Source organism: Streptococcus oralis ATCC 35037 (assembly GCF_900637025.1).
GTDB lineage: Bacteria > Bacillota > Bacilli > Lactobacillales > Streptococcaceae > Streptococcus > Streptococcus oralis.
On the sequence record NZ_LR134336.1, the window covers coordinates 774,387 to 832,057 of the forward strand.

59 protein-coding genes (2 of these 59 cut by a window edge) are annotated in these 57,671 nt (G+C 39.9%); 50 read left to right on the top strand and 9 right to left on the bottom strand.

What is annotated here, in order from left to right:
* The 9 genes from EL140_RS03915 to sdbB form a co-directional block, all read left to right on the top strand.
* Positions 1 to 3,051, top strand: the 3' portion of a protein-coding gene (locus tag EL140_RS03915) for a DNA polymerase III subunit alpha (RefSeq protein WP_000561561.1). It extends 51 nt beyond the left edge of the window; only the last 3,051 of its 3,102 coding nucleotides appear in the window; its start codon lies off the left edge, out of view; it ends in the stop codon at positions 3,049 to 3,051.
* A gap of 80 nt (positions 3,052 to 3,131) precedes the next feature.
* A complete protein-coding gene (gene pfkA, locus EL140_RS03920; protein ID WP_000820876.1) occupies positions 3,132 to 4,139 on the top strand; it encodes a 6-phosphofructokinase in 1,008 nt (335 codons plus the stop codon).
* Positions 4,140 to 4,205: 66 nt separating this feature from the next.
* The gene (gene pyk, locus EL140_RS03925) at positions 4,206 to 5,711 is read left to right on the top strand and encodes a pyruvate kinase (protein WP_001042816.1); all 1,506 of its coding nucleotides are present in this window, start codon (positions 4,206 to 4,208) and stop codon (positions 5,709 to 5,711) included.
* A gap of 159 nt (positions 5,712 to 5,870) precedes the next feature.
* Positions 5,871 to 7,130 carry a UDP-N-acetylglucosamine 1-carboxyvinyltransferase gene (locus tag EL140_RS03930; RefSeq protein WP_001227109.1) on the top strand — a complete coding sequence of 420 codons (1,260 nt, stop codon included), beginning with the start codon at positions 5,871 to 5,873 and terminating at the stop codon, positions 7,128 to 7,130.
* A 15-nt stretch (positions 7,131 to 7,145) separates the two neighbouring features.
* Complete coding sequence (locus EL140_RS03935; protein ID WP_001028744.1) at positions 7,146 to 7,697, top strand: GNAT family N-acetyltransferase; 552 nt, start codon at positions 7,146 to 7,148, stop codon at positions 7,695 to 7,697.
* Complete coding sequence (spxR, locus tag EL140_RS03940; RefSeq protein ID WP_000033810.1) at positions 7,690 to 8,967, top strand: CBS-HotDog domain-containing transcription factor SpxR; 1,278 nt, start codon at positions 7,690 to 7,692, stop codon at positions 8,965 to 8,967. The genes EL140_RS03935 and spxR overlap by 8 nt, the downstream gene beginning before the upstream one ends.
* A gap of 15 nt (positions 8,968 to 8,982) precedes the next feature.
* Positions 8,983 to 9,843, top strand: coding sequence for a methionyl aminopeptidase (locus EL140_RS03945; RefSeq protein ID WP_000631530.1), 861 nt, complete (start codon positions 8,983 to 8,985; stop codon positions 9,841 to 9,843).
* A gap of 125 nt (positions 9,844 to 9,968) precedes the next feature.
* Positions 9,969 to 10,676 (top strand): thiol-disulfide oxidoreductase-associated membrane protein CcdA2, encoded by a 708-nt coding sequence (gene ccdA2 / locus EL140_RS03950; protein ID WP_002875594.1) that lies wholly within the window; start codon positions 9,969 to 9,971, stop codon positions 10,674 to 10,676.
* Positions 10,677 to 10,688: 12 nt separating this feature from the next.
* Positions 10,689 to 11,234: a thiol-disulfide oxidoreductase-associated lipoprotein SdbB gene (sdbB, locus tag EL140_RS03955; protein ID WP_000755591.1), complete on the top strand. Its 546-nt coding sequence runs from the start codon at positions 10,689 to 10,691 to the stop codon at positions 11,232 to 11,234.
* A 29-nt stretch (positions 11,235 to 11,263) separates the two neighbouring features.
* Here the strand turns inward: sdbB and pbp3 are convergent, their stop codons facing one another.
* Positions 11,264 to 12,505 carry a D-alanyl-D-alanine carboxypeptidase PBP3 gene (pbp3, locus tag EL140_RS03960; RefSeq protein WP_002874503.1) on the bottom strand — a complete coding sequence of 414 codons (1,242 nt, stop codon included), beginning with the start codon at positions 12,503 to 12,505 and terminating at the stop codon, positions 11,264 to 11,266.
* 104 nt (positions 12,506 to 12,609) lie between these two features.
* Between pbp3 and EL140_RS03965 the strand changes: the two genes are divergently transcribed.
* From EL140_RS03965 to ffh, 4 genes are all read left to right on the top strand, one after another.
* Positions 12,610 to 13,719 (top strand): AI-2E family transporter, encoded by a 1,110-nt coding sequence (locus EL140_RS03965; RefSeq protein WP_000489828.1) that lies wholly within the window; start codon positions 12,610 to 12,612, stop codon positions 13,717 to 13,719.
* A 235-nt stretch (positions 13,720 to 13,954) separates the two neighbouring features.
* Complete coding sequence (gene tuf, locus EL140_RS03970; RefSeq protein WP_001040720.1) at positions 13,955 to 15,151, top strand: elongation factor Tu; 1,197 nt, start codon at positions 13,955 to 13,957, stop codon at positions 15,149 to 15,151.
* A gap of 144 nt (positions 15,152 to 15,295) precedes the next feature.
* The gene (locus EL140_RS03975) at positions 15,296 to 15,628 is read left to right on the top strand and encodes a putative DNA-binding protein (protein ID WP_000402066.1); all 333 of its coding nucleotides are present in this window, start codon (positions 15,296 to 15,298) and stop codon (positions 15,626 to 15,628) included.
* Between the two features lie 11 nt (positions 15,629 to 15,639).
* Positions 15,640 to 17,211, top strand: a complete 1,572-nt coding sequence (ffh, locus tag EL140_RS03980; RefSeq protein ID WP_000863586.1) for a signal recognition particle protein — start codon at positions 15,640 to 15,642, stop codon at positions 17,209 to 17,211.
* 72 nt (positions 17,212 to 17,283) lie between these two features.
* On the opposite strand, the gene guaA is transcribed toward ffh, so the two are convergent.
* Positions 17,284 to 18,846 (bottom strand): glutamine-hydrolyzing GMP synthase, encoded by a 1,563-nt coding sequence (gene guaA / locus EL140_RS03985; RefSeq protein ID WP_000065697.1) that lies wholly within the window; start codon positions 18,844 to 18,846, stop codon positions 17,284 to 17,286.
* 140 nt (positions 18,847 to 18,986) lie between these two features.
* On the opposite strand from guaA, the gene EL140_RS03990 reads away from it, so the two are divergent.
* The 11 genes from EL140_RS03990 (at position 18,987) to EL140_RS04040 (ending at position 27,997) form a co-directional block, all read left to right on the top strand.
* Complete coding sequence (locus tag EL140_RS03990) at positions 18,987 to 19,685, top strand: GntR family transcriptional regulator (protein ID WP_000936178.1); 699 nt, start codon at positions 18,987 to 18,989, stop codon at positions 19,683 to 19,685.
* A 137-nt stretch (positions 19,686 to 19,822) separates the two neighbouring features.
* The gene (locus EL140_RS03995) at positions 19,823 to 21,109 is read left to right on the top strand and encodes a peptidase U32 family protein (RefSeq protein WP_000169095.1); all 1,287 of its coding nucleotides are present in this window, start codon (positions 19,823 to 19,825) and stop codon (positions 21,107 to 21,109) included.
* A 14-nt stretch (positions 21,110 to 21,123) separates the two neighbouring features.
* Complete coding sequence (locus EL140_RS04000; protein WP_001070654.1) at positions 21,124 to 21,435, top strand: CHY zinc finger protein; 312 nt, start codon at positions 21,124 to 21,126, stop codon at positions 21,433 to 21,435.
* A 230-nt stretch (positions 21,436 to 21,665) separates the two neighbouring features.
* Positions 21,666 to 21,866: a F0F1 ATP synthase subunit C gene (locus EL140_RS04005; protein ID WP_001054556.1), complete on the top strand. Its 201-nt coding sequence runs from the start codon at positions 21,666 to 21,668 to the stop codon at positions 21,864 to 21,866.
* A gap of 34 nt (positions 21,867 to 21,900) precedes the next feature.
* The gene (atpB, locus tag EL140_RS04010) at positions 21,901 to 22,617 is read left to right on the top strand and encodes a F0F1 ATP synthase subunit A (protein WP_000392869.1); all 717 of its coding nucleotides are present in this window, start codon (positions 21,901 to 21,903) and stop codon (positions 22,615 to 22,617) included.
* Positions 22,618 to 22,630: 13 nt separating this feature from the next.
* Positions 22,631 to 23,125 carry a F0F1 ATP synthase subunit B gene (gene atpF / locus EL140_RS04015; protein WP_000558544.1) on the top strand — a complete coding sequence of 165 codons (495 nt, stop codon included), beginning with the start codon at positions 22,631 to 22,633 and terminating at the stop codon, positions 23,123 to 23,125.
* Positions 23,125 to 23,661 carry a F0F1 ATP synthase subunit delta gene (locus tag EL140_RS04020; RefSeq protein ID WP_000358982.1) on the top strand — a complete coding sequence of 179 codons (537 nt, stop codon included), beginning with the start codon at positions 23,125 to 23,127 and terminating at the stop codon, positions 23,659 to 23,661. Before atpF ends, EL140_RS04020 begins: the two co-directional genes overlap by 1 nt.
* Before the next feature lie 14 nt (positions 23,662 to 23,675).
* Positions 23,676 to 25,181 carry a F0F1 ATP synthase subunit alpha gene (gene atpA, locus EL140_RS04025; protein ID WP_000996616.1) on the top strand — a complete coding sequence of 502 codons (1,506 nt, stop codon included), beginning with the start codon at positions 23,676 to 23,678 and terminating at the stop codon, positions 25,179 to 25,181.
* A 15-nt stretch (positions 25,182 to 25,196) separates the two neighbouring features.
* Entirely contained in the window at positions 25,197 to 26,075 is an 879-nt protein-coding gene (locus EL140_RS04030) for a F0F1 ATP synthase subunit gamma (RefSeq protein WP_000301228.1), read from the top strand.
* A gap of 85 nt (positions 26,076 to 26,160) precedes the next feature.
* Complete coding sequence (gene atpD, locus EL140_RS04035; protein WP_000094372.1) at positions 26,161 to 27,567, top strand: F0F1 ATP synthase subunit beta; 1,407 nt, start codon at positions 26,161 to 26,163, stop codon at positions 27,565 to 27,567.
* Positions 27,568 to 27,577: 10 nt separating this feature from the next.
* The gene (locus EL140_RS04040; protein ID WP_000940836.1) at positions 27,578 to 27,997 is read left to right on the top strand and encodes a F0F1 ATP synthase subunit epsilon; all 420 of its coding nucleotides are present in this window, start codon (positions 27,578 to 27,580) and stop codon (positions 27,995 to 27,997) included.
* 34 nt (positions 27,998 to 28,031) lie between these two features.
* Here the strand turns inward: EL140_RS04040 and EL140_RS04045 are convergent, their stop codons facing one another.
* Entirely contained in the window at positions 28,032 to 29,045 is a 1,014-nt protein-coding gene (locus tag EL140_RS04045; protein WP_000665595.1) for a lactonase family protein, read from the bottom strand.
* A 144-nt stretch (positions 29,046 to 29,189) separates the two neighbouring features.
* On the opposite strand from EL140_RS04045, the gene EL140_RS04050 reads away from it, so the two are divergent.
* From EL140_RS04050 to EL140_RS04075, 6 genes are all read left to right on the top strand, one after another.
* Positions 29,190 to 30,356 (top strand): AI-2E family transporter, encoded by a 1,167-nt coding sequence (locus tag EL140_RS04050; RefSeq protein ID WP_000400294.1) that lies wholly within the window; start codon positions 29,190 to 29,192, stop codon positions 30,354 to 30,356.
* Complete coding sequence (locus tag EL140_RS04055) at positions 30,346 to 31,575, top strand: tetratricopeptide repeat protein (protein WP_001065925.1); 1,230 nt, start codon at positions 30,346 to 30,348, stop codon at positions 31,573 to 31,575. The genes EL140_RS04050 and EL140_RS04055 overlap by 11 nt, the downstream gene beginning before the upstream one ends.
* Before the next feature lie 291 nt (positions 31,576 to 31,866).
* The gene (locus EL140_RS04060) at positions 31,867 to 33,666 is read left to right on the top strand and encodes a Spy0128 family protein (protein ID WP_000723552.1); all 1,800 of its coding nucleotides are present in this window, start codon (positions 31,867 to 31,869) and stop codon (positions 33,664 to 33,666) included.
* A 388-nt stretch (positions 33,667 to 34,054) separates the two neighbouring features.
* Entirely contained in the window at positions 34,055 to 34,696 is a 642-nt protein-coding gene (locus EL140_RS04065) for an amino acid ABC transporter permease (RefSeq protein WP_000121153.1), read from the top strand.
* A 10-nt stretch (positions 34,697 to 34,706) separates the two neighbouring features.
* Entirely contained in the window at positions 34,707 to 35,336 is a 630-nt protein-coding gene (locus EL140_RS04070; RefSeq protein WP_000891743.1) for an amino acid ABC transporter ATP-binding protein, read from the top strand.
* Positions 35,337 to 35,351: 15 nt separating this feature from the next.
* Positions 35,352 to 36,191, top strand: coding sequence for an amino acid ABC transporter substrate-binding protein (locus EL140_RS04075; RefSeq protein WP_000823407.1), 840 nt, complete (start codon positions 35,352 to 35,354; stop codon positions 36,189 to 36,191).
* Positions 36,192 to 36,265: 74 nt separating this feature from the next.
* Here the strand turns inward: EL140_RS04075 and lysS are convergent, their stop codons facing one another.
* The 5 genes from lysS to EL140_RS04100 all read right to left on the bottom strand — a co-directional run bounded on the left by lysS (position 36,266) and on the right by EL140_RS04100 (position 40,749).
* Positions 36,266 to 37,756 carry a lysine--tRNA ligase gene (gene lysS / locus EL140_RS04080; RefSeq protein ID WP_000102438.1) on the bottom strand — a complete coding sequence of 497 codons (1,491 nt, stop codon included), beginning with the start codon at positions 37,754 to 37,756 and terminating at the stop codon, positions 36,266 to 36,268.
* Between the two features lie 138 nt (positions 37,757 to 37,894).
* On the bottom strand, positions 37,895 to 38,518 hold the full coding sequence (locus tag EL140_RS04085) for a histidine phosphatase family protein (protein ID WP_000780822.1): 624 nt from the start codon (positions 38,516 to 38,518) through the stop codon (positions 37,895 to 37,897).
* Positions 38,518 to 39,000, bottom strand: coding sequence for an aminoacyl-tRNA deacylase (locus EL140_RS04090; RefSeq protein ID WP_001085904.1), 483 nt, complete (start codon positions 38,998 to 39,000; stop codon positions 38,518 to 38,520). Before EL140_RS04090 ends, EL140_RS04085 begins: the two co-directional genes overlap by 1 nt.
* Entirely contained in the window at positions 39,000 to 39,842 is an 843-nt protein-coding gene (locus EL140_RS04095; RefSeq protein WP_002875597.1) for a DUF368 domain-containing protein, read from the bottom strand. The genes EL140_RS04090 and EL140_RS04095 overlap by 1 nt, the downstream gene beginning before the upstream one ends.
* Positions 39,843 to 39,948: 106 nt before the next feature.
* Positions 39,949 to 40,749, bottom strand: a complete 801-nt coding sequence (locus tag EL140_RS04100) for a glycoside hydrolase family 25 protein (RefSeq protein WP_001227577.1) — start codon at positions 40,747 to 40,749, stop codon at positions 39,949 to 39,951.
* A gap of 155 nt (positions 40,750 to 40,904) precedes the next feature.
* Here EL140_RS04100 and glmU point away from each other — a divergent pair, with 155 nt between their 5' ends.
* The 7 genes from glmU to EL140_RS04135 all read left to right on the top strand — a co-directional run bounded on the left by glmU (position 40,905) and on the right by EL140_RS04135 (position 46,888).
* The gene (glmU, locus tag EL140_RS04105; RefSeq protein ID WP_000073763.1) at positions 40,905 to 42,284 is read left to right on the top strand and encodes a bifunctional UDP-N-acetylglucosamine diphosphorylase/glucosamine-1-phosphate N-acetyltransferase GlmU; all 1,380 of its coding nucleotides are present in this window, start codon (positions 40,905 to 40,907) and stop codon (positions 42,282 to 42,284) included.
* Positions 42,285 to 42,293: 9 nt separating this feature from the next.
* Positions 42,294 to 42,839: an NUDIX hydrolase gene (locus EL140_RS04110; protein ID WP_000393797.1), complete on the top strand. Its 546-nt coding sequence runs from the start codon at positions 42,294 to 42,296 to the stop codon at positions 42,837 to 42,839.
* Between the two features lie 11 nt (positions 42,840 to 42,850).
* The gene (macP, locus tag EL140_RS04115; RefSeq protein WP_000517872.1) at positions 42,851 to 43,162 is read left to right on the top strand and encodes a cell wall synthase accessory phosphoprotein MacP; all 312 of its coding nucleotides are present in this window, start codon (positions 42,851 to 42,853) and stop codon (positions 43,160 to 43,162) included.
* Positions 43,163 to 43,177: 15 nt separating this feature from the next.
* Positions 43,178 to 43,870, top strand: coding sequence for a 5'-methylthioadenosine/adenosylhomocysteine nucleosidase (locus EL140_RS04120; protein ID WP_000689811.1), 693 nt, complete (start codon positions 43,178 to 43,180; stop codon positions 43,868 to 43,870).
* A 76-nt stretch (positions 43,871 to 43,946) separates the two neighbouring features.
* A complete protein-coding gene (gene rocS / locus EL140_RS04125) occupies positions 43,947 to 44,441 on the top strand; it encodes a chromosome segregation protein RocS (RefSeq protein WP_000021252.1) in 495 nt (164 codons plus the stop codon).
* Between the two features lie 81 nt (positions 44,442 to 44,522).
* On the top strand, positions 44,523 to 45,116 hold the full coding sequence (locus EL140_RS04130; protein WP_000413618.1) for a 3'-5' exonuclease: 594 nt from the start codon (positions 44,523 to 44,525) through the stop codon (positions 45,114 to 45,116).
* A gap of 8 nt (positions 45,117 to 45,124) precedes the next feature.
* The gene (locus EL140_RS04135) at positions 45,125 to 46,888 is read left to right on the top strand and encodes a glycerophosphoryl diester phosphodiesterase membrane domain-containing protein (RefSeq protein ID WP_000801703.1); all 1,764 of its coding nucleotides are present in this window, start codon (positions 45,125 to 45,127) and stop codon (positions 46,886 to 46,888) included.
* 41 nt (positions 46,889 to 46,929) lie between these two features.
* On the opposite strand, the gene EL140_RS04140 is transcribed toward EL140_RS04135, so the two are convergent.
* Positions 46,930 to 47,229, bottom strand: a complete 300-nt coding sequence (locus tag EL140_RS04140) for a YbaB/EbfC family nucleoid-associated protein (RefSeq protein ID WP_000981519.1) — start codon at positions 47,227 to 47,229, stop codon at positions 46,930 to 46,932.
* A gap of 439 nt (positions 47,230 to 47,668) precedes the next feature.
* Between EL140_RS04140 and EL140_RS04145 the strand changes: the two genes are divergently transcribed.
* The 13 genes from EL140_RS04145 to lacD all read left to right on the top strand — a co-directional run.
* A complete protein-coding gene (locus EL140_RS04145; RefSeq protein WP_000638514.1) occupies positions 47,669 to 48,376 on the top strand; it encodes an IspD/TarI family cytidylyltransferase in 708 nt (235 codons plus the stop codon).
* A gap of 4 nt (positions 48,377 to 48,380) precedes the next feature.
* Positions 48,381 to 49,403: a ribitol-5-phosphate dehydrogenase gene (locus EL140_RS04150; RefSeq protein WP_000609914.1), complete on the top strand. Its 1,023-nt coding sequence runs from the start codon at positions 48,381 to 48,383 to the stop codon at positions 49,401 to 49,403.
* Positions 49,404 to 49,419: 16 nt separating this feature from the next.
* Positions 49,420 to 50,277, top strand: a complete 858-nt coding sequence (locus EL140_RS04155) for a phosphotransferase family protein (RefSeq protein ID WP_000413085.1) — start codon at positions 49,420 to 49,422, stop codon at positions 50,275 to 50,277.
* A gap of 1 nt (position 50,278) precedes the next feature.
* Positions 50,279 to 51,157 carry a DMT family transporter gene (locus tag EL140_RS04160; RefSeq protein WP_000791842.1) on the top strand — a complete coding sequence of 293 codons (879 nt, stop codon included), beginning with the start codon at positions 50,279 to 50,281 and terminating at the stop codon, positions 51,155 to 51,157.
* Between the two features lie 11 nt (positions 51,158 to 51,168).
* A complete protein-coding gene (locus EL140_RS04165) occupies positions 51,169 to 51,858 on the top strand; it encodes a sugar phosphate nucleotidyltransferase (protein ID WP_000643950.1) in 690 nt (229 codons plus the stop codon).
* 190 nt (positions 51,859 to 52,048) lie between these two features.
* On the top strand, positions 52,049 to 52,525 hold the full coding sequence (locus EL140_RS04170; RefSeq protein WP_000521979.1) for a PTS sugar transporter subunit IIA: 477 nt from the start codon (positions 52,049 to 52,051) through the stop codon (positions 52,523 to 52,525).
* Positions 52,526 to 52,562: 37 nt separating this feature from the next.
* Positions 52,563 to 52,868 (top strand): PTS sugar transporter subunit IIB, encoded by a 306-nt coding sequence (locus EL140_RS04175; RefSeq protein ID WP_000590551.1) that lies wholly within the window; start codon positions 52,563 to 52,565, stop codon positions 52,866 to 52,868.
* A 54-nt stretch (positions 52,869 to 52,922) separates the two neighbouring features.
* A complete protein-coding gene (locus EL140_RS04180) occupies positions 52,923 to 54,398 on the top strand; it encodes a PTS galactitol transporter subunit IIC (protein ID WP_000382508.1) in 1,476 nt (491 codons plus the stop codon).
* 107 nt (positions 54,399 to 54,505) lie between these two features.
* Complete coding sequence (locus EL140_RS04185) at positions 54,506 to 55,402, top strand: aldose 1-epimerase family protein (protein WP_000234153.1); 897 nt, start codon at positions 54,506 to 54,508, stop codon at positions 55,400 to 55,402.
* 286 nt (positions 55,403 to 55,688) lie between these two features.
* Entirely contained in the window at positions 55,689 to 56,114 is a 426-nt protein-coding gene (gene lacA / locus EL140_RS04190; RefSeq protein WP_000029277.1) for a galactose-6-phosphate isomerase subunit LacA, read from the top strand.
* Between the two features lie 30 nt (positions 56,115 to 56,144).
* Positions 56,145 to 56,660: a galactose-6-phosphate isomerase subunit LacB gene (gene lacB, locus EL140_RS04195; protein WP_001216921.1), complete on the top strand. Its 516-nt coding sequence runs from the start codon at positions 56,145 to 56,147 to the stop codon at positions 56,658 to 56,660.
* 10 nt (positions 56,661 to 56,670) lie between these two features.
* Positions 56,671 to 57,600, top strand: a complete 930-nt coding sequence (locus tag EL140_RS04200; RefSeq protein ID WP_000604299.1) for a tagatose-6-phosphate kinase — start codon at positions 56,671 to 56,673, stop codon at positions 57,598 to 57,600.
* 1 nt (position 57,601) lies between these two features.
* On the top strand, positions 57,602 to 57,671 hold the 5' portion of the coding sequence (gene lacD, locus EL140_RS04205; RefSeq protein WP_001229130.1) for a tagatose-bisphosphate aldolase. 911 nt of this gene lie beyond the right edge of the window; the window shows 70 of its 981 coding nt (coding positions 1–70); it begins with the start codon at positions 57,602 to 57,604; its stop codon lies beyond the right edge, outside the window.

Genomic DNA, 57,671 nt, shown 5'->3' on the forward strand with positions numbered 1-57,671 from the left:
GTTTCGATTGAAAAATATGTACAAATGGCTAAAGAGTATGGCTATTCTCACCTTGCTATCATGGATGTGGATAATCTCTATGGGGCTTATCATTTTTTAGAGGTGACTCGAAAATATGGAATCCAACCTTTAATTGGTCTTGAAATGACCTTGATCAAAGATAAGGAGAATATTTCTCTTCGTTTTCTAGCCCTATCCACTAAAGGCTATCAAGAGTTGATGAAGTTATCCACTTTAAAAATGACTGGACGGAAAAATTGGTCTGACTTCACCTCCCACCTCGAAGATGTGGCCATTGTTGTTCCCTATTTTAATGGGGTCGAACAGTTGGATTTGGGGGTTGATTATTTTATCGGTGTTAGTCCAGATACTCCTCAAGAAGTCTTTACTAGCCCCATTCTTCCACTCTATCAGGTCAACTCTTTTGAAAAAGAAGATATTCAAGTTTTACAAATCTTATCAGCAGTCAAGGACAATGTCAGTCTGAGAGAAGTGGATCTGCATTCACAACAAGGGATTTTTTTACCTGCCTCAGACTTGGAAGCACGGTTTAAAAATCGCTTCCCTCAGGCGCTTGCCAATCTCCAAGGTCTGATAGAGAATGTAAGCTATCAAATCGACCCAAGTTTAAAACTTCCTCGCTTTAATCCTGAAAGACCAGCAGTAGAAGAACTTCGAGAGAGGGCTGAGCAAGGCTTGAGTGACAAGGGGTTGACCTCAGCTATTTACCATGAGCGACTGAATGAGGAATTAGCTGTGATTCATGATATGGGCTTTGACGATTATTTCCTTGTAGTTTGGGATTTGCTCCGTTTTGGACGCTCCCAAGGCTACTATATGGGAATGGGGCGTGGTTCTGCTGTTGGTAGTCTGGTGGCTTACTCACTGGATATTACAGGAATTGACCCGGTCGAGAAGAACTTGATTTTCGAGCGCTTTTTAAATCGTGAGCGCTACACCATGCCTGATATTGATATCGACATCCCTGACCTTTATAGGCCGGAGTTCATTCGCTATGTTCGTGATCGCTATGGCAGTCAACACGTGGCACAGATTGTCACTTATTCGACCTTTGGAGCAAAACAGGCAATTCGTGATGTTTTCAAACGTTATGGTGTCCCTGAGTACGAATTAACAAATATTACGAAAAAAATCAGTTTCCGAGATACGCTAACGACAGCCTATGAAAAGAATTTACAGTTTAGGCAGATCATCAATAGTAAGATTGAATATCAAAAAGCTTTTGAGATTGCTCGAAAGATTGAAGGGTATCCTCGTCAGACCTCTATCCATGCAGCTGGGGTCGTTATGAGTGACCAAGACTTGACGGACTACATTCCTCTAAAATATGGTGAGGATATGCTCATCACTCAGTATGATGCTCATGGTGTTGAAGCCAATGGACTTCTAAAAATGGATTTCCTCGGTTTACGTAACCTGACTTTTGTCCAAAAAATGCAGGAATTGCTTGCGGAGTCAGAGGGTGTTCATCTAAAAATCGAAGATATTGATTTGGAAGACAAAGAAACTCTGGCCCTCTTTGTTGCTGGAAATACCAAGGGGATTTTCCAATTTGAACAACCTGGCGCCATTCGGCTCTTGAAACGAGTTCAGCCGCAAGTCTTTGAAGAGGTAGTAGCAACGACATCCCTCAATAGACCGGGGGCAAGTGATTATATTGATAATTTTGTCGCTCGTAAGCATGGTAAAGAAAAGGTGACGGTGTTAGACCCTGCCTTAGAAGACATCCTTTCATCAACCTACGGTATTATGCTCTATCAAGAGCAGGTCATGCAGGTAGCTCAACGCTTTGGAGGATTCAGTCTTGGTAAAGCCGACATTCTCAGACGTGCCATGGGTAAGAAAAATGCCAAAGAGATGCATCTGATGAAGGAAGATTTTATCACAGGAGCTATGAAATTGGGGCATACAGAAGAAAAGGCCAACCAAGTTTTTGCAGTGATGGAAAAGTTTGCCGGCTATGGATTTAACCGATCCCACGCTTATGCCTACTCAGCGCTGGCTTTCCAGCTTGCTTATTTCAAGACACACTATCCTGCTATTTTCTTTCAAGTTATGTTGAACTATTCTAGCAGCGATTACATTGTAGATGCATTGCAGATGGGCTTTGAAGTAGCTCCCTTAGCAATCAACAGCATTCCCTATCATGATAAAATTGCTCAGAAGAAAATCTATCTGGGTCTAAAAGCCATTAAGGGAATGCCGAGAGATTTGTCTTACTGGATTATTGAAAATCGTCCTTTCTCAAGCATTGAAGATTTTGTCACACGTCTTCCCAAGAATTACAAGAAACTGTCGCTTTTGACGCCTTTGGTTGAACTAGGGCTTTTTGATGAATTTGACAAGAATCGCCAGAAAAACTTAGTCAACCTACCAAACTTATTTGTTTTTGTTGAGGAATTAGGTGGACTTTTTGCGGATACAAATTATAGTTGGACTGAAGCTGATGATTTTACTGAGGCAGAGAAATTTTACAAAGAGCAGGAACTGATTGGGGTAGGTATCAGTCCCCATCCTCTCCAAACTCTTGCCAAACAAGCCCTATATCCGACCACTCCAATCACTAATCTAACCGAGGGAGCTCAAGCCACTCTCCTAGTTGAAGTGCAAAAGATTAAAGTGATTCGAACCAAGAAAGGCGAGAGTATGGCTTTTCTACAGGTTCATGATAGTAAGTCTCGGATGGATGTAACTGTATTTTCAGACCAATATAGAAAATTTGCTTCCAATTTATCCGAAGGGAAATTTTACTACATCAATGGCAAAGTTCAATCTCGAGATGGTCGTCTGCAAATGATTGCACAAGATTTGAAAGAAGCAGTGGCAGAACGATTCTGGATTCAAGTTAAAAATCATGAATACGATAAAGAGATTTCAAATATCCTAGAACAATACAAAGGTCCAATCCCTGTCATTATCAGGTATGAAGAGGAAGGAAAAACGGTTGTTTCTACACAACATTTTGTAAGAAAAGATTCTGCTCTAGAGGAAAAGTTAGAGGGAATTGCTATGAAAACGATTTATCGCTAAAAATACGGAAAATAGAAGAATTTTCGATTTAAATGTGGTATAATCAGTAAGAATGTTAAAAGAAAAAGGAGCATAACCAAATGAAACGTATTGCTGTTTTGACCAGTGGTGGAGACGCCCCTGGTATGAATGCTGCCATCCGTGCAGTAGTTCGCCAAGCAATCTCAGAAGGAATGGAAGTTTTTGGTATCTATGATGGATACGCTGGTATGGTTGCCGGTGAAATTTATCCACTTGATGCTGCTTCAGTAGGAGACATCATTTCTCGTGGTGGTACTTTCCTTCACTCTGCTCGTTACCCTGAGTTTGCACAACTTGAAGGTCAACTTAAAGGGATTGAGCAATTGAAAAAACACGGTATCGAAGGAGTCGTAGTTATCGGTGGAGACGGTTCTTATCACGGAGCTATGCGCTTGACTGAGCATGGATTCCCAGCTATCGGACTTCCAGGAACTATTGATAACGATATCGTAGGGACTGATTTCACAATTGGATTTGATACTGCAGTTACGACAGCTATGGATGCGATTGATAAGATTCGTGATACATCATCAAGTCACCGTCGTACTTTCGTTGTTGAAGTAATGGGACGTAACGCTGGCGATATCGCTCTTTGGGCAGGTATCGCAACTGGTGCTGACGAAATCATCATCCCTGAAGAAGACTTCAAGATGGAAGATATCGTTGCAAGCATCAAAGCTGGTTATGAATGTGGTAAGAAACACAACATCATCGTTTTAGCTGAGGGAGTTATGTCTGCGAATGAGTTTGGTAAGAAACTCAAGGAAGCTGGAGACACTAGTGACCTTCGTGTAACTGAACTTGGACACATCCAACGTGGTGGTTCACCAACCGCTCGTGACCGTGTATTGGCATCACGCATGGGTGCACACGCTGTTAAACTTCTTAAACAAGGAATCGGTGGTGTCGCTGTCGGTATTCGTAACGAGAAAATGGTTGAGAATCCAATTCTTGGAACAGCAGAAGAAGGAGCTTTGTTTAGCTTAACAGCTGATGGTAAGATCGTTGTTAACAACCCTCATAAAGCTGATCTTGAACTTTCTGATTTGAACAAGAGCTTGTCCTAATCAACTTTCATTAATTTGGTAACATGACCATAAAAGGTCGAATTATATAAAGGAGTCACAAAAATCATGAACAAACGTGTAAAAATCGTTGCAACTTTAGGTCCTGCGGTTGAAATCCGTGGTGGTAAAAAATTCGGTGAAGACGGATACTGGGGTGAAAAACTTGACGTTGAAGCTTCAGCTAAAAACATTGCTAAACTGATTGAAGCAGGAGCAAACACTTTCCGTTTCAACTTCTCACACGGTGACCACCAAGAACAAGGTGAGCGTATGGCAACTGTTAAACTTGCTGAAAAACTTGCAGGTAAAAAAGTTGGTTTCCTTCTTGATACTAAAGGACCTGAAATCCGTACAGAATTGTTTGAAGGTGACGCAAAAGAGTACTCTTACAAAACTGGTGAAAAAATCCGTGTTGCAACTAAACAAGGAATCAAATCAACTCGTGAAGTGATTGCTTTGAACGTTGCTGGTGCTCTTGATATCTACGATGATGTTGAAGTTGGTCGTCAAGTATTGGTTGACGATGGTAAATTGGGTCTTCGCGTTGTTGCAAAAGACGATGCAACTCGTGAATTTGAAGTAGAAGTTGAAAACGACGGAATTATCGCTAAACAAAAAGGTGTAAATATCCCTAATACTAAAATTCCTTTCCCAGCTCTTGCTGAACGTGACAACGATGATATCCGTTTCGGTTTGGAACAAGGTATCAACTTCATCGCTATTTCATTCGTACGTACTGCAAAAGACGTCAACGAAGTTCGTGCAATCTGTGAAGAAACTGGTAACGGTCACGTTCAATTGTTTGCGAAAATCGAAAACCAACAAGGTATCGATAACTTGGATGAAATCATTGAAGCTGCTGACGGTATCATGATCGCCCGTGGTGACATGGGTATCGAAGTACCATTCGAAATGGTTCCAGTTTACCAAAAAATGATTATTACAAAAGTAAATGCAGCTGGTAAAGTCGCTATCACAGCAACAAACATGCTTGAAACTATGACTGAAAAACCACGTGCAACGCGTTCAGAAGTATCAGATGTGTTTAACGCTGTTATCGACGGAACCGACGCTACAATGCTTTCAGGTGAGTCTGCAAATGGTAAATATCCACTGGAGTCAGTTACTACGATGGCAACTATTGACAAAAATGCTCAAACTCTTTTAAAAGAATACGGTCGCTTGTCATCTGTTAACTTGTCACGTAATTCTAAGACTGAGGTTATGGCTTCAGCTGTTAAGGATGCGACAAATTCTATGAATATCAAGTTGGTGGTTACTCTTACTAAGACAGGTCACACTGCTCGTTTGATTTCTAAATACCGTCCAGATGCTGATATCTTGGCAATCACTTTCGATGAATTGACTCAGCGTGGTTTGATGCTTAACTGGGGAGTTATTCCAGTAACCACTGATCGCCCATCAAACACTGATGATATGTTTGATCTCGCTGAAAGAATTGCAGTTGAGCAAGGTTTGGTAGAATCTGGTGATGATATTGTTATCGTTGCAGGTGTACCACTTGGCGAAGCTGTTCGTACAAACACAATGCGCATCCGCACTGTACGCTAATCTAACATTACAAAGCCTATCATATCAAGCTTTATCGCTTGTGTGATAGGTCTTTTTTTATCGAAATAGAATGTTTAATCAATAGGAATGGGAAAAAACTGAAAATTATGATATAATAGAACGAAAAGACCTTTTTAGTAAATTTTGAAAGAGTAAAACATGAGAAAAATTGTCATCAATGGTGGACGTCCATTGCAAGGTGAGATCACCATTAGTGGTGCTAAAAATAGTGTTGTAGCGCTTATTCCAGCTATTATCTTATCAGATGATATTGTCACTTTAGATTGTGTTCCAGATATTTCAGACGTTGCTAGTCTTGTCGAAATCATGGAAATTATGGGGGCGACTGTTAAGCGTTATGAGGATGTCTTGGAGATTGATCCAAGAGGTGTTCAGAACATTCCTATGCCTTATGGCAAGATTAATAGCTTGCGTGCTTCTTATTATTTCTACGGAAGTCTTTTAGGTCGCTTTGGTGAAGCTACAGTTGGACTTCCTGGTGGATGTGATCTGGGACCTCGTCCGATTGATCTTCACTTAAAAGCCTTTGAAGCCATGGGTGCTAAGGTCAGCTATGAGGGAGATAATATGAATTTATCTGCCCAAGGTAAGGGGCTTCATGGCGCAAGTATTTACATGGATACCGTTAGCGTTGGAGCAACGATTAACACCATGATTGCTGCGGTTAAAGCTAAGGGACGTACTGTCATTGAAAATGCGGCTCGTGAACCGGAAATTATTGATGTCGCTACCCTTTTGAACAATATGGGGGCCCATATTCGTGGTGCAGGAACTGATATTATCATTATTGATGGTGTCGAGAAACTTCATGGAACGCGTCATCAGGTTATTCCAGACCGTATCGAAGCTGGAACCTATATTTCACTTGCTGCGGCGGTAGGAAAAGGAATTCGCATTAACAACGTTCTCTATGAACATTTAGAAGGCTTTATCGCCAAACTAGAGGAAATGGGCGTTCGTATGACGGTCTCAGAAGACAGTATCTTCGTTGAAGAACAGTCTGATTTGAAGGCCATCAATATCAAAACAGCTCCCTATCCAGGGTTCGCAACCGATTTGCAACAGCCTATCACGCCACTTTTACTAACTGCCCAAGGTCGTGGAACTATTATTGATACGATTTATGAGAAACGTGTTAATCATGTCTTTGAGTTAGCAAAAATGGATGCGGATATTACGACTACAAACGATCACATTATTTACAACGGTGGTCGTAAGTTACACGGGGCAAGTGTAAAAGCTACAGACTTGCGAGCTGGTGCTGCACTTGTCATCGCTGGTTTGATGGCTCAGGGCCAGACTGAAATTACGAATATTGAGTTTATCCTTCGTGGCTACTCAGATATTATTGAAAAATTGCGTAGTCTTGGAGCGGATATTACACTCGTTGAAGACTAAGCCGTTGAGGTGATTATGAATATTTGGACCAAATTAGCAATGTTTTCTTTTTTTGAAACGGAGCGCTTGTATTTGCGTCCTTTCTTTTTTAGTGACAGTCAAGCGTTTTTTGAGATTGCTTCAAACCCTGAGAATTTACAGTTTATTTTTCCCAGTCAAGCAAGTTTGGAAGAAAGTCAGTACGCACTTGCTAACTATTTTATGAAGAATCCTCTAGGGGTTTGGGCAATTTGTCTCCAAGGAAATCAGGAAATGATTGGCTCCATTAAATTTGAAAAAATCGATGAAATCAAAAAAGAAGCAGAAATTGGTTACTTCTTAAAAAAGGATTCTTGGTCACAAGGTTTTATGACAGAAGTGGTTACCAAGCTTTGTCAGCTTTCCTTTGAAGAATTTGGTTTAAAACAATTATCCATCATCACTCATTTGGAGAATCAAGCTAGTCAAAAAGTAGCCTTAAAATCAGGCTTTAACCTCGTCCGACAGTTTAAAGGGAGCGATCGCTATACACGAAAAATGAGGGACTATCTTGAATTTCGATACATAAAAGGAGAATTCAATGAGTAAACACCAGGAAATTTTGTCCTATCTGGAAGAGTTGCCAATTGGGAAGAGAGTTAGTGTACGCAGTATTTCCAATCACCTAGGTGTTAGTGACGGAACAGCCTACCGAGCTATCAAAGAAGCTGAAAATCGTGGCATCGTTGAAACTCGGCCACGTAGTGGAACCATACGGGTCAAGTCCCAGAAAGTGGCCATTGAGAGGCTAACCTATGCTGAAATTGCTGAAGTCACCTCCTCTGAAGTTTTAGCTGGTCAGGAAGGGCTTGAGAGAGAGTTTAGTAAATTCTCCATTGGGGCTATGACAGAGCAAAATATCCTGTCTTATCTCCATGATGGCGGTCTTTTGATCGTAGGTGACCGTACTCGCATTCAACTTTTAGCCTTGGAAAATGAAAATGCAGTCCTTGTAACGGGTGGTTTTCATGTGCAGGACGATGTTCTTGAGTTGGCTAATAAAAAAGGGATTCCAGTTCTAAGAAGTAAACATGACACTTTTACAGTAGCGACCATGATTAACAAAGCTCTCTCAAATGTTCAAATCAAAACCGATATTCTGACAGTCGAAAAGCTCTATCGTCCCAGTCATGAGTATGGTTTTTTGAGAGAAACGGATACGGTAAAAGACTATCTAGACTTGGTCCGTAAGAACAGAAGTAGTCGTTTTCCAGTCATTAACCAACATCAAGTGGTTGTTGGGGTTGTTACTATGCGTGACGCAGGAGATAAATCCCCCAGCACGACGATTGACAAGGTGATGACACGTAGTATCTTTGTAACAGGATTAGCGACTAATATTGCCAATGTCAGTCAACGAATGATCGCAGAAGACTTTGAGATGGTTCCCGTTGTCAGAAGTAACCAAACCTTACTCGGTGTCGTAACACGACGAGATGTCATGGAAAAGATGAGTCGTTCCCAAGTTTCAACTTTGCCAACTTTCTCCGAGCAAATCGGGCAAAAACTCTCTTATCATCATGATGAAGTCGTTATTACTGTTGAGCCCTTTATGCTGGAGAAAAATGGGGTCCTTGCTAATGGAGTCTTGGCTGAAATCCTCAACCATATGACCCAAGATCTCGTTGTCAATAGCGGACGTAATCTCATCATTGAACAGATGTTGATTTATTTCTTGCAGGCTGTACAGATAGATGATACTCTGCGGATTCAGGCTCGTATTATTCACCACACGAGACGCTCAGCTATTATTGATTATGATATTTATCATGGTCATCAGATTGTTTCAAAAGCAAATGTTACGGTTAAAATTAATTAGAATCTAGGAGAAAAAATGATAACTTTAAAATCAGCACGTGAAATCGAAGCCATGGACAAGGCTGGTGATTTCCTAGCAAGTATCCATATTGACTTACGTGATTTAATTAAGCCAGGCGTGGATATGTGGGAAGTTGAAGAGTACGTTCGTCGACGTTGCAAAGAGGAAAATTTCCTTCCCTTACAGATTGGTGTGGATGGTGCTGTCATGGATTACCCCTATGCCACTTGTTGCTCTCTCAATGACGAAGTAGCTCACGCTTTTCCACGTCATTACATCTTGAAAGATGGCGATTTGCTCAAGGTTGACATGGTACTGGGTGGTCCGATTGCCAAATCCGACCTCAATGTCTCTAAACTTAACTTCAACAATGTTGAGCAAATGAAAAAATACACCCAAAGTTATACTGGTGGTTTAGCTGACTCATGTTGGGCTTATGCGGTTGGTACACCGTCTGAAGAAGTGAAAAACCTTATGGACGTAACCAAGGAAGCTATGTATGTAGGAATTGAGCAAGCAGTTGTCGGCAATCGTATCGGTGATATTGGTGCAGCCATTCAAGAATACGCTGAAAGTCGCGGTTACGGTGTCGTTCGTGATTTGGTTGGTCATGGTGTTGGTCCAACAATGCACGAGGAGCCAATGGTTCCTAACTACGGTATTGCAGGCCGTGGACTCCGTCTCCGTGAAGGAATGGTACTAACCATTGAACCCATGATTAATACTGGTGACTGGGAAATTGATACAGATATGAAGACTGGCTGGGCTCATAAAACCATCGATGGCGGCCTGTCTTGCCAATATGAACACCAGTTTGTGATTACCAAAGACGGTCCTGTTATCTTGACTAGTCAAGGTGAAGAAGGAACGTATTAAAAAAAGGAGCTTAGCTCCTTTTTTTGTGTCAAATTTAGTCAAAATAAACAAGCGTAGCAGACTTCTTACAAATTTATTCTTTTGTAGTACAATAGGATTAGAATTTTGAGAAAGTAGGTAATTCGTTGGAGTCGATTATATTTCTAGTATCCGTTTTTTTAGCAGGTATCCTGTCCTTCTTTTCACCCTGTATCTTTCCTTTGCTACCTGTCTATGCTGGTATTTTACTGGATGATCAGGGGAATTCGAAAAGCTTTCGATTTTTTGGAAGAGACGTTGCATGGTCAGGCTTAATTCGAACCTTGTGCTTTATTGCAGGAATCTCCCTCATTTTCTTTATTTTAGGATTTGGAGCTGGATTCCTAGGGCACATGCTCTATGCAGACTGGTTTCGTTATGCTATGGGAATAGTCATTATTCTTTTAGGACTTCATCAGATGGAAATCTTGCATTTCAATAAACTGGAAGTTCAAAAGACAGTCACCTTTAAACAATCAAAGTCTAATCACTATCTGTCAGCCTTTTTACTTGGGATAACCTTTAGTTTTGGTTGGACCCCTTGTATCGGACCAGTCTTAAGTTCAGTCTTGGCCCTAGCAGCTTCCGGTGGCAATGGTGCTTGGCAAGGAGCCGTGTTAACATTAGTATATACATTGGGAATGGCCCTTCCTTTCATTGTTTTGGCCTTGGCTTCGGGCTGGATTATGCCCTATTTTAGTAAATTAAAACCCCATATGATTCTACTAAAGAAAATCGGGGGAGCTTTGATTATTTTGATGGGATTATTATTAATGCTAGGGCAGTTAAATGCCTTGTCAGGAATTCTTGGATAAAAGGAGAAAAAAATGAAAAAAGTTATTTTTGCTGGATTGAGCCTCATGTCTCTATTCTTGTTGATTGCCTGTGGTGAAAAAGAAACCAAACAGACAAGCAGTCCCAAACAACCTGCTGTACAACAAATAGCAGTCGGTAAGGATGCGCCAGACTTTACCTTGCAGTCTATGGATGGCAAAGAAGTGAAGTTATCAGACTATAAAGGGAAAAAGGTCTATTTAAAATTCTGGGCTTCTTGGTGTGGACCATGCAAAAAAAGCATGCCTGAGCTGATGGAATTAGCTGCCAAACAAGATCGAGACTTTGAAATCTTGAGTGTCATTGCACCTGGTCTACAAGGTGAAAAAACAGTTCAAGACTTTCCAAAATGGTATCAAGAACAAGGATACAAGGATATTCCAGTTCTATATGATACGCAAGCAACTACCTTCCAAGCCTACCAAATTCGTAGTATTCCAACAGAATACTTGATTGACAGTCAAGGTAAAATCGGAAAAATCCAATTTGGTGCTATTAGCAATGCTGATGCAGAAGCGGCTTTTAAAGAAATGAAATAAAGAAAAAATCGCGATTTTTCGCGATTTTTTTATAGTTTTTCATTGATAAAGCGGATAAATTGATTCCACCAAACCTTCAAAAAGAAGGCTTTTTCTACTTTCTTTTCAGAAACCATTTCAAAAGATGGTTTGTCGGAAGTGAGATAGCCCTGGCCGACCAAATCCTGATCATCATAGGTCAGAGTACCAACAACCTTGCCTTCTTCCAATGGAGCCATTTCTGATGTTGATTTCGGTGTGAATTGGAGGGCTGGCGTAGTACCGCTTCCGATGCGTTGGACGATGGAAATATCTGACTTAGCGACAGCTGTCACATTATCTTCTTTACCATCCAGAACTGTTACTTTACTATCGTTGTAAGCTTCACCTTTCTGAACGACAGTTTTTAAGGCAAAGTTTGCAGAAATATAATCTAAAAGTGCAGAAGTTGCAGTAAAACGCGCATAAGGGTTGGTATCTTGTTGATCTGCATTTAAAACAACCGTAATAATACGCATCCCTTTCTCAACAGTTGTTCCCACGAATGAAGCACCAGCTTTATCAGTAGTACCTGTCTTTAGTCCATCAATACCGCCACGATAGGCTGGCATTCCCTCCAACATATAGTTGGTTGAGTGGATTTCAAGTCCTGCAAAGGTAGAAGTTGGCTTTTTGGTGATTTCCAAAACTTGAGGATAATCTCGGATGAGGTTACGAGCGACGATTGCAACATCGTAGGCACTCAACTTGTTTTCATCGTCTTTCTTTGAACCAGGATAGATATTATCGCCAAGGGTCTCATTATTTAAACCAGTAGTGTTTACAATAGTTGCATCTTGAATTCCCCATTCAAGAAGTTTAGCCCTCATTTTGTCTACAAAGTCTTTCTCAGAACCAGCAATCTTTTCTGCTAGTGCAATGGCAGCGCTGTTTGCACTGGATACCATTGTAGCCTCTAATAGTTGTTCAACAGTATAATTTCGAGCTTCCATAGGGACGTTACTCGCCTCAGAATTAGTTGTAAGTTTGTAAGGATAGTCCGAAATATCAACAGGTGTAGATAGGCTGATAGTTCCTTGTTCCAGAGCTTCATAGACCAAATAAACTGTAACCAATTTAGTAATAGAAGCAATTTCTACAGGCTGATTTGCATCTTTTTCATAGAGGATTTTTCCAGTTGTAGCCTCGACAGCAATAGCATGTTTAGCAGCAACATCAAACTCCTGAGCAGAAACAGTAGAAGCTGTTCCAAAAACTAAAAGTGTCATAAAAGATAAAATTATTTTTTTCATATTAGCTTTATTTTATCATAAAGAAAAAAAATATTCTCGCTTTTTTACTAAAGCCAACTTATCTTTTTCAGAAATATGGTAAAATAGAGAGAAGGAGGATACCTATGTTCCGTAGAAACAAATTATTTTTTTGGACAGCTGAAATTTTATTATTAACACTGATTTTCTATCTTTGGAGAGAAATGGGGGCCATCATTACTCCCTTCGTGACGGTTGTGAATACCATCATGATTCCATTTTTGCTTGGTGGATTTTTTTACTACATTACAAATCCAGTCGTTACTTTCTTAGAAAAGAGATGTAAGATCAATCGTCTAATTGGTGTCTTGGTCACTCTTTGTGCCTTGATTGGTGCTATCGTTGTAGGGGTCGTTTATCTCTTGCCGATTTTGATTAATCAGTTGACCAGCTTGATTATTTCTAGTCAAAACATCTATAGTAGACTACAAGATTTGATCATCGATTTGTCCATGAATCCAGTCTTCCAAAATATTGATATTCAACAAACAATTCAACAACTGAATCTCTCCTATGTGGATATCCTCCAGAATATCCTGAATAGCGTCAGCAACAGTTTAGGAAGCGTTCTTTCAGCCTTGTTTAGTACGGTTCTGATTCTCATTATGACCCCTGTATTCTTGATTTATTTCTTGTTGGATGGTCATAAGTTGCTACCAATGTTGGAACGTACCATCTTAAAACATGACAAATTGAATCTTTCTAGCCTTTTAACCAATCTCAATACAACCATAGCGCGCTATATCAGTGGAATTGCGATTGATGCGGTTATTATTGGATGTTTAGCCTATATTGGCTATAGCGTTATCGGATTAAAGTACGCCCTAGTTTTTGCTATTTTTTCTGGAATCGCAAATTTGATTCCTTATGTTGGTCCAAGTATTGGCTTGATTCCAATGGTGATTGCCAATGTGTTCACAGATCCTCATCGTATGTTGATTGCGGTTGCTTATATGCTCATTATTCAGCAGATTGACGGAAATGTTCTCTATCCACGTATCGTTGGAGGGGTTATGAAAGTGCATCCGATTACGATTTTGGTGCTCCTTTTACTGTCAAGTAATATCTACGGTGTCATAGGGATGGTCGTAGCAGTACCTACTTACTCTATTTTTAAAGAAATTACTAAGTTCCTAGCGAAATTATATGAAAACCATAAAGAAGCTAAGGAACTGGAAAAAACAGAATCAAATTAAAATCAGGGAGACCTGATTTTTTTGATGAAAAGACTATCGCCAAACGAAAAGAAGTTTGAATTCATATTGCCATAAAGAAGCAGAAGAACAGGATTTGATAAGATTTAGATTAATTCACAAAATATGTGTAAAACACTTGCAATTTAGCAGAAATTTGATAAAATAGTAAGGAAAGTTAGACTGTATTGCCTACTGTCTATCTATAAAATATATTTTATTGGAGGCTTTTACTCAAATGGCAAAAGAAAAATACGATCGTAGTAAACCACACGTTAACATTGGTACTATCGGACACGTTGACCACGGTAAAACTACTTTGACTGCAGCTATCACAACTGTATTGGCACGTCGCTTGCCTTCAGCAGTTAACCAACCTAAAGACTATGCGTCTATCGATGCTGCTCCAGAAGAACGCGAACGCGGTATCACTATCAACACTGCGCACGTTGAGTACGAAACTGAAAAACGTCACTACGCTCACATCGACGCTCCAGGACACGCGGACTACGTTAAAAACATGATCACTGGTGCCGCTCAAATGGACGGAGCTATCCTTGTAGTAGCTTCAACTGACGGACCAATGCCACAAACTCGTGAGCACATCCTTCTTTCACGTCAGGTTGGTGTTAAACACCTTATTGTCTTCATGAACAAAATTGACTTGGTAGACGACGAAGAATTGCTTGAATTGGTTGAAATGGAAATCCGTGACCTCTTGTCAGAATACGACTTCCCAGGTGACGATCTTCCAGTTATCCAAGGTTCAGCTCTTAAAGCTCTTGAAGGTGACTCTAAATACGAAGACATCATTATGGAATTGATGAACACTGTTGATGAGTACATCCCAGAACCAGAACGTGACACTGAAAAACCATTGCTTCTTCCAGTCGAAGACGTATTCTCAATCACTGGACGTGGTACAGTTGCTTCAGGACGTATCGACCGTGGTACTGTTCGTGTCAACGACGAAATCGAAATCGTTGGTATCAAAGAAGAAACTCAAAAAGCAGTTGTTACTGGTGTTGAAATGTTCCGTAAACAACTTGACGAAGGTCTTGCCGGAGATAACGTAGGTGTCCTTCTTCGTGGTGTTCAACGTGACGAAATCGAACGTGGACAAGTTATCGCTAAACCAGGTTCAATCAACCCACACACTAAATTTAAAGGTGAAGTCTACATCCTTACTAAAGAAGAAGGTGGACGTCACACTCCATTCTTCAACAACTACCGTCCACAATTCTACTTCCGTACTACTGACGTTACAGGTTCAATCGAACTTCCTGCAGGTACTGAAATGGTAATGCCTGGTGATAACGTGACTATCGACGTTGAGTTGATCCACCCAATCGCCGTAGAACAAGGTACTACATTCTCTATCCGTGAGGGTGGACGTACTGTTGGTTCAGGTATGGTTACAGAAATCGAAGCTTAATTCGATTAAGTTCCCAGAAGAACAATTATTTAAGTCAGACACTAAAAGAATCTTGCTTTGCAAGGTTCTTTTTTTCTTCTTCTTACTCTATTTGAAGTGCTTCTACTCTAGCAGTATAATCGTTTTTTTGGTATAATAAAAGTTATGGAAATCGAAAAAACCAATCGTATGAACGCCCTTTTTGAATTTTATGCGGCGCTTTTGACAGACAAGCAGATGAACTATATTGAACTCTATTATGCTGATGATTACAGTCTTGCTGAGATTGCTGAAGAGTTCGGTGTCAGTCGTCAGGCTGTTTATGACAATATCAAGCGGACAGAAAAGATTCTAGAAGATTATGAGATGAAATTGCACATGTATTCGGACTACATTGTCCGCAGTCAGATTTTTGACCAGATCTTGGAGCGTTATCCCAAGGATGACTTTCTGCAGGAGCAGATAGAAATTTTAACAAGCATTGATAATAGAGAGTAAGAGGAAGAAAAATGGCATTTGAAAGTTTAACAGAACGTTTACAGGACGTCTTTAAAAATCTACGTAAAAAAGGAAAAATATCTGAGGCTGATGTCCAGGAAGCAACCAAAGAGATTCGCTTGGCCTTGCTGGAAGCCGACGTTGCCTTGCCTGTTGTAAAGGACTTTATCAAGAAGGTTCGTGAACGTGCAATCGGACACGAGGTCATTGATACCCTCAATCCTGCCCAACAGATTATCAAAATCGTTGATGAGGAATTGACAGCTGTTTTAGGTTCCGATACGGCAGAAATTATCAAGTCACCAAAAATTCCAACCATTATCATGATGGTCGGTTTGCAGGGGGCTGGTAAAACGACCTTTGCTGGTAAGCTGGCTAATAAACTCAAGAAGGAAGAAAATGCTCGTCCTTTGATGATTGCGGCAGATATTTATCGTCCAGCAGCCATCGATCAGTTGAAAACACTTGGACAGCAGATCGATGTTCCTGTCTTTGCACTTGGAACAGAAGTGCCAGCTGTTGAGATAGTTCGTCAAGGTTTGGAGCAAGCACAAGCCAATCACAACGACTATGTCTTGATTGATACGGCAGGGCGTTTACAAATCGATGAACTTCTCATGAATGAGCTTCGTGATGTTAAAGCACTTGCCCAACCAAATGAAATCCTACTCGTCATTGATGCCATGATTGGTCAGGAAGCAGCGAATGTCGCCCGTGAGTTTAATGCTCAGTTGGAAGTAACTGGTGTCATCCTTACCAAGATTGATGGGGACACTCGTGGTGGTGCGGCTCTATCCGTTCGTCATATCACTGGTAAACCTATCAAGTTCACCGGTACGGGTGAAAAGATTACAGATATCGAAACCTTCCACCCAGACCGTATGTCAAGCCGTATCCTTGGTATGGGGGATATGCTGACCTTGATCGAGAAAGCCTCTCAAGAATACGATGAGCAAAAAGCTCTTGAAATGGCCGAGAAGATGCGTGAAAACACCTTTGATTTCAATGATTTCATTGATCAATTGGATCAGGTTCAAAACATGGGGCCAATGGAAGACTTGCTCAAGATGATTCCAGGTATGGCTAACAACCCTGCCCTTCAAAATATGAAGGTGGATGAGCGACAGATTGCGCGCAAACGTGCCATTGTGTCTTCTATGACACCTGAAGAACGCGAAAATCCTGATTTGTTAAATCCAAGTCGTCGCCGCCGTATCGCTGCTGGTTCTGGAAATACCTTTGTCGAAGTCAATAAATTCATCAAGGACTTTAATCAGGCCAAACAGCTCATGCAAGGGGTCATGTCTGGTGATATGAACAAGATGATGAAACAAATGGGCATCAATCCCAATAACCTCCCTAAAAATATGCCAAATATGGGCGGGATGGATATGTCTGCTCTTGAAGGCATGATGGGACAAGGCGGCATGCCAGATATGTCAGCTCTTGGAGGAGCTGGAATGCCAGATATGAGCCAGATGTTTGGTGGTGGACTCAAGGGTAAAATTGGTGAATTTGCCATGAAACAGTCTATGAAACGCATGGCCAACAAAATGAAAAAAGCTAAGAAGAAACGTAAATAAAAAAGGGAAGCAGAAGTGCTACCTAAAAAAGAACTCTGAATCCGATTCAGAGTTCTTTTGTGTTTGATTGGTTTATTCCCACTCAACTGTTGCGGGTGGTTTACTTGTAATATCGTAGACGATACGGTTTACGTGATCCACTTCATTTACGATACGTACAGAAATCTTTTGAAGGACTTCCCAAGGAATTTTGGCAAAGTCAGCTGTCATACCATCGATAGAAGTGATGGCACGAATGGCGATGGTGTAGTCATAAGTACGACCATCACCCATAACACCGACTGAACGAACGCCTGTGTTGACAGTGAAGTATTGCCAGATATCGCGGTCAAGACCAGCTTTAGCAATTTCTTCACGAAGGATTGCGTCTGACTCACGAACTGTTTCAAGTTTTTCTTCAGTGATTTCACCCATGACACGGATAGCGAGTCCTGGTCCTGGGAATGGTTGACGCCATACGATGTGGTCTGGCATACCAAGCTCTGTACCGAGGGCACGGACTTCGTCTTTATAAAGAGTGTTCAATGGTTCAATCAATTCAAACTGCATGTCTTCTGGAAGACCACCAACATTGTGGTGTGATTTGATGGTTTGAGCAGTATCTGTACCAGACTCAATCACGTCAGTGTAAAGCGTTCCCTGAGCAAGGAATTTTACATCTTTTAGCTTACTAGCTTCGTCATCAAAGACATAAACAAACTCGTTTCCGATGATTTTACGTTTTTGCTCAGGATCAGAAACACCTGCAAGTTTATCAAGGAATCGTTTAGCAGCGTCTGCTTTAACGATATTCAAACCAAACTTACCACCAAGCATGTCCATAACTTGGTCAGCCTCTCCCTTACGGAGAAGACCGTGGTCTACAAAGATACAGATCAATTGATCGCCGATTGCTTTCTGGAGAAGAACGCCAACAACAGAAGAGTCAACACCACCTGATAGGCCGAGAAGAACACGCTTGTCACCTACAGTTTCACGGATTTTTTTGATCTGCATATCGATGAAGTTGTCCATTGACCAGTCGCCTTTAGCCTGACAGATGTTAAGGGCAAAGTTGCGAAGGATATCATTCCCGTATACAGAATGGCGAACTTCTGGGTGGAATTGGATACCATAGATGTGCTTGTCAGGGTTTTCAATAGCTGCATAAGGACAGTCAGCAGAAGTTCCAGTACGAACAAAATCAGCTGGAATCTCTGTAACAGCATCGCCATGGCTCATCAAAACAATCTGTTCTTCAGGAGTCCCTTCAAAGAGGGCAGAAGTGGTATGGGTAAGTGGTGATTGGCCATACTCTCGGTTACCAGCATCACCTGCAGGGACAACTTTTCCTCCAAGTTTATGAGTTAAAAGTTGCATACCATAGCATATTCCTAAAATTGGAATGCCAAGTTCAAAAATTTCTGGGTCAATATCAAATGAACCATCTTCGTATACAGAGTTTGGTCCACCAGAGAGGATGATCCCTACAGGGTTAATCGCACGAACCTCTGCGGCTGAGATTTTATGACTTTTTAACTCTGAAAAAACACCGATTTCACGAATACGGCGTGAAATTAGCTGGTTGTATTGGCTACCATAGTCCAGCACGATGATTTTTTCGACATCTTGCAAATCAGTTGAAATGTTGCTCATCTTTTTCCTTTCTCAAAAGAAATATCTTTTTCAATATTCTATCACAAATAGGGGCGAATTACCAACTAAACAAGGCAAAGTTTGACTTTTTATTAGCAAATACGGTACAATGGAGAAAATAAAGAAAAGAAGTGAGAATCATGTTACCAGCTTATATGAAAATCCACGATCAGATCAAGAAGGATATAGATGAGCATCATTGGAAAATCGGAGAGAGACTTCCAAGTGAGCGAGATTTAGCTGAACAGTTTCAAGTTAGCCGGATGACATTACGCCAGGCTATCTCTCTCTTGGTTGAGGAAGGAGTTTTGGAGCGTCGTGTAGGAAGTGGGACTTTTGTCTCTAGCACTCGTGTCCAAGAAAAAATGCGGGGAACGACTAGTTTTACGGAGATTGTCAAATCTCAGGGGAAAGTACCTTCCAGCCAACTCATTTCTTACAGAAGAACCATTCCAAATGAGCAAGAGGTCGCTAAGCTAGGGATTACTCCGACAGAGAATATTATCCGCATGGAACGGGTGCGTTACGCTGACCAAGTTCCGCTAGTCTATGAAGTCGCATCCATTCCTGAGAAATTTATTAAGGATTTCAAAAAAGAAGAAATCACCAGTCATTTCTTCCAAACCTTGCAGCAACATGGCTATCGGATTGGTAAATCCCAACAGACCATTTATGCGAGATTGGCTAAGGAAAAGATTGCTCACTATCTGGAAGTTGAAAAGGGGCATGCCATTTTAGCCTTGACTCAGGTCTCTTATCTTGAAGATGGGACGGCTTTCGAGTATGTAAAGAGTCAATACGTGGGCGAACGCTTTGAATTTTATCTTGAAAATAACTAGTCTAGAAAGGCTAGTTTTTTGTTTTCTTAAAAGATTAGAATTGTCAAAACAATCTGTCTAGGCTTGATTTTATTGCTTATTTACTATAAAATGAGAAGGAAAAACGTCAAACTTTTATATTGCAAATAGGAGAAAAAATGACAAAAACATTAAAACGTCCTGAGGTTTTATCACCTGCAGGGACTTTAGAGAAGCTGAAAGTAGCTGTTCAATATGGTGCGGACGCAGTCTTCATCGGTGGACAGGCCTATGGTCTTCGTAGTCGTGCAGGAAACTTCACCTTTGAACAGATGGAAGAAGGAGTCCAGTTTGCTGCCAAGTACGGTGCCAAGGTCTATGTGGCTGCTAACATGGTTATGCACGAAGGAAACGAAGCTGGTGCTGGAGAATGGTTCCGTAAGTTGCGTGATATCGGGATTGCCGCAGTTATCGTGTCAGATCCGGCCTTGATTATGATTGCAGCAACAGAAGCACCAGGTCTAGAAATCCATCTTTCAACCCAAGCCAGTGCGACCAACTATGAAACTCTTGAGTTCTGGAAAGAACTTGGTCTAACTCGCGTGGTTTTGGCCCGTGAAGTTTCAATGGAAGAATTGGCAGAGATTCGCAAACGTACAGATGTTGAGATTGAGGCCTTTGTCCATGGAGCCATGTGTATTTCCTACTCAGGTCGCTGTACGCTATCAAATCACATGAGTATGCGTGATGCCAACCGTGGTGGTTGTTCACAGTCTTGCCGTTGGAAATACGATCTTTACGACATGCCATTTGGTCAAGAACGCAAGAGTCTTAAAGGTGAAATTCCAGAAGAATTTTCAATGTCAGCCGTTGACATGTCCATGATTGACCATATTCCAGATATGATCGAAAACGGTGTAGACAGTCTCAAGATTGAAGGTCGTATGAAGTCTATTCACTATGTTTCAACAGTAACAAACTGCTACAAGGCGGCTGTGGATGCTTATCTTGAAAGTCCTGAGAAGTTTGAAGCCATCAAACAAGACTTGGTAGACGAGATGTGGAAAGTTGCTCAACGTGAATTGGCAACAGGTTTCTACTACGGTACACCGTCTGAAAATGAACAGTTATTTGGCGCTCGTCGTAAAATTCCTGAATATAAGTTTGTCGCTGAAGTGGTTGCGTATGATGATGCGACTCAAACGGCAACCATTCGTCAACGCAATGTCATCAACGAAGGCGATCAAGTGGAGTTTTATGGACCAGGTTTCCGTCATTTTGAGACCTATATTGAAGATCTTCATGATGCCAAGGGTAATAAAATTGACCGTGCTCCAAATCCAATGGAACTCTTGACAATTAAAGTCCCACAACCTGTTCAAGCTGGGGACATGGTTCGCGCTCTCAAGGAAGGTCTTATCAATCTCTATAAAGAAGATGGAACCAGCGTCACAGTTCGTGCCTAGAGAAGGAAAAGTGAATGAATCAAGCACAAGGTTTGTTAGTTGATGATGAAGGCAGATGTGTTCATTATCATGGCGAAAAGGACATCGTTTCTCTTCAGTGCTATGAGTGTAAAAAATATTATGCTTGCTATCAGTGCCACAATGCTATAGAAACGCATGTTTTTTCGCCCTATCCTTTGGCGCTTTCTGAGGATCGACCGATTTTATGTGGGGTTTGTAAGAGGACAATGACTTTCCAAGAATACCAAAAACAGATGGCTTGTCCTTACTGCAGTGCTCCATTTAATCCAGGTTGTAAACAACACTATTCCTACTATTTTAAATAAACTGAAAAATACAAGTTTCAAACTTGTATTTTTCAGTTTATTTCAGAAAATATAGTAAAATCAAGAAAAACTCGCAATCTAAAATGGAAAAACTTTCTATAGAATGGTGTAAAAATAGCAAAAATAGAAATATATTATCTGAAACGCTTTCAACGTAAGTAAAAAGTTGACAAATCAAAATTTTAGGACTAAACTAAGTAAGTAAATTTTAAATAAAAGGAGAATTCATCATGAATTTAACATTTTTCGGTCTTTGTCTTGCCTGTATGGGTGTATCTCTTGCAGAAGGTATGTTGATGAACGGTTTGTTCAAATCAGCAGCTCGCCAACCAGACATCATCCCACAATTACGTAGCTTAATGATCATGGGGATTGCCTTTATTGAAGGAACGTTCTTGGTTACCCTCGTCTTTTCATTCGTCATCAAATAGACAAATGGAACGAGAAGAAAAGGGAGGATTCTAGATGGAAGAAAGTATCAATCCAACCATCAATATTGGTCCTGTTACCTTTGATTTAACCATGTTAGCCATGACCTTGTTGATTGTGGGAGTTGTTTTTGGCTTTATCTATTGGGCAAGTCGCAATATGACTTTGAAACCCAAAGGAAAGCAAAATGTACTTGAGTATTTCTATGACTTCGTTATTGGATTTACAGAACCTAACATTGGTAAAAGCTACATGAAAGACTACTCGCTCTTTTTCCTTTGTCTATTTCTATTTATGGTACTGGCAAATAACCTCGGTTTGATGGCCAAACTTCAAACTACAGATGGGACAAACCTTTGGACATCGCCAACTGCAAATCTCCAGTTTGACTTGGCCTTGTCATTTGGAATTATCCTGATGACCCATATTGAAGGGATTCGTCGCCGTGGGATTAAAAAATATCTAAAAGCCTATATCACACCTGGCTTTATGACTCCCATGAATATCTTAGAAGAGTTTACCAACTTTTTATCACTTGCCTTGCGGGTGTTCGGAAATATCTTTGCTGGAGAAGTGATGGCTAGTTTGCTAATCACTCTATCTCATCAAGCTCTATATTGGTATCCAGTTGCTTTTGGTGCTAACTTGGCTTGGACAGCCTTTTCTGTCTTTATTTCCTGCATCCAAGCCTATGTGTTTACCATGTTGTCTTCTATGTACTTAGGAAATAAGATAAATGATGGAGAAGAGTAGAAAGGAGTAACAGATGCACGTAACAGTAGGTGAATTAATTGGTAACTTTATTTTAATCGCTGGCTCTTTTATCCTTTTGATTGTCTTAGTTAAGAAATATGCGTGGTCAAACTTGACAAGTGTCTTCGAAGAAAGGGCAAATAAAATTGCTGCTGATATTGATGGAGCTGAACAAGCTCGTCAAAAAGCAGAAACTCTTGCTCAAAAACGTGAAGATGAATTGGCTGGAAGTCGCAACGAGGCCAAAACAATCATTGAAAATGCTAAAGAGACTGCAGAAAAGAGTAAAGCAGATATTCTGGCAGATGCTAAAGTAGAAGCAGGTCGCTTAAAAGAGAAGGCGAATCAAGAAATTGCTCAGAATAAAGCTGAGGCTTTGCAAAGTGTTAAGGGCGAGGTGGCAGATTTGACCGTTAGTCTCGCTGGTAAAATCATCTCAAAAAACCTTGACAGTCATGCTCATAAGGAACTCATTGATCAGTATATCGATCAGCTAGGAGAAGCCTAATGGACAAGAAAACAGCAAAGGTAATTGAAAAATACAGCATGCCTTTTGTCCAATTAGTGATTGAAAAAGGAGAAGAGGACCGGATTTTTTCAGACTTGGATCAAATCAAGCAAGTCGCAGAAGAAACGGGCTTACCTTCTTTTTTAGCTCAGGTGGCAGTTGATGAGTCTGATAAGGAAAAAACAGTTGGTTTCTTTCAAGACTCTGTCTCACCTTTAATGCAAAACTTTATTCAGGTTCTGATTTACAATCACAGAGCAAATCTTTTTTATGATATCATTGTTGATTGTTTGAATCGTCTTGAAAGAGAAACCAATCAGTTTATAGTCACGATTTCTTCAGCTCATCCTTTAACAGATGAACAGAAGGAACGTTTGCTTCCCTTGATAGAGAAAAAAATGTCTCTGAAAGTACGGAGTATTAAAGAACAAATTGATGAAGGGCTCATTGGTGGTTTTGTCATTTTTGCTAATCACAAGACAATTGATGTGAGTATTAAACAACAACTTCGAGTTGTTAAAGAAAATTTGAAATAGAAAGTGGTGTTCTTTTGGCAATTAACGCACAAGAAATCAGCGCTTTAATTAAGCAACAAATTGAAAATTTCAAACCCAATTTTGATGTGTCTGAAACAGGTGTTGTAACCTATATCGGGGACGGAATTGCGCGTGCTCACGGTCTTGAAAATGCCATGAGTGGAGAGTTGTTGATCTTTGAAAACGGCTCTTATGGGATGGCGCAAAACTTGGAGTCTACAGACGTTGGGATTATCATTCTTGGAGACTTTACAGATATTCGTGAAGGTGATACCATTCGCCGTACAGGTAAAATCATGGAAGTACCTGTGGGGGACAGCCTAATCGGACGTGTTGTCGACCCACTTGGTCGTCCAGTTGATGGTCTTGGTGACATCCATACTGACAAAACTCGTCCAGTAGAAGCGCCAGCTCCTGGTGTTATGCAACGTAAGTCTGTATCAGAACCATTACAAACAGGTTTGAAAGCTATTGACGCCCTTGTACCGATTGGTCGTGGTCAACGTGAGTTGATTATCGGTGACCGTCAGACAGGGAAAACAACCATTGCGATTGATACGATCCTGAACCAAAAAGGTCAAGATATGATCTGTATCTACGTAGCGATTGGACAAAAAGAATCAACAGTTCGTACGCAAGTAGAAACACTTCGTCAGTACGGTGCCTTGGACTACACAATCGTTGTGACAGCCTCTGCTTCACAACCATCTCCATTGCTCTTCCTAGCTCCTTATGCTGGAGTTGCTATGGCAGAAGAGTTTATGTACCAAGGCAAGCATGTTTTGATTGTTTATGATGATCTTTCAAAACAAGCGGTCGCTTATCGTGAACTTTCCCTCTTGCTTCGTCGTCCACCAGGTCGTGAAGCCTTCCCAGGGGATGTTTTCTACCTTCACAGCCGTTTACTTGAGCGCTCAGCTAAAGTTTCTGATGAACTTGGTGGTGGATCTATTACAGCCCTACCATTTATCGAGACACAAGCAGGAGATATCTCTGCCTATATCGCAACCAACGTGATCTCTATCACTGACGGACAAATCTTCCTTGGTGATGGTCTCTTCAATGCGGGTATTCGTCCAGCCATTGATGCGGGTTCATCTGTATCCCGTGTAGGTGGTTCGGCACAGATTAAAGCCATGAAGAAAGTTGCTGGTACACTTCGTATCGACCTTGCTTCATACCGTGAGTTGGAAGCCTTCACTAAGTTTGGTTCTGACTTGGATGCAGCAACACAGGCTAAGTTAAACCGTGGACGTCGTACTGTGGAAGTATTGAAACAACCTGTTCATAAACCACTACCTGTTGAGAAACAAGTAACCATTCTCTATGCTTTGACACATGGTTTCTTGGATACGATTCCTGTAGATGACATTGTTCGTTTTGAGGAAGAGTTCCATGCTTTCTTTGATGCTCATTATCCAGAGATTTTGGAAACCATTCGTGAAACAAAAGACTTGCCAGAAGAAGCAGTCTTGGATGCTGCGATTACAGAGTTTCTCAATCAATCCAGCTTCCAATAAGAATAGAGGTGTCAGATGGCAGTATCTCTAAATGATATTAAAACAAAAATCGCCTCAACCAAAAATACTAGTCAAATCACTAATGCCATGCAAATGGTATCGGCTGCCAAGTTAGGTCGCTCTGAAGAAGCAGCGCGCAACTTCCAAGTTTACGCTCAGAAGGTTCGTAAGCTTTTGACGGATATTCTGCATGGTAACGGATCTGGTGGTTCAACCAATCCGATGCTCATCAGTCGCCCAGTTAAGAAAACAGGCTATATCGTTATTACTTCAGACCGTGGCTTGGTTGGAGGTTATAATGCTTCCATCCTTAAAGCTGTTATGGAGTTGAAAGAAGAATACCATCCAGATGGTAAAGATTTTGAGATAATTTGTATCGGTGGTATGGGAGCTGATTTCTTTAAGGCTCGTGGTATTCAGCCAATCTATGAACTACGTGGCTTGGCAGATCAACCTAGTTTTGATGAAGTTCGTAAAATTATTTCAAAAACGATTGAGATGTACCAAAACGAACTTTTTGATGAATTGTACGTCTGCTACAACCATCATGTCAATACTCTCACAAGTCAAATGCGTGTGGAACAAATGCTTCCGATTGTTGACTTGGATCCAAATGAAGCGGATGAAGAGTATAGCTTGACATTTGAGTTGGAAACGAGCCGTGATGAGATTCTAGAGCAGTTGTTGCCACAGTATGCCGAAAGTATGATTTACGGGGCTATTATCGATGCCAAGACAGCTGAGAATGCTGCAGGTATGACCGCCATGCAAACGGCGACTGATAATGCCAAAAAGGTCATCAATGATTTGACAATCCAGTATAACCGTGCTAGACAGGCGGCGATTACACAAGAAATTACAGAAATCGTAGCGGGGGCTAGTGCCTTAGAATAAGGCTTTGCCTCCCTCGTATCAAAATGAACTTAGGACCTAGTTGAGCTAGGAACCGACAGTATCTTATATAGAATAGGAGAAGGAGATGAGTTCAGGTAAAATTGCTCAGGTTATCGGACCCGTTGTAGATGTCTTGTTTGCAGCAGGGGAAACACTTCCTGAGATTAATAATGCACTTGTCGTCTACAAAAATGACGAAAGAAAAACAAAAATCGTCCTTGAAGTAGCCTTGGAGTTGGGTGATGGTATGGTCCGTACGATCGCCATGGAATCAACAGATGGTTTGACTCGTGGAATGGAAGTTTTGGACACAGGCCGTCCAATCTCTGTACCAGTAGGTAAAGAAACTTTGGGACGTGTCTTCAACGTTTTGGGAGATACTATTGACTTGGATGCTCCTTTCGCTGAAGACGCTGAGCGTCAGCCAATTCATAAGAAAGCTCCAACTTTTGATGAATTGTCTACCTCATCTGAAATCTTGGAAACAGGGATTAAGGTTATCGACCTTCTTGCCCCTTACCTTAAAGGTGGGAAAGTTGGACTCTTCGGTGGTGCCGGAGTTGGTAAAACTGTCTTGATCCAAGAGTTGATTCACAACATTGCCCAAGAACATGGTGGTATTTCAGTATTTACCGGTGTTGGAGAACGTACCCGTGAGGGGAACGACCTTTACTGGGAAATGAAAGAATCAGGCGTTATCGAGAAAACAGCCATGGTATTTGGTCAGATGAATGAGCCACCTGGAGCACGTATGCGTGTTGCTCTTACTGGTTTGACAATCGCCGAATACTTCCGTGATGTAGAAGGCCAAGATGTGCTTCTCTTTATCGACAATATCTTCCGTTTCACTCAAGCTGGTTCAGAAGTATCTGCCCTTTTGGGTCGGATGCCTTCAGCCGTTGGTTACCAACCAACACTTGCTACGGAAATGGGTCAATTGCAAGAACGTATCACATCAACTAAGAAGGGTTCTGTAACCTCTATCCAGGCTATCTATGTGCCAGCGGATGACTACACTGACCCTGCGCCAGCAACAGCTTTCGCTCACTTGGATTCAACAACAAACTTGGAACGTAAGTTGGTACAGTTGGGTATCTACCCGGCCGTTGACCCTCTAGCTTCAAGCTCACGCGCCTTGGCACCTGAGATTGTTGGTGAGGAGCACTACGCAGTTGCTGCTGAGGTTAAACGTGTCCTTCAACGTTACCATGAATTGCAAGATATCATTGCTATCCTTGGTATGGATGAACTTTCTGATGAAGAAAAGACTTTGGTTGCACGTGCCCGTCGTATCCAGTTCTTCTTGTCTCAAAACTTTAACGTTGCCGAACAATTTACTGGTCAACCTGGTTCTTATGTGCCAGTAGCGGAAACAGTTCGTGGCTTTAAGGAAATCCTTGAAGGAAAACATGACCAGTTACCAGAAGATGCCTTCCGTGGTGTCGGTTCAATCGAAGACGTCATTGCTAAGGCAGAAAAAATGGGATTTTAAGAGGTGATCTATGGCTCATTTAACTGTCCAGATCGTGACACCAGATGGCCTCGTCTATGATCACCATGCCAGCTTTGTATCGGTACGAACTCTGGATGGTGAGATGGGGATCTTGCCACGACATGAAAATATGATTGCGGTTTTAGCGGTTGATGAAGTGAAGGTAAAACGTATCGATGATGATACTCATGTGAACTGGATTGCAGTGAACGGAGGAATTATCGAGATTGCCAATGACATCATTACTATTGTAGCAGACTCAGCAGAACGTGCTCGTGATATCGATATCAGTCGTGCTGAACGTGCAAAACTTCGCGCTGAACGAGAAATCGAAGAAGCCCATGACAAGCATTTGATTGACCAAGAGCGTCGTGCAAAAATCGCATTGCAACGTGCTATCAACCGTATCAATGTCGGAAATAGACTATAAAAAAAAATGAACTTGAAACTCAAGTTCATTTTTTTTAATGTGGGAAGTTGATGCAGACTGCTTCAGGGACATGAAAGTCGTTAGAAAGTTCTGCAAGACGACCACTTTTAGGATTGCGTTTAAAGACGGTTGCGTTATCAGAATCTTGATGAACAGCAATGAGAAACTCTTGATCAGGAGTTAGGTCGAAATCACGTGGATTTTTACCATGACTTGGTACAATCTCTAATAATTCCAAGCTACCATCAGCGAGGATTGTATAGACTGCAATGGAATCATGACCTCGGTTAGATGCATAGAGGTATTTGCCATCTTTTGAAAGACGAATGGCAGCAGTAGCATTGAAGCCTTCGTATCCATCTGGTAAGGTTGAAATGACTTGCATGCGTTCAAATTCACCGACCCCATCATAAATCAAGACCTCGATAGTGCTATTAAGTTCGCAGATGAGATAGGCAATCTTATAGTGGTGGTGGAAAACGATGTGGCGAGCACCTGCTCCAGCTTGGCCGTGATAAGTGTGGAGCTTACTTAGTTTTCCTTCTGGACTAACATCGTAGGTCGTTACTTCATCTGTACCTAGATCACAGGTGACGAGATACTGGTCAGGTGTTAGATCTGTAAAGTGTACATGTGGAGAAGTTTGGTTTTCATGAGGGCCTTGTCCTCTATGCTGATCTAGATCCGTTTGGATGAGGCTACCATCCGTTTGGCGCTTATAAACTAGAACTTGGCCTTTGTGGTAGTTAGCTCCGTATACGAGACCACGTTTTTCATCCACTGCCACATAGCAATGGGGAGCGCCTTCTTCAACCACATGATTTAGCAAAGCGCCATCTGTCTTGTATGCAGCGATTCCACCTAAGCCATCCTGGCTTCCTACGGTGTATATGTGTTGCTGTTGGTCAAAGGCAAGGTAGGTCGGACTTGGTTCAGCAGCAAAGAGTTCAAGATCTGCAAGCTGGCCTGTTTCTGTATCAAAATCTGCCTTGTAAATCCCTTTAGATAAGCGACGAGTGTAAGTTCCAAAATAAACAGTTTCTTTCATGTCCATACCTCTTAATAATGATAAGTTTATTATACCACAAAATGGCAGTCATGAAGCATCAGATTCATCCATGTAAGCACTTTAAAAAAGAGTTATTTTAGTCTAAAAATGGTATAATGAGAGAATGACAGAAAGGATGTATTTATGGAACATAAAGAGAAACATTTTAGCCTATCTTGGTTTTTTAAGTGGTTTTTAGATAATAAAGCCATCACTGTATTTTTAGTAACCTTGTTACTGGGGCTAAACATTTTTATTCTAAGTAAGATTAGTTTTATCTTTTTACCGGTATTGGACTTTTTAGGGGTTGTCATGTTGCCAGTTATTTTATCTGGTTTACTTTATTACCTCCTCAATCCGATTGTGGACTGGATGGAGAAGCACAAGATCAATCGTGTTCTTGCCATTAGTATTGTTTTTGTCATTATCGGACTCTTTATCATTTGGGGATTGGCAGTCGCAATTCCTAATCTGCAACGTCAAGTCTTAAATTTTGCGAAGAATGTGCCGACATACCTGGAAGATGCTGATAAGGTGATCAATGACCTTGTAACCAAACGCTTGCCAGATGATTTTAGACCACAGTTGGAGCAGGTTCTTTCCAATGTTTCTAGTGAGGCGACCATGTGGGCCAGCAAAATCTCTTCTCAAGCTGTTAACTGGGTTAGCGCCTTTATCAGTAGCGTTTCCCAGGTCATTGTTGCGGTTATTATCGTACCCTTCATGCTCTTTTATCTTTTGAGAGATGGGAAAGGTCTACGAGACTATTTGACTAAGTTTATCCCAAACAAGTTAAAAGAACCTGTCGGACAAGTTTTGTCAGATGTTAATAAACAGTTGTCAAACTATGTTAGAGGGCAGGTTACAGTTGCTATTATCGTGGCAATTATGTTTATTATCTTCTTTAAGATTATTGGTCTCAGATATGCTGTGACTCTGGGGATCACGGCTGGTATCCTCAATCTAGTACCTTACCTGGGTAGTTTTCTTGCCATGTTGCCTGCTTTGGTTTTGGGCTTGATAGCAGGACCTGTGATGCTTTTGAAAGTGATTATTGTCTTTATTGTTGAACAAACGATTGAAGGTCGCTTCGTTTCTCCGCTTATTTTAGGTAGTCAGCTAAACATCCATCCAATCAATGTCCTATTTGTTCTCCTAACTTCAGGTTCTATGTTTGGTATTTGGGGAGTCTTGCTGGGAATTCCTGTCTATGCTTCTGCCAAGGTCGTTATCTCAGCTATCTTTAACTGGTATAAAAAAGTCAGCGGTTTGTATGAAGAAGAAGGGGAGGAAATCAAGAGTGAACAATAGTCAACACATGCTCCAGGCTTTGGATGAACAGGATTTAATCAAAGCGGATCAGTATTTTCACAAAGCCCTCGAAACAGATTCAAGTGAAGTTCTTTACGAACTAGCAAGCTATCTAGAGGGAATTGGCTTTTATCCTCAAGCAAAAGAAATTTACCAAAAAATCGTTACAGAATTTCCAGAAGTGAATCTGAATTTAGCAAGTATTGCTAGTGAGGATGGCAATGTTGAGGAAGCCTTTGCTTACCTTGAGGAAATCACACCCGAAAGTGACTGGTACGTGTCGGCTTTGGCCTTGAAGGCTGACCTCTATCAGTTGGAAGGATTGACAGATGTAGCGCGTGAAAAGTTACTGGAAGCCCTAAACTACTCAGACGATCCCTTATTAGTTTTTGGTTTGGCTGAGTTGGATAGTGAGTTAGGAAATTATCAGGAAGCTATTCAGGGTTATGCTCAATTAGACAATCGCTCCATCTATGAGCAAACGGGTGTCTCAACCTATCAACGAATTGGCTACGCTTATGCCCAGTTAGGCAAGTTTGAAGCTGCAACTGAATTCTTAGAAAAAGCTTTAGAATTAGAATACGATGACCAAACTGCCTTTGAACTGGCTAGTCTTTACTTTGACCAAGAAGAGTATCAAAAATCTGTTCTTTACTTTAAGCAGATTGATACCATTTCACCTGACTTTGAAGGATATGAATATGGTTATAGTCAAGCTTTGCATAAGGAACATCAGGTGGAAGAGGCCCTTCGTATCGCTAAACAAGGTTTGGAGAAAAATCCATTTGAAACTCGGCTCTTACTGGCTGCTTCTCAGTTTTCGTATGAATTGCATGATCCTAGTAGTGCAGAGCAATTTCTCCTTACTGCCAAAGAAGATGCAGAGGATACAGAAGAAATTTTCCTTCGCCTTGCAACCATTTATATGGAACAAGAGCGGTACGAAGATATCATCGCTCTCCAAAGTCAAGAGCCTGAAAATCTCTTGACCAAGTGGATGATTGCCCGTTCTTACCAGGAAATCGAGGATTTAGATAAGGCCTATGAGCTCTATCAGGAACTATCGCTTGATCTCAAGGATAATCCTGAATTTCTGGAGCAGTATACTTATCTTTTGCGTGAATTGGGATATTTTGAAGAAGCCAAAGTGCAAGCTGAAGCTTATTTAAAACTCGTTCCAGATGATGTCCAAATGCAAGAACTCATAGAGACACTTTAAGGATTTCTATTTTTTGTAAAATTTTATTAACAGAAACGAATGACTTTAAATGAATGATTTGAAAGACCTCAGAGGTCTTTTCTTTTTTACTAATATAATATAAATGTTAGAATTTCTTATAGCCAATTTAGATGAAGTTTTGAACGATGAAAGCCTGCTACACCCTATAAAATAAGAGTTTAAAGGTATGATTTGAACATCGAACTACTATGAAATACTTGACAAATTTATATAAGAATATATAATAATAAATAGGGGAATCTATCCCCAAAAATAAAGGAGGCAAATGTTGTGAAAAAGATTAATAAAAAACTTTCTCATGCATTCATGGCGCTATTGTTAGTAGCTTCAGTATTTATCCCAGTACTAAGAACTAGCAATGTGGTTAAAGCTGCTGAACTACCATCTAGTAGCTATACGCTAACGACAGTACCGACAATTAACAATAATAAGTTAGTTGATGGTGCAGAGTATGGTGAAGGGAAATTTTACCTTCAAACCACTTACAAATTCGACAACTCAACAACGTTGAAGAATGGTGACTTTATGGTTTATAAAGTTCCAAATGAATTCAAAATTGAATCAGATTCAACTACTGAAATCTTTGGTAACGATGGAGTCACTAAAGTTGCTGAGTTAACGACAAATAAGTCTGTAAATACAGCGACTGTGACGGTAAGTAACGAAGATTATTTTGCTAACTTACCTGAAGAGAAACAAATTTCGGCCTTATTTACTGTTGTATGGGCTGATAATGTTGAACTCAATAAATCATATCCAATCGACATTCCTGGAGCAGGAGTATACAATTTGACTCGTATTGTTCCAGATGAGGATCCAACAGGATTTACTAAATGGGGAGTTCAAGATACGAACGATCCAAATTATATTAATTGGTATATTCGCGTAAACAAATATGCAAATCCTTATGAAGGCGTTTCGATTCAAGATACAATCCCTGAAGGGCAAGTATTAGCTAGTGAGATTACAGGTTACTACTTTACTGAATGGGGTAAGGATGAACATCATCCTCTTTTGAATCCAAGTCACATTGTTGTTCAAGATTCTAATCGCTTCACTATTACTCCAAATGGTAATGGTGATCTAACCAACCAAGGTTTGTATGTAGTTTATAAGACTCGTATCACAGCTCCAGTTGATAATACAACAAAGAAAGCTTTCAATAACGTTAAAATTACGACTTCGACTGAAAACTTTGATGTAGAAGGTTTTGCACCATTAACCACAACTGAAGGTATTAGTTCTGGTTCACGTTCTACAGAAGTTTCATTTGAGGTTTCTAAGCAGTTAAAAGGAAAAGACTTAGCTGCTGAAGAATTTAGCTTCCAACTACTTGATCCAAACGGATCAGTTGTGGAAACTGTTAAGAATGATAAAGATGGCAAAGTGAAATTTAAAGCCGTTAAATTCTCTACAGTGGGTACTTATAAGTATCAGATCAAAGAAGTTAATGATCAAAAACCAGGTTTTGCTTACGATGATAAGATCATTAACGCAGAAGTTACTGTGACAGATGTTTATGGTGAGAAGTTTGCAAGTGTTAAATATGACAATAAAGTTTTTGTAAATTCGTATTCTACTAAATCTGCAACAACTTCAATTACTGCTAAAAAAGTCCTAAATGGTAAAACTCTTGAGGCAGATAAATATGAATTTGAATTGAAAGAAGGCGACAAACTTGTATCTACAGCTAAGAATGCTGCAGACGGAACAGTTGCTTTCCCAGCGATTGAATACACTACTGCAGGAACTCACACATACACAATCACTGAAAAAGCTGGTAATGAAACTGGTGTAACTTATGATAAAAATGCTTATACAGTAACAGTAAAAGTTGTAGACAATGGTCAAGGTCAACTTGTAGCAACAGTTACAGGTAATAATCCAACCATCACAAATACTTATGCTGCTGAGACTCCAGGTTCTTCAGATAACAAACCTAAACAACCAGAAGAAAATAAAGAACTACCAAATACTGGTACATCTGAAATGACTATCTTGCTTACTGTTGTAGGAGTAGTACTTGCGTTTGGTTCCATTCTCTTATTCCGTTTCAAAAAAGTTAAATAATCTAGTTGAAAAATCTTGATGCCTTTGCTATGGCATCATCAAAGAGCCACTTGTATGGATAGTAGAAATGATACTATTCTTATAAAGTGGTTCTTTTTTTATATCTCTAGAGGTATGAAGTGAATGAGAGAAAACAGCGTTCTGTATCAATGAAATTTTTATAGATATTTGATAAAAAAATTGAATCATGGTCCTCTCAGATTTAGAAGTTAAACTTATATTCGAGTCTAGAATCCTTATAATTCTTCGAATTCTGTAAGATGATATTTCGCTCTTATTTCTTAGATAAAGGTGTATAGTTCAAGAATTATAGAATTTTTTTACAAAAACCCTTGCTAAATTGTTTATTTATGCTATAATAGGAACAATAATTTTTAGGAGGTGCAGTATGTCTTATATGTTTGAGATATTACCAAGTTTATTGAACGGTGCAAGTATGACACTTCAAGTCTTTGCTCTGGTCTTGATCTTTTCAATTCCTTTAGGTATTGTCGTTGCCTTTGCTTTACAAGTCCGCTGGGAACCCCTCCATTATCTGATTGACCTTTATATTTGGGTGATGCGAGGGACTCCCTTGCTCTTGCAATTAATCTTTATTTACTATGTTCTCCCTAGCATTGGGATACGTTTAGATCGTTTGCCTGCTGCTGTGATCGCTTTTGTATTGAACTATGCAGCCTACTTTGCTGAAATCTTTCGTGGTGGGATTGAAACCATTCCTAAAGGTCAATATGAAGCTGCTAAGGTCTTGAAGTTTAGTCCTTTTGACACAGTGCGCTATATTATTTTGCCTCAGGTTACAAAGATTGTCTTACCGAGCGTCTTTAATGAAATTATGAGTTTGGTCAAGGATACTTCATTGGTTTATGCCCTTGGGATTTCAGATTTGATTTTGGCAAGTCGGACAGCAGCCAATCGAGATGCCAGTCTTGTTCCTATGTTTTTAGCTGGAGCGATTTATTTAATCATGATTGGTCTTGTAACCATTGTAGCGAAAAGACTTGAGAAGAAGTACAGCTATTACAGATAGGAGGATTGCTATGTTAGAACTACGAAACATTAACAAGGCCTTTGGTGGCAAACAAATCTTAACCAATTTCAGCCTATCAATTCCTGAAAAGCAAATCCTTGCAATCGTAGGTCCATCAGGAGGCGGAAAGACAACCCTATTACGTATGTTAGCTGGATTGGAAACCATCGATTCGGGGGAAATCTACTATAACGGCGAATCGCTAGCTATAGACGAACTAGAAAAGCGTAATCTTCTGGGATTTGTTTTCCAAGATTTTCAACTCTTTCCGCATTTGTCAGTTCTAGATAACTTAACTCTGTCGCCCATAAAAACGATGAGCATGGACAAGGAAGTTGCTGAGAAGAAGGCGCGTGGTTTATTAGAACAACTTGGGTTAGCAGGACATGCAGATGCCTTTCCTTTCTCACTTTCAGGTGGGCAAAAACAACGAGTGGCCTTAGCACGTGCTATGATGATAAACCCAGAAATTATTGGATATGATGAGCCTACATCAGCCTTAGATCCAGAATTGCGATTAGAAGTGGAAAAACTTATCCTTCAAAATAAAGAGCGTGGGATGACTCAGATTGTTGTGACCCACGATCTTCAGTTTGCGGAAAACATTGCTGATCAGATCCTTAAGGTCGATCCAAAGTAGGACTAGGAGGTGCCTATGAAGAGAAAGAAAATTGCCCTTGTACTTGCTCTGTTCTTTAGCTTCTTCCTGATAGCTTGTACTCAGAAGGCAAGTGATCCAAGTCAGGATAATTGGGCCAAATATCAAAAACAGGGTAGCATTACCATTGGCTTTGACAATACCTTTGTTCCCATGGGATTTGAGGAAAAGAATGGCCAGTATGCAGGTTTTGATATTGACCTAGCCCAAGCTGTCTCTGAAAAACTAGGAATTCAGATTAAATTTCAACCCATCGACTGGGATATGAAAGAAACCGAACTACAAAATGGTACTATTGATGCCATCTGGAATGGATATACAGCAACAAATGAACGGAAAGAGAAGGTTGCTTTTACCATTCCTTACATGGAAAATCAACAAGTTTTGGTCTCTAAAAAGTCTCAAAATATTCACTCAATTCAGGATATGGCTGACAAAGTTTTAGGGGCTCAGGCTGGATCTTCTGGCTATTTGAATTTTGAAGGACAACCCGAACTACTCAAGAATCGAGTAAAAGATCAGAAGGCCAATCAATACCAAAGTTTTAATGAAGCCTTAATTGATTTGAAGAATGATCGGATTGATGCCCTTGTGATTGACCGGGTATATGCCAATTATTATCTCCAGTCTGAAGGAATATTAAATGACTACAATGTCTTTTCTGCTGGATTTGAAAGTGAAGCTTTTGCAGTGGGTGTTAGACCTGCTGATAAAACTTTGCTAGATGCTCTGAATCAAGCCTTTATCTCACTATACCAAGAAGGAAAATTCCAGGAAATCAGCCAGAAGTGGTTTGGGGAAGATGTAGCCACCAGTCAAGTTAAAAATCAAGAATAAGAAAAGAGATTGAGTTTTTTCTCAGTCTCTTTTTGCATTGAAAAATCCTCTGGAAAGTACCAGAGGATAAGAGCTTATTTCATTGTTGGGAAGAGCAATACATCACGGATAGTAGTTGTATCAGTGAGGAGCATGCAGAGACGGTCGATACCGATACCCAAACCACCTGTTGGTGGCATACCGTATTCAAGAGCCTCGATGTAGTCGTAATCGATACCTGTTGCTTCATCATCACCAAGTTCTTTAGCTTTGGCTTGAGCTTCGAAACGGCTAAGCTGGTCGATTGGGTCGTTCAACTCAGTAAAGGCGTTACCGTATTCCTTGGTCATAATGAAAAGCTCAAAGCGGTCAGTAAAGCGTTCGTCTTCAGGGTTCTTCTTAGCGAGTGGAGAGACAGCTACTGGATGACCGTAGACAAAGGTTGGTTGAATCAAGGTTTCTTCAACGAACTCTTCAAAGAAGGCGTTGATAATGTGACCAACTTCAGTGTAATGTTTCTCAACTGGAACTTTCTTCTCAGCAGCGATAGCTTTAGCTTCTTCGAAAGTCATGTCTTGCCAGAAGTCTACACCAGTAATTTCTTTGATGGCATCCACCATGTGAACGCGTTTGAATGGTTCGTTGATTTTGATTTCAGTTCCTTGATAGTTTACTGGACCATCGCCCTTAACTGCTTTAGCAGCGTGTTGGATAATGCCTTCGGTCAAATCCATGATATCTTGGAAGTCTGCATAAGCTTGGTAAACCTCGATAGAAGTGAACTCAGGGTTGTGAGTGGCGTCCATTCCTTCGTTACGGAAGATACGGCCAATTTCATAGACACGTTCCATACCACCAACGATAAGGCGTTTCAAGTGAAGCTCAGTCGCGATACGAAGCACCATGTCAATGTTTTGGGCATTGTGGTGAGTGATAAATGGACGAGCAGCAGCACCACCAGCTTCATTGTGAAGAACAGGTGTTTCCACTTCAAGGAAACCTTTTTGGTCTAGATAACGACGGATTTCAGAGATGATTTTTGAACGAGTGACAAAGCGTTCAAAGCTTTCACGGTTAGAAATCAAGTCAAGGTAACGTTTACGATAAATTGTTTCAACGTCAGTCAAACCGTGGAATTTCTCAGGAAGCGGGCGAAGTGCTTTAGACAAGTGTGTGATGTGAGTTGCCTTGATAGAAAGTTCTCCCATATCTGTACGCATGACTTCACCTTCGACACCAAGGAAGTCACCGAGGTCAGCCTTTTTGAAGATTTCGTAGTTTTCTTCACCGACTTCATCTTTACGAACGTAGATTTGGATTTGACCTTCACGGTCTTGGAGATGGGCAAAGCCAACTTTCCCTTTACCACGTTTAGTTACTAAGCGTCCAGCGATAGTAGCAGTTTCATTTAATTCATGTAATTGTTCTTTATCAAGTTCTGCAAATTTGTCTTTAAGCTCTTGTGAGTTAGCAGTACGTTCAAAACGTTTTCCGAAGGGATCGATTCCTTGTTCACGGAGCGCAGCCATTTTTTCACGGCGAACGATCTGCTGGTCATTTAGTTCTTCCATATGTTCTGTAGACATGGGTTCCTCCTAATTTTACTCAAAATTTGATACGATGAGTCATTTTTTGCGATACTCCCATTTTATCATAAATAGCAGAGAAATTCACGGATATTCTTTGAAAACTAAAAAGAACTTGACTATTAAGATCAAGTTCGATTATTTTTCTTGATAGGAAGTGTCATTCCATCTTTCCAGAGTGAAGGATTCAAAATCATTGGTCTCTAAAACTGTCAGACTAGCATTTGCCAAGCCTCCATCTTTGCGAAGGTGAGCCTCTTTATAGCCTAAGAGTGTACGCAGGCTAGCAGTGAGATTTGCCCCATGACCAACGATCAGAATGTTTTCAGCCGGACTTTCTTTCAGAGATTTGATAAACTGAATGGTTCGCTGAGTCGTAGAGTAGAGAGATTCGGCTTCAAACATCCTCGTATCAAACTGAGCCAGATTAGAGCGAAAGGCCTTGATTTGTTGAGGGTAGATGGCATTGAGCGTAGCAATTTTTAATCCCTCTAGTTTGCCAAGTTGCCATTCACGTAGGTCAGGAATGCTCTTCAAAGGACAAGGGGATTGGAGTTGACTTTGGATAATTTCAGCAGACTTAACTGCTCTGGGTAAGTCACTAGAATAAATCGTATCAAAATGAATTTCCTTGAGATGTTGACCCAGTTGTTTTAGTGTGTCAATGGACTCTGGAAGAAGGGGAGAGTCACCGCTAGCACCTTGAAAACGTCCTTCAAGATTCCAGACAGTCCGACCATGGCGGACAAAATAGAGTTTCATCAGTTGTTTTCCTCCAAGAGATCAGCAAAATCTGCTTTTACAAAGTTGGCTAAGTCTCGAGGTCGAATAATGATACTGTGCCCGACTTCTCCAGCAGAGACAATCATTTGGTCTAAATCCAAAGCAGTCTGATCAATAAAAATAGGATAATTGTGTTTTTGGCGAATGCCGACGGGGTTATTAGCCCCATGAATATAGCCTGTCGTTTTTTCTAGGTCTTTTTGTGGAATCATGCTGACTTTTTTATTACCAGAAACCTTTGCTAGTTTTTTCTCAGCGAGGTGTTCTGTTATGGGAACGATTCCGATGATTGGTCCCGTTTTGTCTCCTAATAGAGCCAAGGTTTTAAAGATATGAGTTCGATCATATTCCGAAGGAAGTTCACCCTCAAGCGCATTGATTTGAATACCAGAATGGTCAATACCCGCCTTGGTCAAGATTTGTTCGACCAAGGTTTTCTTAATCTTCACTTTTTTTGCCATTATTTATACTTATCCTCCAATTGACTCATCCAGATACCAAGCCAAATGCCAAGTGCAAAGAAGAAGGCGATGAGAACATAACTCACAATAGAAAGTCCAGTGTATTGGATACTTTCAGCACTTCCAGCATTTGGAATCAAAATCAAGAAGGTGCTTGATAGCACAATTCCAATAATAAAGTGATAAACACGGGAGTGGTAGTTGTTCAAGGCATGGTCCATTAATTTTGAAAAAATGATGAGTGTTGCACCTGCACCAATTCCGATAGGAAGGAAAGTACCGAATAAATCAAAGGTCTTAAAACCAGTTAGCATTGGAGCGTACAGCCCTAAAATCAAGAGTAGATTTGACGGACTTAAACCAGGCACCAAGACACCTAGAGCTAAAAGAGCACCCGCTAAGATAAAACTAGCGAAACTAGCACTGAGAGAACCAACAACAAAGTTTAGCGCGTAGAGCCCTAGGCCTGAAAGGATAAAGGTAGTCCAGAACCAGACTAGGTCAATCTTGTCACGATCAGATTCTCGAGTAGATTCTTTAAGGAGACTTGGAACTGTACCGATGATAGCTCCAGCAAAGCTCCACAAAACATAGACTTGATAATTTTCTAGCAGATACTCGATTGGATAAGAAAACAAACCAATGCCTAGCAACATCCCGATTGCTACTGGGATAAAGTATAGGACATTCTCTTTAAAATCCTTAAAGGGATGAGCCAGAAAGCTAATCATTCGCTCATAAATCCCCAAAATAGCTGCTAAAACACCACCTGAAATTCCTGGTAGGATAAATCCTAAGGCGATGACGATTCCTTTAATAACTCTTGCAATCCATGAAAACATCATAAAATCCTCAATTTCATAAAATTCTTTCTCTATTCTATCAATTATAACACAGACGAGAAGAAAATGAAAAAACAAGTGAAAAAGAGAGCGATTTTCACTTGTCTTATGGTCTTAAAAATAGTTTTCTGAAGGTTTCTTCTTTTTCCTTCAAGGTAGAAATGAGATTAATATCTAAATGGTGTTCAAATCCAGCGATTCTTCCTTTTGAAGTATACTGATGGAGGTCATAGTCTAAACTGGTATTGGGTGTTGTTTCAAAGTAACCAGAGTCTGTCCCGTAGGAAGGAATCCAAATAGCAGTAAACTTATCTGTATTGATACTGTGTTCTTGCATGAAGTAAACTCCAATATAGATGCCGATGTTTTTAGCACCTAAAGATTCCAGTTTGGCACGAAAGGCTTCAACCCCTTCATTCATATCAGACATTGTTTTCTCTTCCACGTCCAACCAATAGTAACTAGGGTTGTAAGGAGAAGCAGCATTATAGAAAACTTCAGCGGCTTTTTCCATTTCTTCCTTGCTGGGGCTAGCTAGATAGGCATAGACTCCAACTGGGACATTACGCTTTTGAAATTCTGTAATATGACTTTTATAGGCTTTATCAATACCATTGGCATAAGCCGCATCATTTTTTTCAGTATGTTGAGCCCCATTGTGGACGCGAACAATAACACCTGAAATATTTTGAGACAAGGTATCGTAGTTGATTTCCTCAGGTCTTTGCCAACCAGAGACATCAATAATAGGTTTGTCAAGATTATGCAAGGCCTGATTTTCAACCTGGACTGCATTGGGTTTTGACTTGATAGGATGGTCTTCATAAGTTGGTCTATTGAGGGTCAAAATAGCTATAAATATAGTAAATAAAGTAAAAATAATAGCTGGATGAATCTTTTTTCTCATATTTAAATAGTTTAACGTAAATAGATAAAAAAATCAAAGAAAACATCGGAAAAAGTGAATATATGGGCGTCTTTTCCCTATTTCTCTGTTTGTTTACTCCTAAGAAACTAAATTATGGTATAATATAAGGGAATTTCTAGAGAAAAGAGAAGATTATGTCAAATTATGCCATTATTTTAGCAGCGGGTAAAGGTACTCGCATGAAATCAGATCTTCCAAAGGTACTTCACAAAGTAGCAGGAATTTCGATGTTGGAACATGTTTTTCGTAGTGTTGGTGCTATTCAACCTGAAAAAACAGTTACTGTAGTTGGTCACAAGGCTGAGCTAGTTGAGCAAGTATTAGCTGGTCAGACAGACTTTGTTACCCAAACAGAACAACTAGGAACTGGGCATGCTGTCATGATGGCAGAGCCTATTCTCCAAAATCGTACTGGCCACACCTTGGTTATTGCTGGTGATACTCCTCTGATTACAGGTGAAAGCTTGAAAAACCTCTTGGATTTCCATATCAATCATAAAAATGTGGCGACGATTTTAACAGCTGAAGCAGCTGATCCTTTTGGATATGGTCGTATCGTCCGCAATGATAATGCTGAAGTTCTTCGCATTGTGGAGCAGAAAGATGCTACAGACTTTGAAAAGCAAATTAAGGAAATCAATACTGGAACTTATGTATTTGACAATGAACGTCTTTTTGAAGCCCTTAAAAACATCAACACCAACAATGCCCAAGGTGAGTACTATATTACTGACGTGATTGGTATTTTCCGTAATGCGGGTGAAAAGGTTGGTGCCTATACTCTCAAGGATTTTGATGAAAGTCTTGGGGTAAATGACCGTGTAGCTCTTGCGACTGCAGAAGCAGTGATGCGCCGCCGTATTAATCAAAAGCACATGGTTAACGGTGTCAGCTTTGTCAATCCTGAAGCAACTTACATCGACGTTGATGTTGAGATTGCTCCTGAGGTTCAAATCGAAGCCAACGTTACCTTGAAAGGTCAAACGAAGATTGGTGCTGAGACTGTTTTGACAAATGGAACTTGTATTGTAGATAGCACCGTTGGATCTGGAGCTGTGATTACCAACTCTATGGTTGAGGAAAGCTTGGTAGCAGACGGAGTGACTGTTGGTCCTTATGCCCATATCCGTCCAGGTTCAAGTCTGGCTGCTCAAGTTCACATTGGAAATTTTGTTGAAGTAAAAGGATCTTCAATCGGTGAAAATACCAAGGCGGGTCATTTGACTTATATTGGAAACTGTGAAGTGGGTAGCAACGTTAATTTTGGTGCAGGAACTATTACAGTTAACTACGATGGCAAAAATAAATACAAAACTGTCATTGGCAATAATGTCTTTGTTGGCTCAAACTCAACTATTATTGCTCCTGTAGAACTTGGGGATAATTCTCTGGTTGGAGCGGGTTCAACCATTACCAAGAATGTTCCTGCTGATGCCATTGCTATCGGCCGTGGACGTCAGGTCAACAAAGATGAATACGCGACTCGCCTCCCTCATCATCCAAAGAACCAGTAGGAGTCTGTCATGGAATTTGAAGAAAAAACGATTAGTCGGAAGGAAATCTATCAAGGTCCTATTTTCAAACTAGTACAAGACCAGGTGGAACTACCAGAAGGAAAGGGTACTGCCCAACGTGACTTGATTTTTCACAATGGAGCTGTTTGTGTATTAGCTGTGACAGCCGAGGACAAAATCGTTCTCGTTAAGCAATACCGAAAAGCTATTGAGGCGGTTTCTTATGAGATTCCTGCTGGTAAACTAGAACTTGGTGAAAATGCTGATCCAATGGCGGCGGCCCTTCGTGAATTGGAAGAAGAGGTTGCCTACACTGGTAAGTTAGAACTGTTGTACGATTTCTATTCTGCGATTGGATTTTGTAATGAAAAACTAAAACTCTACCTCGCTAGTGATTTGGTCAAGGTGGAAAATCCTCGCCCACAAGATGATGATGAAACTTTGGAAGTTTTAGAAGTAAGCCTAGAGGAAGCCAAGAACCTGATCCAGTCAGGTCATATCTGTGATGCCAAGACCATTATGGCGATCCAGTACTGGGAACTACAAAAGAAATAGAGGAGCAACCCATGGGAAAACCTTTATTAACAGACGAAATGATTGAACGTGCCAACCGTGGTGAGAAAATATCAGGACCACCTCTTCAAGATGATGAGGAAACAAAGATCCTACCAACGTCTTCACAACATTTTGGTTATTCACGTTCTAGAGACCACGGTTTTAGTCAAGATACCTTAACAATCGAAGTAGAGCCAACGATTCATAAGAGTCGCCGCATTGAGAATACCAAGAGAAATGTTTTTAATTCGAAACTCAATCGTATCTTGTTTGCAGTCATCCTACTTTTGATTTTGTTAATTTTAGCGATGAAACTCTTGTAATTGAAAGGACTTGAAATGAAAATTGGAATCATTGCTGCCATGCCAGAAGAACTCGTATATTTGACTCAGAATTTGGAAAAACCTAAAGAAGTCCAAGTCTTAGGAAATACTTACTACACTGGCTCTGTTGGCAACACAGAAGTCGTTCTAGTTCAGAGTGGGATTGGAAAGGTCATGTCGGCTATGAGTGTAGCAGTGTTAGCTGACCATTTTCAGGTAGAAGCTATCATCAATACAGGATCAGCAGGTGCTCTTGCTGAAGGGATTGCTGTTGGAGATGTAGTGATTGCGGATAAGTTGGCTTATCATGATGTGGATGTGACTGCTTTTGGCTACGCTTTTGGTCAGATGGCTGGTCAGCCTCTTTACTTTGAATCTGATAAGAAGTTTATTGCTAGGATTAAAGAAAACTTATCTCAGTTAGAACAGACCTGGCACCTAGGCTTGATTGCTACAGGGGACAGTTTTATAGCTGGAGATGATAAGATTGCTAGTATCAAATCCCACTTCCCAGATGTTCTAGCTGTTGAGATGGAGGGTGCAGCCATTGCTCAAGCGGCTCAGTCTCTTAATTTACCGTTTCTAGTCATTCGTGCCATGAGTGACAATGCCAATCACGAGGCCTCTATCTCATTCGATGAGTTTATCATTGAAGCTGGACGTCGTTCTGCCCAAGTCTTACTAGCCTTTTTAAAGGCTTTGGATTAAGCGGAAATTTGACAGTTTATCTAGCTTATGATAAGATTTAAATAAAGAAAAGCTAGAAAACGTTTTAGAGGATATTATGAGTATTGAAATGACCGTCAGTGAGATTGCAGAGGTCTTAGGTCTATCTCGTCAAGCAATCAATAATCGTGTCAAAGAACTTCCAGAAGAGGACACGAAAAAAAATGACAAAGGTGTAACTGTAGTTACTCGAAGTGGCTTGATCAAGCTAGAAGAAATCTACAAAAAAACGATTTTTGAAGATGAACCAGTCAGTGATGATGTCAAACAACGTGAACTGATGGAAATCTTGGTCGATGAGAAAAACGCTGAAATTCTTCGCTTGTACGAGCAGCTCAAGGCAAAAGACCGCCAGTTATCAGAAAAAGATGAGCAGATGCGCATCAAAGACCGTCAAATTGCAGAGAAGGACAAACAGTTGGATCAACAGCAACAGTTAACTCTTCAAGCCATGAAGGATCAAGAAACCTTGAAACTAGAGTTAGACCAAGCAAAAGAAGAAGTCCAAGCAACTAAAAAAGGCTTTTTTGCTCGCCTGTTTGGAGGAAAATAAAGAAGCTGTTTGGGTTATTCACTAACCTAATGGCTTCTTTTATTATTTATAGTGAAAATCGAGTCGAAATTGAGGTAAAAGATGGAAAAATTAAGAGATTATATTGCCTTTGATTTAGAGTTTAATCAACACGATGGGCTTACCCATTTAATTCAAGTGTCAGCTGTCCGTTTTCAAGATGGTAAAGAAAGTGCAGCTTTTGATTCTTATGTCCATACTACAGTACCATTGAAGAGTTTTATCAATGGTTTGACTGGAATCACAGCTGAAACCTTGAAAGATGCGCCAAAAGTAGAACAAGTTTTAAAGGACTTTCAAGCATTTGTTGGCGACTTACCTATTGTTGGTTACAATGCAGCTAAGAGTGATTTGCCTATTCTCTTGGAGCATGGCATTGATTATCGTGACCAGTATAAGGTCGACCTATATGATGAGGCTTTTGAACGCCGTAGTTCTGATTTACACGGCATAGCCAATCTTAAATTACAAACTGTAGCGAATTTTTTAGGCTTTCACGGGAAGTCTCATAACAGTTTAGAGGATGCCCGCATGACGGCGCGTGTTTACGAAGCTTTTTTGGAATCAGATGAAGGAAAGCTATTAATAGAAGACCAGAGTAGTTTTTCTATGAATAATCCTTTTGGTGGCTTAGATTTATCCCAATTTATAGACTAGGAGTGCTTATGAAACCTGAAAAACCTAAAAAGCTAGGTTTTAGGAAGATATACTATAACCTAGATAAGATTTTATTTCTATTTTTCTTGATATTTATGATGGTTGAGTTTGTCTGGCTACCATTAAATTCATGGATTGCTGGCATCCTTCTGAGACAAACCGGTTATTTGTTTATCTCCTACAATAACTTTTGGGCGATTATACAAGGCTCGCCTTTTATCAGTTTAGCCTTTCTCATCTTAATTGCAATCAATCTCCTGGTTGCCTATTTCCAGATTTGTCTTTTGTTTATAGGGGCTCGTCACCTTCTCTATCATGAAAAGAGAACTTTAATTGAGTACAGTAGAAAAGTATTTCACCAGAGCTTTCTATTCGTTAAGCGATTGAGCTTTTGTAAGATGGCCTTTGTCTTTTTTTACATTGCTTTGCTTTTCCCGTTCATCCGTAAGATTTTAAAAATCTACTACCTCAACAAGATTATTATCCCTGATTTTATTGTGAATTATTGGGAAGGTAAGCATTGGCTGGTAGGTCTGATGATCATAGCATCCGCTTGGATCTTTCTCTACATCTCTGTCCGATTTATGTTTGCCCTGCCTAAGATTCTCTTTGAAAGAAAGACAGTAAGAGAAAGTGTGAAATATAGTCTCCAAAAGACAAAGAAAAATGTCCTTTTCTTCTCTTGGCATCTCTTACTCATTATTATTAAAACCTATCTCTTCTTCTTTGGTTTGTTAATTCCCTTGCTTTTTGCGCAAGCAGTGATGGATAATTTAACTCAAAAAGAATCCTTGATTCTCGGTGTGATTAATTTTGTCTTGATTAAAAATTTCCATTACATGACCCTGACTTATTTCCTAGTGAAGTTTGTTTCCTTCCTGACAGGAGAAGAACTAGAGATTATGCCAAGGCGAAAGAAAGATCATCTGATGAGATGGGGTGTCATGGGGTGTGCAAGCATCATCTTTGCCATAGAAGGCTACGTTTATCTGGAAACTCCAGATACCAATACACCTTTAGTGATTTCGCACAGAGGAGTAAGTAATAAAAACGGTGTTCAAAATACTGTGCAGTCTTTAGAAAAAACAGCTCAACTAAAACCAGATCTCATCGAAATGGATGTGCAGGAAACGAAAGACGGTCAGTTCGTGATGATGCACGATGCTAACCTCAAAAATTTAACAGGTATTAATGCTACACCGCAAGATTTGACTCTGGATGAATTAACAAATACAGATATTTACGAGAATGGTTATCAAACAAAGATTTCAAGCTTTGATGCCTATTTAGAGCGTGCAAATGCTTTAAACCAAAAATTGCTGATTGAGATTAAGACCAGTAAAAAAGATAGTCCGCAAATGATGGACCATTTCCTCGAAAAGTACGGAGCGACTATCAAGAAATATGGACACCAGATGCAATCGCTAGACTACCATGTGATTGATAAAGTGTTGACTTATGATTCTGAAATTCCAGTTTACTTTATTCTTCCCTATAACAGTATCTTCCCAAGAACCAAGGCAACTGGTTACACTATGGAGTACTCAACTTTGGACGAATACTTTGTCAATAAACTCTGGACAACTGATCAGAGACTCTATGTTTGGACCGTAAATGGTTCGGAGGCATTTGATAAAGCAGTTCGTCTCGGTGCAGATGGCATGATTACTGATGATCTTGAAATGGTCCAGTCACAAGTCACAATGGCTCAAGACGATCCGGAATATACGGAATTACTCTTAAAGAAAGCAATGGAATTCTTTGATTTCTAAGAAAAAAAAAAGAGAAACAGATGTTTCTCTTTTTTTGTGGATTAGAAAGGCAATTTTCCAGCGAAAGCACCGAGTTTCTTCTTAGTCGTTTCATCAATTTGCTCAAGAGCAGCGTTAATCGCTTGAACAGTCATGTCAGAAAGTGTTTCGAGATCTTCTGGATCTACAACTGCTGGGTTAAAGTCAATGCTGACAACTTTTTTGTCTCCAGTCAAAGTTGCTTGGACAAGGTTCTGGGCTGATTTTCCAACAAATTCCATGGCAGCGAGTTCTGCTTGGCTTTGTTCCATTTGTTTTTGAAGTTTTTGTGCTTGGCGCATCATGTTTTGCATGTTCATCATGGCGGTTTACAGTTTCCTTTTTCTATTATTTTTCTATTTATTTTATCAATTTTAGGGGCAAAAGTCTATTATTTGTTTAATTCATGAGATATATGACCTTTTATAATGAGTCTCTCAAACAACTTTTAAGAAATTTACTATGCACACCTAGTATTCTTTGCTAAACAAATAATTTCATTTAAGCTTTCTTTAAGGTTTCTATTATATTCTAAAGAACTCTATATTAACCGAACGTTGGACGGATAATATAGAGGATAACCTATTTTTATTTCTTAATTTGTTATGGTCTTTCTGGATTTAGTAACACATTGTTCACTTTTTACCTTAAATGATGTGTTGATTATACTAAATGATTCACTGTCTTTTCTTCATGATGGAGGCAGATTGTGATATAATAGATGATAATGAGTTTTTTAGAATAAACTAAAGGAGAATATAAATGATCTATGCAGGAATCCTAGCCGGAGGAACTGGCACACGCATGGGAATCAGTAATTTACCAAAACAATTCTTGGAGTTGGGTGATCGTCCTATTTTGATCCACACAATTGAAAAATTTGTTTTGGAACCAAGTATTGAAAAAATTGTAGTTGGAGTTCATGGAGATTGGGTATCTCATGCTGAGGACTTGGTTGACAAGTATCTTTCTCTTCACAAGGATCGCATCATCATTACAAAGGGTGGTGCTGATCGCAATACCAGTATCGAGAAGATTATAGAAGCTATTGATGCCTACCGTCCAATCACTCCAGAAGATATCGTGATTACGCATGACTCTGTTCGTCCTTTTATCACACTTCGCATGATTCAGGACAATATCAAACTGGCTCAAAATCATGATGCAGTTGACACAGTAGTAGAAGCAGTTGATACCATTGTTGAAAGTACTAATGGTCAATTTATCACGGATATTCCAAATCGTGCTCACCTCTATCAAGGTCAAACGCCTCAGACTTTCCGCTGCAAAGATTTCATGGATTTGTATGGTTCCCTATCTGATCAAGAAAAGGAAATCCTGACGGATGCATGTAAGATTTTTGTTATCAAAGGGAAGGATGTTGCCCTAGCTAAAGGGGAGTATTCAAACCTTAAAATCACAACAGTAACAGACTTGAAAATCGCGAAAAGCATGATTGAGAAAGACTAAGGCTATGATTAATCAAATTTATCAACTGACCAAACCAAAGTTTATCAATGTAAAATATCAAGAAGAAGACATTGATCAGAAGAATCATATCCTTATTCGTCCAAATTATATGGCGGTTTGTCATGCGGATCAACGTTACTATCAAGGGAAACGCGATCCAAAGATATTGGCTAAAAAGCTCCCAATGGCCATGATTCACGAGTCTTGTGGAACTGTTATTTCCGATCCAACTGGGACTTATGAAGTCGGTCAAAAGGTAGTTATGATTCCCAATCAACCGCCTATGCAGAGTGACAAGGAATTCTACGAGAACTACATGACAGGAACCTACTTCCTATCTAGTGGTCACGATGGTTTTATGCGAGAATTTGTCTCTCTTCCAAAAGACCGAGTCGTTTCTTATAATGACATTGAGGACACAGTTGCAGCCATTACAGAGTTTGTAAGTGTTGGTATGCATGCTGTGGATCGATTCCTGCATCTTGCTCATAGCAAGCGAGAGCGCATCGCTGTTATTGGAGATGGTAGTTTGGCCTTTGTGGTTGCGAATATTATCAATTACACTCTACCGGAAGCAGAGATTATCGTGATTGGTCGCCATTGGGAAAAACTGGAGCTCTTCTCTTTTGCAAAAGAGTGCTACATTACTGATAATATCCCAGAGGATTTGACCTTTGATCATGGATTTGAGTGTTGCGGTGGTGATGGCACAGGTCCAGCTATCAATGACTTGATTCGCTATATTCGTCCACAGGGAACGATTCTCATGATGGGAGTGAGCGAATACAAGGTTAATATCAATACACGAGATGCTTTGGAAAAAGGATTGTTATTAGTAGGCTCATCTCGTTCAGGACGCGTCGATTTTGAGAAGGCTATTCAAATGATGGAAGTCAAAAAGTTTGCAAATCGTCTGAAGAATATCCTTTATATTGAAGAGCCTGTGAGAGAAATCAAGGACATTCACCGTGTCTTTGCTACAGACCTTAATACTGCTTTTAAAACAGTATTTAAGTGGGAAGTGTAGAAGATGGAGGTTAATTGTGGAGAAACTCATCAAAGAAAAAATTTCTTCTTTACTATCTGATGAAGAGGAAGTACTCAGTGTTGAACAGTTGGGAGGCATGACCAACCAAAACTATTTGGTTAAAACAACCAACAAACAGTATATTGTGAAATTTTTTGGTAAAGGGACTGAAAAACTCATCAATCGTCAAAATGAAAAGTACAATCTTGAACTTTTAGAGGATTTAGATTTAGATGTCAAAAATTACCTCTTTGATATTGAGTCAGGGATTAAAGTAAATGAATACATCGAATCAGCAGTAACTCTTGATTCAACATCTATCAAATCCAAGTTTGAAAAGATTGCACCAATTTTACAAACCATCCATGCTTCAGGGAAAGAATTAAGAGGAGAATTTGCTCCTTTTGAGGAAATCAGCAAATATGAATCCTTGATTGAGGGACCTATCCCTTATGAAAACTATGAAGCTGTAAGAAAAGATGTATTTTCACTAGAAAAGAGATTGGCTGATTTGGGTGTTGATAGAAAGTCCTGTCACATCGATTTGGTACCAGAAAACTTTATCGAGTCACCACAAGGTCGTTTGTATTTGATTGACTGGGAATACTCTTCTATGAATGACCCGATGTGGGATTTGGCAGCTCTTTTCTTAGAGTCTGAATTTACAAAGCAAGAGGAAGATGATTTCCTTTCCTACTATGAAAGTGACAAAACGCCTGTATCACGTGAGAAGATTCGTATCTATAAAATCTTGCAAGATACTATCTGGAGTTTGTGGACAGTGTACAAAGAAGCTCAAGGGGCTGATTTTGGAGATTACGGTGTCAATCGTTACCAAAGAGCTGTCGAAGGTTTGACTTATTATGGAGGTTAGGATGAAGAATAAAAATGGTGTTTCCTTTGGTCTGCTCTCTGGTATCTTCTGGGGATTAGGTCTAACAATTAGTGCTTATATCTTTTCAATTTTTACAAATCTTTCACCTTTTGTGGTGGCTGCTGCTCATGATTTCTTGAGTATCTTTATCTTGTTAGCTTTTCTTTTGGTAAAAGAAAGAAAAGTTCGTCTCTCGATTTTCTTAAATATTCGAAATGTGAGTGTAATTATCGGTGCTTTACTAGCAGGACCTATTGGTATGCAGGCCAATCTTTATGCGGTTAAATATATCGGTAGTTCTCTAGCTTCATCTGTATCGGCTATTTACCCAGCAGTTTCAGTTTTACTAGCCTTCTTCATTTTGAAACACAAGGTTTCAAAGAATACAGTATTCGGTGTTTTCTTGATTATTGCAGCGATCATTGCTCAAACCTACAAGGTTGAACAAGTAAACTCGTTTTACATTGGGATTCTTTGTGCCCTTATCTGTGCCATTGCCTGGGGGAGTGAAAGTGTTCTCAGCTCCTATGCTATGGAAAGTGATTTAAGTGAAATTGAAGCCTTGTTAATCCGACAAGTAACCTCATTCTTGTCCTATCTAGTGATTGTGCTCTTTTCTCACCATTCATTTGCAGAAGTGGCAGATGGGCAATTATTCGGCCTCTTGATTGTATTTGCGGCCTTTGATATGATTTCCTACTTAGCTTATTATATCGCCATTAATCGCTTACAACCTGCGAAAGCGACAGGTTTGAATGTGAGCTATGTAGTTTGGACTGTCTTATTTGCAGTTATTTTCTTGGGTGCACCGCTAGATATGCTGACAATCATCACTTCACTTATTGTTATGGCTGGTGTTTATATTATTATTAAAGAATAAAGGAGATTCGTGTGAAAGCGATTATTTTAGCAGCGGGCTTAGGAACTCGTCTACGCCCTATGACTGAAAATACCCCAAAAGCTTTGGTTAAGGTTAATCAAAAACCCTTGGTAGAATACCAAATCGAGTTTTTGAAAGAGAGAGGAATTGATGAGATTATCATCGTTGTCGGTTACCTCAAGGAACAATTTGACTACCTAAAAGAAAAATATGGTGTTCGTTTAGTCTTTAACGACAAGTATGCTGATTACAATAACTTTTACTCACTTTATCTAGTAAAAGAAGATTTGGCTAACAGCTACGTCATCGATGCAGATAACTATCTTTTCAAAAATATGTTTCGAAACGATCTTAAACGTTCTACCTATTTCAGTGTTTATCGCGAAGACTGTACCAACGAGTGGTTCTTGGTTTACGGTGATGACTACAAGGTTCAAGATATTATAGTTGATAGCAAGGCTGGTCGCATTCTGAGCGGAGTTTCATTCTGGGATGCACCAACTGCTGAGAAGATTGTTGGCTTTATTGACAAAGCTTACGAAAGTGGTGAATTTGTTGATCTCTACTGGGACAACATGGTTAAGGATAATATCAAAGAATTAGATGTCTATGTCGAAGAATTAGAAGGAAATAGCATCTATGAAATTGATAGTGTAAAGGACTACCATAAGTTAGAAGAGATTTTATCTACTATTGAGTAAGGAAAGAGAAGAAGGCTTGGGCCTTCTTCTTTTGTGTATTTTATAACAAGAATGTTTGATATTGATTGTATTCTTTAAATGAAACAAAAATTACAAAAAAATGAACAAAATAAAACAAAAATTATTGACAACGATTTCATATAGTGTTATACTTATTACATAAAAGATAATTGAAAGAAGGGAAAATGTTATGGGATTAGATCATTTCTTTGACAAAAACCTGGTGTTTTGCTTAGAAGCGGATAATCAAGAACAACTCTTTGATCAGGTAGCAAGCTTGTTGGAAGAACGAGAAATTGTCACTCCAACTTATCGTGAAGCCTTGATCACGCGTGAAAAGTCATTTCCAACTGGTTTAGATATGGAATTTCTAGGAAAGGACTTGCCAAATGTGGCGATTCCTCATACAGATATTGTTCATAATCTAGCTGAGAAAGTGGTGGTTGTTCGATTAGAAAAACCAGTAACTTTTCACAATATGATTGCTCCTGATAAGGAAGTAGAAGTATCCCTACTCTTCTTTATCATTAACAACTCAAGTTCAAGTCAAACAAATATTCTGGCTCAGTTGATGGACTTTTTCACTGGAAATGGACATCTGGAAGATCTATCAAAAATTTCCGAACCAGAAAAACTTTATGCTTACATTGCTGAAGCAACCGCTTAATCTTGTCTATTAAAAAATAAAATCGGAGGAAATCCAAATGATTAAAATTCTTGCTGCCTGCGGTGCAGGTGTTAACTCAAGTCACCAAATTAAAAGTGCTCTAGAAGAAGAACTTTCAAACCGTGGTTATGATGTTCACTGTGATGCCGTCATGGTGAAAGATGTAAACGAAGACCTTATCAAGGGCTACGATATCTTTACACCAATCGCTGCAACTGACCTTGGTTTTGAACCTGGTATTCCAGTAATTGAAGCTGGACCAATCTTGTTCCGTATTCCAGCAATGAGCGCTCCAGTATTTGACAATATTGAAGCAGCTATCAAAGAACACGGACTAAGCTAATTTATTCTTTATCTTGTTAACATTCATATAACTAAAAAAACGGGAGGAACTATTATGGATGTCATTATCGAACTAGCCAATAAGATTTTCAAGCCAGTCTTGGAAATGGGTGGTCCTATCATCATGCTGATCATCTTGACAGTATTGGCCTTACTATTTGGAGTGAAATTCTCCAAAGCGCTTGAAGGTGGTATCAAACTTGCCATCGCCCTTACTGGTATCGGTGCTATCATCGGTATGCTCAACGGAGCTTTCTCAGCATCACTTGCAAAATTCGTTGAAAATACTGGTATTCAATTGAACATCACTGACGTTGGTTGGGCACCACTTGCAACCATCACTTGGGGATCTGCATGGACACTTTACTTCTTGCTTGTAATGTTGATTGTCAACATTGTGATGCTTGCAATGAAGAAAACAGATACACTTGACGTCGATATCTTCGATATCTGGCACTTGTCAATCACTGGTCTTTTGATCAAATGGTACGCAGACAACAATGGAGTTAGCCAAGGGGTTTCACTCTTCATCGCAACTGCAGCAGTTGTCCTTGTAGGTATTTTGAAAATCATCAACTCTGATTTGATGAAACCAACTTTCGACGACCTTCTTAATGCACCAAGTTCATCACCAATGACTTCAACTCACATGAACTACATGATGAACCCAGTTATCATGGTCTTGGATAAAATCTTTGATAAAGTATTGCCTGGTCTCGATAAATATGACTTTGACGCTGCAAAATTGAACAAAAAAATCGGTTTCTGGGGATCTAAATTCTTTATCGGTTTCATCCTTGGTATTGTTATTGGTTTGATGGGGACTCCACACCCAGTTGCTGGAGTAGAAGGAGCTGATAAATGGGAACTTGTTATTAAAGGTTGGTTGAGCCTTGGTTTGACTGCCGGTGTAGCTTTGGAACTCTTCTCACTTATCGGATCATGGTTCATCGCAGCCGTAGAACCACTCTCACAAGGTATTACAAACGTTGCTACTAAACGTCTTCAAGGACGTAAATTCAACATCGGTCTTGACTGGCCTTTCATCGCTGGTCGCGCTGAAATCTGGGCTTGTGCTAACGTACTTGCTCCAATCATGCTAGTAGAAGCTGTGCTTCTTTCAAACGTCGGTAATGGTATCTTGCCACTTGCAGGTATCATCGCTATGGGTGTGACTCCAGCTCTCTTGGTTGTTACACGTGGTAAATTGCTCCGTATGATTATCTTCGGAACACTCTTGTTGCCTCTCTTCCTTCTTTCTGGTACTCTTATCGCTCCATTTGCAACTGAACTTGCTAAAGGTGTAGGTGCCTTCCCAGAAGGTGTGAGCCAAACTCAATTGATCACTCACTCAACTCTTGAAGGACCAATTGAAAAACTATTTGGTTGGGCAATCGGTAATGCTACAACAGGTGATATCAAAGCAATCCTTGGTGCAGCAGTCTTCCTTGTATTCTATGTAGGTATCTTTGCTTGGTATAGAAAACAAATGATCAAACGTAACGAAGAATACGCAGCAAATGCTAAATAATTCGCTCCTATAAAATGTAAATTGTGAAAACTAGGTTGTTAATTTCCTACATTGGGAGTGGCAACCTAGTTTTTTATATAAAGATCTAAAAATAGTTGGAGAATATTATGGTAATTGAAATCAAATCAGACCAGTTAACGGTCCAGTTTAAAACCTTAGGTGGCGCCTTGTCGTCGATCAAGGATCGAGAAGGCATTGAGTATCTGTGGCAAGGAGATGCCACTTACTGGAGTGGACAAGCGCCAGTACTTTTCCCAATCTGTGGCTCTTTAAGAGAAGATATAGCCTTCTACAGTCACGAAGATGGAACGGAGACGAAAGGAAACATTCCTCGTCACGGTTTGGTCCGTAAAAAAGAATTTGAATTAGTTGAACAGACAGAAAACAGCGTAACCTTTGCTATCGAAGATGATGAGAATACTTATCAAAACTATCCTTATCATTTCCGTCTTGAAATCACTTATAAGGTTACTGGCAAGACAGTTCGTACTCAATACAAGATTTTCAATAAAGAAACCAGCAAGGTCATGCCATACTTTATTGGTGGACATCCAGGCTTTAATTGTCCTCTGCTAGATGGCGAAACTTATGAAGATTACTATTTAGAGTTTGAGAAAGAAGAGACTTGCTCTGTTCCACGTCCTTTCCCAGAAACAGGCATGTTAGACTTCCAAGATAGAAGTCCATGGTTGGATGGGCAAAAAGAATTAGACATTAGCTATGATTTGTTTAGCACAGATGCAGTGACTTTGGATGAGTTGCAATCCAGAACAATTGCCCTTCGTTCTCGTAAGCATGAGAAGGGATTAAAAGTACACTTCCAAGAGTTCTCAAATCTTGTCATTTGGTCAACTTTGAATAAGGGACCATTCATTGCTTTTGAACCATGGTCTGGCTTGTCAACATCTCTTGAAGAAGGAGATCATTTAGAAGATAAGAAAAACGTTTGTCTCTTGGAACCCGGTCAAGTAGACCAAATTGGCTTTGATATTGAAATATTTTAGATAAAAAACCACAAAAACAAACATTTACTGTTGACTTTTTATAAAAATAGGAGTATATTATGTTTGTAAGCAACAAATGATGTTTGCAACAAACAAATAATCACTTGTTATATTCTCTTTCGAGGAGAAAGTTTGTTTCTAGGAACTTGATTTCCTGGACTTGGATAAGGTGATATTCATCTCATTCAATCAAATTTGTCAATAAACTGCTAGAAAATCTTTTGTAGGTAAACTGCTAACTATAAAAGTCTTTACTAGCCTAGAAAAATAAAAAGGAGTATACAATATGTCTATTGTTATCGGTGCAGATGCTGCAGGTTTGAGATTGAAAGAAGTTGTGAAAGACTTCTTGGAAAAAGAAAACTTCCACGTTGTGGATGTTACAGCTGAAGGTCAAGACTTTGTTGATGTGACTCTTGCTGTTGCTGCAGAAGTAAACAAAGAAGAACAAAATCTTGGTATCGTGATTGATGCTTATGGAGCTGGTCCATTCATGGTTGCAACTAAAATCAAAGGAATGGTTGCTGCAGAAGTATCTGACGAACGTTCAGCTTATATGACTCGTGGCCACAACAACTCACGTATGATCACTATGGGTGCACAACTTGTTGGTGATGAATTGGCTAAAAATATTGCTAAAGGATTTGTTAACGGTAAATACGACGGTGGCCGTCACCAAATTCGTGTTGATATGTTGAACAAAATGTGCTAATTAGATTACAGTAAGAAAGGTAAGTTAAAAATGAGAATTGCAATTGGATGTGACCACATCGTAACAGATGAAAAAATGGCGGTTTCAGAATTTTTGAAATCAAAAGGATATGAAGTCATCGACTTTGGTACCTATGACCACACACGTACTCACTACCCAATCTTTGGTAAAAAAGTTGGTGAAGCCGTTACAAGTGGTCAAGCTGATCTTGGGGTATGTATCTGTGGTACTGGTGTTGGTATCAACAACGCTGTTAACAAAGTTCCAGGTGTACGCTCTGCCTTGGTTCGTGATATGACAACAGCTCTTTATGCAAAAGAACAATTGAACGCCAACGTTATTGGTTTTGGTGGTAAAATCACTGGTGAATTGCTCATGTGCGACATCATTGAAGCTTTCATCAATGCTGAATACAAACCATCAGAAGAAAACAAAAAATTGATCGCTAAAATTGAGCACGTTGAAACTCACAATGCTCATCAAGCAGATGCAAACTTCTTTACAGAATTCCTTGAAAAATGGGATCGCGGTGAATACCACGACTAAGAGGTGACGCATGATTTTAACAGTCACAATGAATCCATCCATCGATATTTCCTATCCTTTGGATGAATTAAAAATTGACACTGTCAACCGCGTGGTGGACGTGACCAAGACAGCTGGTGGTAAAGGTCTCAATGTTACACGAGTTCTTTCAGAATTTGGTGATTCTGTTGTTGCTACTGGTTTGGTCGGTGGTAAACTTGGTGAGTTTTTGGTAGAGCATATCGATGATAAAGTAACGAAACGTTTCTTCTCCATTCAAGGAGAGACTCGTAACTGTATCGCTATTCTGCACGGTGACAACCAAACAGAAATCCTTGAAAAAGGTCCCGAAGTTCTGGAACAAGAAGGGCAAGATTTCTTGGCTCATTTCGAAAATCTCCTTGACACTGTGGAAGTAGTTGCTATCTCTGGTAGCCTGCCAGCAGGTCTTCCAGTTGACTACTATGCAAGCTTAGTAGAACTTGCTAATCGCAAAGGAAAACCAGTTGTTCTAGATTGCTCAGGTGCAGCACTTCAGGCAGTTCTTGAATCACCACACAAACCAACAGTAATCAAACCAAATAACGAAGAATTGTCTCAGCTTCTTGGGAAAGAAGTTTCTGAGGATTTGGATGAATTAAAAGAAGTTCTTCAAGAGCCTTTATTTGCAGGGATTGAGTGGATAATTGTTTCACTTGGTGCAAATGGTGCTTTTGCAAAGCATGGGGATACTTTCTACAAGGTTGATATTCCAAGAATTCAGGTAGTGAACCCTGTTGGATCTGGAGATTCTACTGTGGCAGGGATTTCCTCAGGTCTTCTTCATAAGGAATCTGATCAAGAACTCCTCATCAAGGCCAATGTCCTTGGTATGCTCAATGCCCAAGAAAAGATGACAGGTCATGTCAATATGGCCAACTATCAAGCTTTATATGATCAATTAATAGTAAAAGAGGTATAAAATGGCTTTAACAGAACAAAAACGTGCACGCTTAGAAAAACTTTCAGATGAAAATGGCATTATCTCCGCTC

Bases quoted from the DNA above. Each gene is read 5' to 3' on its own strand.
- spxR (WP_000033810.1), top strand. From the start codon at position 7,690: ATGAGTAAACACCAGGAAATTTTGTCCTATCTGGAAGAGTTGCCAATT.
- EL140_RS04200 (WP_000604299.1), top strand. From the start codon at position 56,671: ATGATTTTAACAGTCACAATGAATCCATCCATCGATATTTCCTATCCT.
- sdbB (WP_000755591.1), top strand. From the start codon at position 10,689: ATGAAAAAAGTTATTTTTGCTGGATTGAGCCTCATGTCTCTATTCTTG.
- macP (WP_000517872.1), top strand. From the start codon at position 42,851: ATGGGAAAACCTTTATTAACAGACGAAATGATTGAACGTGCCAACCGT.
- glmU (WP_000073763.1), top strand. From the start codon at position 40,905: ATGTCAAATTATGCCATTATTTTAGCAGCGGGTAAAGGTACTCGCATG.
- EL140_RS04145 (WP_000638514.1), top strand. From the start codon at position 47,669: ATGATCTATGCAGGAATCCTAGCCGGAGGAACTGGCACACGCATGGGA.
- EL140_RS04085 (WP_000780822.1), bottom strand. From the start codon at position 38,518: ATGAAACTCTATTTTGTCCGCCATGGTCGGACTGTCTGGAATCTTGAA.
- EL140_RS03945 (WP_000631530.1), top strand. From the start codon at position 8,983: ATGATAACTTTAAAATCAGCACGTGAAATCGAAGCCATGGACAAGGCT.
- atpD (WP_000094372.1), top strand. From the start codon at position 26,161: ATGAGTTCAGGTAAAATTGCTCAGGTTATCGGACCCGTTGTAGATGTC.
- EL140_RS03930 (WP_001227109.1), top strand. From the start codon at position 5,871: ATGAGAAAAATTGTCATCAATGGTGGACGTCCATTGCAAGGTGAGATC.
- guaA (WP_000065697.1), bottom strand. From the start codon at position 18,846: ATGAGCAACATTTCAACTGATTTGCAAGATGTCGAAAAAATCATCGTG.
- EL140_RS04050 (WP_000400294.1), top strand. From the start codon at position 29,190: ATGGAACATAAAGAGAAACATTTTAGCCTATCTTGGTTTTTTAAGTGG.
- EL140_RS03935 (WP_001028744.1), top strand. From the start codon at position 7,146: ATGAATATTTGGACCAAATTAGCAATGTTTTCTTTTTTTGAAACGGAG.
- EL140_RS04065 (WP_000121153.1), top strand. From the start codon at position 34,055: ATGTCTTATATGTTTGAGATATTACCAAGTTTATTGAACGGTGCAAGT.
- rocS (WP_000021252.1), top strand. From the start codon at position 43,947: ATGAGTATTGAAATGACCGTCAGTGAGATTGCAGAGGTCTTAGGTCTA.
- EL140_RS03990 (WP_000936178.1), top strand. From the start codon at position 18,987: ATGTTACCAGCTTATATGAAAATCCACGATCAGATCAAGAAGGATATA.
- EL140_RS04045 (WP_000665595.1), bottom strand. From the start codon at position 29,045: ATGAAAGAAACTGTTTATTTTGGAACTTACACTCGTCGCTTATCTAAA.
- ffh (WP_000863586.1), top strand. From the start codon at position 15,640: ATGGCATTTGAAAGTTTAACAGAACGTTTACAGGACGTCTTTAAAAAT.
- EL140_RS04000 (WP_001070654.1), top strand. From the start codon at position 21,124: ATGAATCAAGCACAAGGTTTGTTAGTTGATGATGAAGGCAGATGTGTT.
- EL140_RS04100 (WP_001227577.1), bottom strand. From the start codon at position 40,749: ATGAGAAAAAAGATTCATCCAGCTATTATTTTTACTTTATTTACTATA.
- EL140_RS04070 (WP_000891743.1), top strand. From the start codon at position 34,707: ATGTTAGAACTACGAAACATTAACAAGGCCTTTGGTGGCAAACAAATC.
- atpF (WP_000558544.1), top strand. From the start codon at position 22,631: ATGCACGTAACAGTAGGTGAATTAATTGGTAACTTTATTTTAATCGCT.
- EL140_RS04040 (WP_000940836.1), top strand. From the start codon at position 27,578: ATGGCTCATTTAACTGTCCAGATCGTGACACCAGATGGCCTCGTCTAT.
- EL140_RS04020 (WP_000358982.1), top strand. From the start codon at position 23,125: ATGGACAAGAAAACAGCAAAGGTAATTGAAAAATACAGCATGCCTTTT.
- EL140_RS04170 (WP_000521979.1), top strand. From the start codon at position 52,049: ATGGGATTAGATCATTTCTTTGACAAAAACCTGGTGTTTTGCTTAGAA.
- EL140_RS04150 (WP_000609914.1), top strand. From the start codon at position 48,381: ATGATTAATCAAATTTATCAACTGACCAAACCAAAGTTTATCAATGTA.
- tuf (WP_001040720.1), top strand. From the start codon at position 13,955: ATGGCAAAAGAAAAATACGATCGTAGTAAACCACACGTTAACATTGGT.
- EL140_RS04185 (WP_000234153.1), top strand. From the start codon at position 54,506: ATGGTAATTGAAATCAAATCAGACCAGTTAACGGTCCAGTTTAAAACC.
- EL140_RS04030 (WP_000301228.1), top strand. From the start codon at position 25,197: ATGGCAGTATCTCTAAATGATATTAAAACAAAAATCGCCTCAACCAAA.
- EL140_RS04110 (WP_000393797.1), top strand. From the start codon at position 42,294: ATGGAATTTGAAGAAAAAACGATTAGTCGGAAGGAAATCTATCAAGGT.
- EL140_RS04135 (WP_000801703.1), top strand. From the start codon at position 45,125: ATGAAACCTGAAAAACCTAAAAAGCTAGGTTTTAGGAAGATATACTAT.
- EL140_RS04075 (WP_000823407.1), top strand. From the start codon at position 35,352: ATGAAGAGAAAGAAAATTGCCCTTGTACTTGCTCTGTTCTTTAGCTTC.
- pyk (WP_001042816.1), top strand. From the start codon at position 4,206: ATGAACAAACGTGTAAAAATCGTTGCAACTTTAGGTCCTGCGGTTGAA.
- EL140_RS04095 (WP_002875597.1), bottom strand. From the start codon at position 39,842: ATGTTTTCATGGATTGCAAGAGTTATTAAAGGAATCGTCATCGCCTTA.
- EL140_RS04090 (WP_001085904.1), bottom strand. From the start codon at position 39,000: ATGGCAAAAAAAGTGAAGATTAAGAAAACCTTGGTCGAACAAATCTTG.
- EL140_RS04120 (WP_000689811.1), top strand. From the start codon at position 43,178: ATGAAAATTGGAATCATTGCTGCCATGCCAGAAGAACTCGTATATTTG.
- EL140_RS04160 (WP_000791842.1), top strand. From the start codon at position 50,279: ATGAAGAATAAAAATGGTGTTTCCTTTGGTCTGCTCTCTGGTATCTTC.
- EL140_RS03995 (WP_000169095.1), top strand. From the start codon at position 19,823: ATGACAAAAACATTAAAACGTCCTGAGGTTTTATCACCTGCAGGGACT.
- EL140_RS04175 (WP_000590551.1), top strand. From the start codon at position 52,563: ATGATTAAAATTCTTGCTGCCTGCGGTGCAGGTGTTAACTCAAGTCAC.
- pfkA (WP_000820876.1), top strand. From the start codon at position 3,132: ATGAAACGTATTGCTGTTTTGACCAGTGGTGGAGACGCCCCTGGTATG.
- lysS (WP_000102438.1), bottom strand. From the start codon at position 37,756: ATGTCTACAGAACATATGGAAGAACTAAATGACCAGCAGATCGTTCGC.
- EL140_RS04130 (WP_000413618.1), top strand. From the start codon at position 44,523: ATGGAAAAATTAAGAGATTATATTGCCTTTGATTTAGAGTTTAATCAA.
- lacB (WP_001216921.1), top strand. From the start codon at position 56,145: ATGAGAATTGCAATTGGATGTGACCACATCGTAACAGATGAAAAAATG.
- EL140_RS04005 (WP_001054556.1), top strand. From the start codon at position 21,666: ATGAATTTAACATTTTTCGGTCTTTGTCTTGCCTGTATGGGTGTATCT.
- EL140_RS03975 (WP_000402066.1), top strand. From the start codon at position 15,296: ATGGAAATCGAAAAAACCAATCGTATGAACGCCCTTTTTGAATTTTAT.
- lacA (WP_000029277.1), top strand. From the start codon at position 55,689: ATGTCTATTGTTATCGGTGCAGATGCTGCAGGTTTGAGATTGAAAGAA.
- EL140_RS03965 (WP_000489828.1), top strand. From the start codon at position 12,610: ATGTTCCGTAGAAACAAATTATTTTTTTGGACAGCTGAAATTTTATTA.
- pbp3 (WP_002874503.1), bottom strand. From the start codon at position 12,505: ATGAAAAAAATAATTTTATCTTTTATGACACTTTTAGTTTTTGGAACA.
- EL140_RS04140 (WP_000981519.1), bottom strand. From the start codon at position 47,229: ATGATGAACATGCAAAACATGATGCGCCAAGCACAAAAACTTCAAAAA.
- atpB (WP_000392869.1), top strand. From the start codon at position 21,901: ATGGAAGAAAGTATCAATCCAACCATCAATATTGGTCCTGTTACCTTT.
- EL140_RS04180 (WP_000382508.1), top strand. From the start codon at position 52,923: ATGGATGTCATTATCGAACTAGCCAATAAGATTTTCAAGCCAGTCTTG.